The following is a 57,671-nucleotide window of genomic DNA, read 5'->3' on the forward strand; positions in this document are numbered from 1 at the left end:
GCAGGCTGCTCACCGGCACGCGCCCCAGAAGGGCCGGCGTCGTCACGATCGCGGCAGCTTCCGCGTCCTCCAGCCGGTCTCGGACCGCCTGCTCCATGAACGCTTCGAACAAAGGTCCGGCGATCGCACCGATCTTGATCGTGCCGAGCAGGGCGAAATACAGTTCCGGCGAGCGCGGCATAAAGATAAAGACGCGGTCCCCTTTGCCGACGCCGAGCTTCCGCAGCACGTTGCCGAATTTGTTCGAATTCGCTTTCATCTGCCCGTAAGTAACCGCTTCATCGCGGGTGGCATCGCTGTAATATAGCGCTACCTTGTCCTGCAGTCCGGCTTCGACATGACGGTCGATCGCCTCGTAGGCCATATTGACTTTGCCGGTCGTATACCAGGAGAACTGCTTTTCTACGTCGGCCCAATCGAACGACACACGGGCTTCCTCGTAGCTTTTCAGGTTTCCGTCGGTCGATACTGCCTTGATGATGTCCGCTTGCTTGTCCATAAATACGTTCCTCCTGAATGGATGAATTCGATGAAACGTTTTCATTTCGTAGTGGCTTGCTTGCCCGACTGCCAAAAAACACAAAGAGTATTATATCACATCATTTTCGGACTTAACATGCTCATTTTCGAAAAATAGACACAGGCGGCGGTACATTAAAATGTCCAAAAGTCTAACAAGTCTAAAAGTATGTGATTGAAACGATCATAATACTGATTGAATCGATCAAAATTGTTGTTTATACTGAATATAGAACTACGGGTGTTTCTTCCGGGCCGGAGGAAGCCGATTTCCATGGGGGATCTTCGTTCATTTCGCCCGGTAAGAAGGAATGGAAGGCTGACGCGACGAAATTGAATCAGGATGAAATGATGGAACAACGGGGAACCACATTCTTACTTAAAAGTGCGAGTTCAAAAAGTCGGGTTTTCAGCACCAAGAAGATGGGATGGAGCTAGGAGTGAGGAGTGGAGCGTAGTGGGAGCTTTTGTGAGCACCGGGAAGTTCCGGCTGAATTCCATATTCGATGTCGCGCAGGCTTCCTGATCTGCTTCGTGATCAAAAGTGGGCTTTTTTGAACAGCCTCTAAAACAACCAATGGAGTGAGCGCGGTATGCAGGAACAGCTTCTAACCAAAGGCGAGCAGCGCCGTCAAGCGATTCTCGGCATGCTGAAGCAGAAGGGACGGGTGTCCGTGCAGGACATCGTCGATACGCTGCACTGCTCGGAAGCGACCGCGCGGCGGGATCTGGACGTTCTGGAGCAGACGGATTCCGTCATCCGCACGATCGGCGGCGCGATTTACGATGCGTTCCACACGTCCAAGGAAGCGTCGTTCGAGGAGAAGACGTCGCTGTCCTGGGTGGAGAAAGAACGGATCGCCGCGAAGGCGGCTTCGCTTGTCGAAGAGGGCGACATTATCGGCTTGTCCGGCGGGACGACCACTTATTTGATCGCGCGGGAGCTGAAGTCGCGCAGCGGCATCACGGTCGTGACGAACGCGCTTAATATCGCGATGGAATTGGCCGACAGTGACGGCATTCAGGTCGTAGTGGCCGGGGGGATTCTGAGGCACAAAAGCTACGAGATGTGCGGTCCGTTGACCGAGAAGGTCGTGGAAAGTCTCAACATCGGCAAAATGTTTCTCGGCATCGACGGGTTTGCGCTGGGGCAGGGCTTAACGACGCATTCGGAGTCGGAAGCGCAGATCGCCAAAATTTTGATCAAGCGCTCCGAGCGGACCTTCGTCGTCTTCGACCAGTCCAAGGTGGGCCGCGTATCGTTGTTCTCGATTGCGCCTGTGGCGGCGGTTCACGCCTGTATCACCGATGCGCCGCTGGAAGGCGCGCTGTTGGAAGAACTGCGCAAACGCAACATTCGCGTCTTCGTAGCCGGTACTGCGGCGGGAGAGTAGCAATCATTCTTAATCTTTGGAGGAGTCCATATGAGCCATTATATCGGAGTCGACATCGGCGGGACGAACATCGTATGCGGACTGCTGGACGATCAACTGAATTTGCTCCGTAAAATCAAGAAGCCTACGGGCGCGGCGAATGGAGCCGACTATGTCTTGAATCTGATCGCCTCGATGATCGACGAGCTGCTTGGCCAGGAAGGGCTAAGCCGTTCCGATCTGGGAGCGGTAGGCATGGGAAATCCCGGCTTCGTCGATCCGATCCGCGGCATCTCGCTGTCTTCGGCCAACCTGAAGTGGGAGAACGTGCCGGTCAGCGACAAGCTCGGAGCGATCCTCGGCGGCATCCCCGTATTCATCGATAACGATGTGCGGATGTATACGTATGGGGAAGCGGCCAGAGGGGCGGGCCGAGGGTTCGACCATGTGATGGGTATCACGCTCGGGACCGGAATCGCCGCAGCTATGGTGAACAAGGGCGAGCTGTATTACGGCAGCGGATTTTTGGCCGGAGAGCTCGGCCATGTGCCGTTCGAAGGCGAGAGCGCCTTGTGCGGCTGCGGCATGCGGGGCTGCCTGGAGACGATCGCATCGGCGACCGGAATCGCCCGAATCGCCAGAGAGCGGCTGGACCAAGGCGAACCGAGCCTGTTAAACGACTGGTTCCCGGGCGAACGCCGCAGCGAGATTACGGCGGCGGACATCTCGCGCGCCTACGACGAGGGCGACGCGCTCGCTCAGGATGTGCTCAGGTTCGTCGGACAAAGCTTGGCCAAAGGCCTCGCCTGGGCGATAACGCTGTGGAGTCCCGACGTGATCGTCATCGGCGGAGGCGCGGCCAATGCCGGCGAGCGACTGCTTGCCCCGATGCGGGAAGCTCTGATGCCGCTTATTCTGCCGATGTACCGGAACCGCTTCGTCATCCGTCTGGCGGAGATGAACGACGACGCAGGTGTCGTCGGCAGCGGAGCCTTCGCGAAGGCGCGCGCGAGCGCCTAACGGCAAGCGGCCGCGGTCTAGGGCCGGGAACACATCCGAATCCGATTACGGCAGGGCCAGGCCCATCTCCGATCCGGATTTTAACGTAAAGACGCTTTCAGCTCCACTTCATTAAGTGGTGTTGGAGGCGTCTTTGCTTGTTATAAGGAGAGGGGCGTTTTTGCGCTTGGACTCGATTGAAACGGATTTCAAGAACTATTAAACCGATATACTACTACCTGCAGCGTCCGTTTCTTTGCTATACTAGTCAAAAAACTAGATAGAAAAGAACGGTGATCCGAACAATGGACATGAACACGGAACAAATACGACTTCTCCGTCCCGGCGAATTTGAAGCGGCGGCCGAGCTAGCCGATCGGGTATTCCGCGATGCCGAGCACAAATCAATGGGAGACGCGTTTCCGAATGCGTTTTCGCCCGCCTTGCAGCAATCCTACGGAGCGTTCGCAGACGGCAAGCTCGTCTCGTTCGTCGGCTTCGTGCCTTCGGTCATCCGCATCGGGGAAGCCGAGCTTAACGTCTATTCGATCGGAGCCGTATGTACCGATCCGGAATACCGCGGCAGAGGTTACGTGGGGACGATTTTGGATATGATACGGGAGCACAGCCGCCGCGCACGAGCCCCGCTCATTCTCGTATCCGGAAACCGGGGCATCTACGAGCGGTTCGGCTGCCGGAAGTTCGGGGCGCTCACTTCTTTTAACGCGGATCAGCAATCGTTGGACAAATTGTCTGCAGCAACGGACGGGGAGGAGACGTACCGCCCGTTCGATCGCGCGGACTGGTTCGCGCTCCGCAAGCTTTCCCGCTCGCGAAACGTAGGGTACGAGCAGAGCATCTGGGATTTGGCGGCGGCGATCTACGCCGAGCCGACGGCCAGCAATGCGAAGCTGAAGCATCGCGTATGGGTGGCTGAGCGGGACGGTGCGCCGGTTGCCTTCGCCGTTCTGGCCGTCGCCGGGGACATCGCTCCGCTGGGCAAGCCTCGCGTCATCGAGTGGGCCGGCGACGCCGCTGCGGCGGTGAGACTGGCCGTGTACGGCGCGCGGGCCGAGGGCGCCGAGTCGCTGCAATTCGCCGTCCCGTGGCAGGATGCCGGGATGGAGGCGGTGCTCGCCGAAGCGGGATGCCCGGCGGTACCCGGCAAATTGACGGGCACCGTTGCCATCGTCGATGCGGGAGAACTGCTTAGGCAGTTGACGCCTTATCTGAAGCGCAAGGACGAAGCGGCGCTGTCCCGGCTCCAGCTTTCTACGAACGAGGATGGCCGTCATTTTGCCGAGTGGGACGGAGTCTCCATGGAGCTGCAGCCTGAAGAGCTGATCTCGCTGCTGTTCGATCCGGTCCGGATCGAAAGCGCGGTTCCCGTTCCGGCGGCCGAAGCCGCCAGCCGATTGTTTCCGGTTCCGCTCCCGCTTCCCTCGGGACTGAACTTCGTTTAGCGCGATAATTTACAAACCATGTAACGTCATGTAAAATAGATCTAATGAACATGTATTGGAGCGGAACCTATTGCTGCGAAGAAGAAACCTCTTTCAAGAGCGTTACAATCATTTTTTGACCGAGTTGAAAAATGAAATATTGAGCGGCAGCCTGAAGCCGGGCGAATTTATTCTGCCCGAGAATACGCTTAGCGAGAAGTATAAGATAAGTCGGGTCTCGGTGCGTAAGGTGCTGGCTCAGCTGGTGGACGAAGGGCTGATCGAGAAAATAGCGGGTAAAGGCAACCGGGTCAAACCTCCGGTCGAGGAGATCGTCCGTCAGACGATCACGTTGACCTGGTTCTCGCAGTCGTACGAGCAGGATGTGCTGCATACGATTATTGAGCGGTACGAGAAGAGCCACCCGTACGTCAAGGTCGACCTGGTCATCCTGCCTGCCGAGGATTATCCGACCCGGCTTGCCGACCGGATCGAGAGAGGGACAGGTCCGGATCTGTTCTTTATTTCCGACCACCACTTCCGCCACTTGATGGAACAGGACAAGCTGAACGTGATGGAGCCGTACCAGCCGCCGAAGCTGCTGCCGGACGAGGACAGTTATTCGAAGCTGTTCGAGCTGTTTACGGTCGACGATACGCTGATGGCGGTGCCGATCCATTTCTCTCCGATCGTTATTTGTTATAACAAAGACCGGTTTAAGGAATCCGGGATTACGGGAGAAGATCCGGTAAGCACCTGGGACGACCTGCTGGAGGTAGCGAAGAAATGCACCGCCGAGCCTAATGAAGACGGGATGGTCGACGAGTACGGATTCTGTTTCTCTTCGTCGATGAACCGCTGGCCTGCCTTCATTTTGCAAAACGGAGGCGCGTTCGTATCGCCGGATGGACGTTCCGCCTTTGCGACCGAAACGAATATCGAAGCGCTGCAATTTTGCAACGATTTGATCTACAAGCATCAAGTGTCGCCGATCTACTCGACGTCCCGCTCCTACCTCGCCGAGCATCTGTTCAAGCGGGAGAAGTGCGCGATGATGCTGTCCACTTATTATTTCATGAACGAGTTCCGCGGGATGGATCTGAATTGGGACGTGCTGCCCGTACCGAAAAATAAAGAGAAAGCAACGCTTCTGCTCGCCGGATCGCTCGGCATTAACAAATATTCCGAGAAGGTCAAAGTGGCGCAAAGCTTTGTCGACTTTTTCGTCGGCGAAGAAGCGCAGACGCTGCTGAAGCAGACCGGCTGCACGATTCCGGTGCTCCGTTCGGTGGCGGAAGACGACACGCTGCTCGACCCGGCCATTCATCCGGAGCATTACAATGTGTTCATCGACTCGCTGAAATACAGCTATTCCCACTACGAGGTGGGGCTGTCGAACGAGTCGAACGTGATCTTCCATGAAGAGCTGCATATGTTGTGGGCGAATATGGAGACAGCGGAGAACGTAGCCCGCCGTATCGATGAACGGATCAATCAGCGGATTGACGAGAAGTCCTAGATGGCGGAAGACGGCCGGCTGTATAGATATTACGAAGGGGCATTCTCCCTAGGTCTTGAGAGACCGGGGGAGAATGCCTCTTTTTTAACAGATCAGAGTGTATAGGTTCTACACCGTGTTAAAGCGAAGATGAATCCGGAATCTACGCTAAACCTTGCTCGAATTAACGGAACATGGCGGGTGTTATTTTGCTAAAAAACAGTTTTTTTAAATTGTAACGGTCACCACAGCGCTTATTTGCTTCGAACCACCTCCAAAAGTGACACTTCTCATCAAATCGTTGCATCCATGTCCGTTAGAAATCAAATGGATCGAAATTCACCACAAAAACGTCCGCTGTGTTCGTTGAGCGGCCTAGCCAAGCTAGGCATAGCTAGCTGATGAACCATCCGTGAGGACCGCGCGCGGCTACCGCCAAGGCGCGTTTCGAAGACAAGCTGGCCGTACATGCCGAAGCGGAGCCGTCGCTGCACCTCGACGCCGAGCCTATTGGAGTGGTGGGCAAAGCAGGTCTTCTCCCCGGGCGGCAATTTTTACCCCAATTCTAAAGCGTTTACAAACGAGGGGAACCGGAGTAAAATGTACGGAATAAGGCAAGGAGGTGGACGATGAGCTCCGCAGAAACGCTAATGGATTATTTCGTATATCAACGCTGCAATTACAGGCGCAAGCCATATTTGCACAGTCATACCGAATATGAAATTTTTTATTTTCATGGCGGGAGCTGCGAGTATTACGTCGAGGGCGAATCGATGGAACTGTCTCCGGGCGATCTGATTATTGTGAACGGGCTTAGCCGCCACGGCTCGCTGATGAAGGAGGCGTGCTCCAGAACGATGGTCCGGTTCGACGGCGCGTATGTGCGCCCCCTGCTCCAGCAGGAGGATGCGATCGATTGGCTGAAGCCGTTTCGCGACTCGAATTATTGCCGCTGGAGCTTGTCCGAAAGCCAGAGAGCGGATGCGGAGGATATCCTGCTGCGCATGAGCCGGTTCCACGGAAAGCCGGGGCTTGTGCCCTTTCATCGGCTGCGGACGGCGTTTCAGGATTTGCTGCTGTTCATCTACGACTGCTGGGCGGAAGGGCCCGGAAGACTGGTGGATGCGACTGACTTGAAAGCGCAGCGGGTTCATCAGCTCATCCAGTATATCGAGACGAACTATATGAATGAGCTTACGCTTGACCGGATAGCGGATCATCTGTACATCAACAAATTTTATTTGGTCAAATTGTTTAAGGAAGCGACAGGCTTGACCATATTTGAATATGTCAATAAATGCCGGATCAATAAAGCAAAGCTGCTGTTTTTGATGGACGGAAACCGCTCCGTAACCGATGTATGCTATGAGGTCGGATTTCATCAGCCCGCGCATTTTTCCCGCAATTTCAAACAAATGGTGGGCGTCACGCCGGAGCATTTCCGAAGATTGTTTCAATGAAAAGACTCTTTATCGAAAAGAACCTTCTTCTACCGCTTAGGAGCTTCAACGAAACGGCACGTCCGTTATTTCGTTGCTGTTTCTTGTTTGGTGGTTTTGAAGGTTCTTTTGTATTTGAAGTCGATTATGCACAAGAAACCAATTGCAGATAAATCGGAGCACCAGCAAACCAAGCACGCAGGGGAGGCGCTTTTCGATTCGTGATAAGTTGTTGTAGAAGGCTATTATCGACAGGAGGGGTACGCAGTGCAACGTGTGCGCGGAGAGATGAAGAAGCGTGCTTTATTGGGGGCGGCGCTGATTTTGGCGTTGACCGGGTGTGCGGGAGGCCCGGGGGGAAGGGACGCGGGCAGCGAATCCGAAGCCGGGGTCAAGCCACAGGAGCAGGCGAAGGATCCGGTTGAGCTTTACTTTTACAACACAAGCGCAGATTGGGACAAGGACGATTATTTTATGAAGGAATACGGGCTGCACATTCAGAAGAAGTTTCCGCATGTTACGCCCGTATTTGTACCAACCTCCGCCGGATCGCTGGAGAAGCTGGCGTCGGCGAATCAAAGAATCGATGTGATTGTCAGCTCTGTCGGCCGGACATTTACGATTCTGAACAGTGCTTATCAGACGGATTTGACTCCCTTGATCGACAAAAACAAGTTCGATTTGGGCCGCTTCGAGGGTTCGAGCATCGACATGATCAAGCAGATGGGCAATGGCGCCATCTACGGTCTTCCGATGTACACGCTTCCGGCCCCGCTTTATTACAACGCCGATTTGTTCGACAAGTTCGGCGTAGCTTATCCGACCGACAAGATGACATGGGACGAACTATACGAGACGGCAAAAAAACTGACCCGGCGAGACGGCGACCGCCAGTATTACGGCCTGATGATGTCGCCCAACCACTATATGCTGCGCAATCAGCTGTCGCTTAATCTGGTCGATCCGTCGACGAAGAAAGCAACGATCAATACGAGCCAGGTCAAAACGATGATGGATAATATGATCCGGTTTTATCAGCTTCCCGGATACGATCTCGATACGAAGCAATTATCTGTCGGCGGGCAGCGGGACCTGTTCATCAAGGAACGGTCGGCGGCGATGTGGCTGCCGGTCAGCACGATGCACACCGAAACGGAGCTTGCAGGAATGAACTGGAATATCGCCAAATTCCCGTCGTTGTCACAGTTGCCGGGCGTAGAGCCGCAAGTGTATCCGGTTTACCTGTTTATTTCCGTCAACAGCAAGGTGAAGGATCAGGCGTTCGAGGTTCTCTCCTTCCTGTCGTCGGAACCGTTTCATATGCAGAAATCTCGAGAAGGAAGCTTCGTATCTCTCTTGCAAAGCGATGCGGTGCGCAAGGCGTTCGGTCAGGATGCACCGATGTATACGGGGAAAAACGTCGCTGCGATGATTCCCGTCAGGACTGCGGCACCTTCCCCGCAGAGCAAATATTACGCAGACGCCTCCTCCATCCTGAACACCGGCGTATTCGCCCAGGTGGCGACAGGCAAAAAGGATGTCAATACGGCGCTGCGGGAAGCGGAAGAAAGCCTGATCAAAAAAATCGAGGCGGATGCCAAATAAAGTCCGACGAGGAGTGAAGGATGCGGATGAAAAAATGGATTGCGGCGTTGTCGCTGCCTGTGCTGTGTTTGTTCGTTTTTGCGCTCAGGACTGAAGCGGCCATCGACTATTCCGGCATTATCGAAACGGAAGCGAGCTGGATTGCCGACCAACAGATCCAAAACGAAGGCAAACCGTCCGACGGCGCCATCGTGATGAACAAAAACCAGCTCACCACGAATCCCGATACCGGCCAAAAAGGCCATAAGATCGATCCGTATTTCTCCAATCTATCCGTGATCGGCATGCTGGAGCACCCGTCCGCGGACCATATGGCGGCGGCGAAGAAATGGTTCGACTGGTACTTCCGCCACTTGAACCGGACGCCCGACACGCACGGCGTCACGGGCACGGTTTACGTCTATTATGTCAACAGTGCGAATCTGGATGAGCAATGGACGTTCAACGACTATTCCGCCTCGGATTCCCGCGGGTCCTCCTTCGTGCTGGCGCTCAAGAAATATGTCGAGGTCAGCCAGGACACGGCCTATTTGCAGCAGCACAAGGCAGATATCGAGCTGGCTTTGGAGTCGGCGCTGTTTACATTGCAGCCGGACGGCCTGAGCTTTGCCAAAAACCAGGAAGGTCATTTTACGAAATATTTGCAGGACAACGCGCTTGTCTACCAAAGCCTGGAGACGATGGTGTGGCTGGAGGAGCAAGTGTTCCAGGACGAAGAGGCGGCAGCGCGCTACCGATATTTGATGAACTTGTCGTTCGCCGGCGTTGAGAGCATGTACAGGCAGGCCGAGAGAGAGTACTACTTTTATTTTACGCCAAACCGTATACGAGCGACGGACTGGTCTGTTTTTTACGGCGATGCAGTGAGCGAGCTGTTCCCGACGCGTTACGGGGTCATCTCCCCTCAAGCCGAGCGGTCGCGTGAGCTGTATGCGCACTTCAATGCAGCTCAGCCCGCCTGGATGTACCGGCATGAGCGGAACGAGTTTCCCTGGACGCAAGTCGCGAGCGTGGCTGCCATGATGGGGGATAAATTCAGAGTCGACGAGGCGCTGACGAACGCCCAGACCAACTATATCGACAACGGGCACCAATGGACATGGTACATCTATGAGGCGAGCAATATGGTCACCGCAGCCAAAACGATCCGGGACCAAACTAACCTGGCGTTGCGCAGACCGATCAGCGCCTCGACGGATGTTTCGCATGCAGGCCTCGCTGTCGATGGGGATATGAACGGGGGCTGGCAAGGAGCATCTTCGGCGGAGGATTGGCTGGAGATCGACCTCGGCGCGAACAAGACGTTCAATCGTCTCGTACTGAAGTGGGGCAGCACATATGCCGCCAGCTATAAGGTTCGGATATCGGACGACGGTTCGCAGTTTGCGGATATTTACACTCAGACGGCAGGAGACAGAGGGACGGACGATATCGCGCTCAACTCGGCTGTGACCGGCAGATATGTGCGTCTGCTGATTTACCATGATTTGCCCGAACCGACGGCGATAGTAAAGGAAATCGAGCTGTACCATGAAGCGGTGAACGCGGCTGGCGGCCAAACGGTATCGGCATCTTCGCAGGAAAGCGGCGCTTCTCTGCTGACGGACGGAAATCCTTCCACCGCCTGGACGAGCGATTCCGGAGCCTCCCATTGGCTGAAGCTTGATCTCGGCAATATCCAAGCTTTCCATAAGGTCAAGCTGGATTGGGTGTACGGCCAGGAAGCCGAGCAAGTCCGCGTGCTCGTATCGGACGACGACATCAGCTACACCGAAGCGGCGCCTCTGTCCGAAGTCGAGGGCTGGACGCAGGAGATTACGCTTGGCGCGGCTGGCGGCCGGTATGTTTTGCTTGAGCTGACGAAGTCCGCCAACCCCGGCGCCGTTGCCTTGTTCGAAATCCGCGTTCTCGACGGTGAGAATCCGGTGGAGCGCGCGCCGCAAGCCTATACGGTCTTGATCAGCGGTTCGGTGATCGACGGCGCGATCCTGAGGCCGGGAGAGGACGATTTCATCGGAAGCGCGGACCTGTACGTGCCTGTCGAGAAGGTTGCAAGGGCCACGGGGTGGACGTTTGCCCAGGATAACGGAGGACAGACGGTCACACTAACCCGGGGCGACCGGACGATCGGGCTTGCTGTCGGGAGCTCAAGTCTCATTGCGGACGGGAACCCCATTGCGCTCGCAGCTCCGACCGCCGTGCGGAACGGACGCGTGGAAGTGCCGCTCCAAGGCTATGCGGCTGCTGCGCGACTGCTGGTGGAATGGAGCAACGACAGTCTGAGTGTACTTGTGAAGACGCAGCGAGACCCGTCGAAGATCAATCTGGCGCTGGGCAAGCCGGCAACGGTCAGCAATCCGCCGTCAACCAATACGGCGGTGCTTACCGACGGCGTCAAAACCGTAAGCAAAATTGCCGAAACATGGAATGTCAGGGCGGGCTATTCCCTCGTGCTCGACTTGGGCCAAGCGGTCGATTTCAATACGTTCAAGGCCTACGAGTACAGCTTCCAGAGGGCACGAGGAGCGATCCTGGAATACTCGTTGGACGGAGCAAGCTGGACGCTACTGAAGAACGCTTCCGCGAGTGAACTGCTCAGTCCCGATATGGAGTCGAAAAACCATTACTCCGGCACGATCCGCTTCCAAACGGTGAATGCCCGTTACATTCGGCTGACGGTGCAAAGTATCGTAGACCCAGACCCCTCCAAGATTGTGGGTTATATCGAGGAAGTCGAGGTGTACAACCGACCGGCCGGGGACGGGGAGGACGAGTCGCATGGGAATGTGGCTTATCGCAGGCCGGCTTCCACCAGTTTTGCATTCTCCGCTGGAGATATGGGCGTAACCAAAGTGACGGACGGCGATCTCACCACAAAGTTGGCAAATCCTGCGTCCGAAAACGAGACCGAGGGTTGCGTGCAGATCGATTTGCAGGCTGCTGCCACCTTTAACAAAGTGGTGGTATTCCAAGAATTGCAGCGCATCAAGAAGTACCGCGTCCTCGTTTCGCCGGACTCGATCAACTGGATGGCGGTAGCAGCTGGAGAAGGAATCGGGAATCAAAAAGAACTGCTGTTCGCTCCGGTGACGGCCCGCTACATCCGGCTGGAGCTGGCGGAAGCGGAGCCGGGCATCCGGATCAGGGAAATTCAGGCGTTCAACGAGAGTGATCTGGTCACTTATCCCGACGGGCCGCCGCCCCCGCTGCCGGCGATTCCGGTTCTGCCGGCGCCGCAAACGGTAGCATCCGTTACGTATTCAAAAGAAGATTTCCATATTTACTTGTTCATCGGCCAATCGAATATGAACGGCAGAGACTTGATTCCGTTCGCAGACCAGGTCGTTGTCGATTACGCTTACCTGCTGAATGCCGCCGACCAGTGGGAGTATGCCCAGCCGTACGCGCTGCCGGGACCGAAGGCCGACGTGCAGGGCTTCAACCGATATTCCTCCGTGGATACCGGAACGTATAATGGCATGAATCCGTCCCTGTCCTTCGCCAGGGCGGTGACGGAAAGCGTCTACCCACAAGCGGCACAAGCATCGGGATTGTCTCGAACGCCCGGGGCGGCACCAGCGTCCGGCAGTGGCAAAAGGCATCCGGGGAGCAACTGTACGAAGAAGCTGTAAGAAGAACACAGGAAGCGATGCAGCAAGGGACGCTGAAGGCAATCTTTTGGCTGCAAGGCGAAGGCGATGCCGGTACGAGCAATTATCTGGAGCTGCTGGAGCGCGTCGCCACCGGCATCCGCAGCGAGCTTGGCGTCTATGCGCCCGACGTGCCGTTCATCGCCAGCCAAAATCCGCCAGGCTATGATGTGAACAATGAGAGAATCCAGCGGATCAGGGAGTACGTCCCGAATTCGGACTGGATCAGCAGCGCAGGCACCTCGACGATCGACGGCACGCACTTCAACGCCGAATCCGAGCGACTGCTCGGCATCCGGTATGCCGTCAAAGTGCTGCAAGCCGTCTATGGCATGAGCCTGAACGAAACTCAATTGATGCAGGCGATTTATGGAAGCGAAGAGGGCGCCACGCAGCCCTGACCCCATCACATTTATGCGTCGGAAGGAGCTTGACCCATGAGCATCATCAAGGCAGGAATTATCGGACAAGGCCGCAGCGGCCGGAACATTCACGGAAATGCGCTTAGCAAACTGACAGATACGTATCGGATCGCCGCCGTATGCGACGGACTGGAAGAGCGCCGCCAGCGCGCAGAGCAGGAATATGGGTGCAAGGCCTACGCGACATACCAAGAAATGACGGCAAACGAAAAGCTCGATCTGGTCGTCAACGCTTCGCCAAGCGAGCTGCACTTTCCGATTACGCTGGAGCTGCTCCGGCAGGGGATTAACGTGCTGTGCGAGAAACCGCTGGCCAAGACGCCGGCCGAGGTCGATCAGCTGATCGGAGCCGCCAAGGAGAGCGGAGCGGTGCTTGCGGTATTCCAGCAATCCCGCTATATGCCGGCTTTTGTGAAATTGCGCGAGGTGATTGATTCCGGCGTGCTTGGCCGGGTCGTCCAGGTCGATTTTACGAGCAGCAACTTTTCCCGAAGATGGGACTGGCAGACGATGCAAGCGAATCATGGAGGCAATCTGCTGAACACCGGCCCCCATCCGGTCGACCAGGCGCTTCAACTGTATGGCGCAGACGAGATGCCGGATATTACCTGCATTATGGATCGGGCCAATACGTTCGGAGACGCGGAGGATTATGTGAAAATTGTCATGAGGGGTCCCGGACGTCCGACGATTGATCTGGAAATCTCCTCCTGCACGGTGTATCCGCGCCCGGTCTTCACCGTCCACGCTACGAACGGCGGTCTGACAGGCGATCTGCGCAAGCTGCAATGGAAATATTTCAAGCCGGAGGAAGCGCCCCAGCAGCAACTGATCCGCACGCCGCTGATCAAGCCGAACGGAGAGCCTGCCTATTGCAACGAAAAGCTGATCTGGCATGAGAATTCCTGGCAGTATGAGTCTGTAGAGGGCATGGCGATGACCGACCAGAATACAGCGTCGCTTTATGCGATGCTGTACGCCTCGATGACTGAGGGGATACCGCTGGCGATCACGCCGCAGCAGGTGCGGCTGCAAATGGCGGTTATGGAAGAATGCCGCCGCCAAAACCCGCACATTTATCCCAGCAATGTGTACCAACAAGCTTAAGTGTCGCAGCCTGGCGTCTGTCTACCGACAGGCGTCTTTTTTTGCCCGCAAAACTTAAGGTTTCGATTTTCTGGGACATCAACTAACCCGAAGATCATAGGATGGAGGAACTACTATGCCAAGGCAGACCATGATGAGCGAATAGATTCCTGTCCAAGATCGATTGGTACATCCGGAAAAGACGGATGATCTTCTGCAGAAAGAAGTTTATACACTGGCGTCTCAAGCAGTCTAAATTTTACGAGGTCCTAAAGAGAGTGAGACTTAGATCACCCCAATCTACAAATAAAACGCTTTGCGGTACTCTCTCGGGGTTATCCGGTTCGTCGCCTTGAACGCCTCGGTAAACCGGCTGGCGCACTTGTAGCCGCACGCTTTGGCGATATCCTTGATCGCCAGCTCGTCGCGGGCGAGCATCTGCATCGCTTTTTTCATTTTCTCCGTCTGAATGTAATGGGCGACCGTCATGCCGTACAGATTCAGGAAACAGCGGCTGAACTTGCTCACGCTCATCGTCGCGGCGGCAGCCAGCTCGCTTAGGGAGGGGGCGTTTAAAATATCGTAGTCGAGCTGCTTTTTGACGTCGCGGACCAACTGCTGGTTTTCCCAGGTGACATGATACGCCCGTTTCCGGTTCACGATCCATTGAAAGTTGATGTTGCGGTAGATCATCATTAGAAGCTCCCCGGCTTTGCATTCGTAATAAAACATAGGCAGCACCGCCTTGCGGACGGCCCACTTGATCTCGTCCATAACGAGCGCGAGATCCGGCGTGTTATAGTCCTGCTCCGCCCATGTAGCGACATGGCTCAACCGGAGCGCCCCCCCCTCCAGCTTTCCTCCCAGCAGCTGTTGAATGTAATCCTCGAACATCCATACGCACGTGTAGCAAATCAGCTCATTGGCGGGAAACGTTACCGTCAGCGGTTTTTGCGGATTCACGACAATCTGGTTCATCGGTTTCAGCGGGGCCGCCGTCCCTTTGCGCGAAAAGACGATATCGCCGGCGCTCACATTGAACATCCACATGCAGGGCTTGTCGACCCGAAACGTATAAGTCAGCGGCCGCTTCGAGGTGAACCAGACGCTCGTGCAGGACAGTCCTCCGGCCGCCGGCATTTGGACGATCCAGCCTTCTCCCGCTTCGTCGGGGAGCCGGTACTGAAAGCCCGTTCCGTACCGCCTTTTGTGCATGCCAAAATGAAGCGCCATTTCCTCGAAGCCGTGTTCGTACTCGTTTGCCGGGCGGGCGGTCATGGGAATCACCTCTTGTAGGTAGTGCCGTGCAGGCTGGGTTCGTATCGTTATCGTTATCCTATATCAGACCCGTCCGGCTCACAAGTTAAAAATATGCGAAAGCGGGATAATACTATGCGAAAATTTCATTTTCAGACGATGCGGAAAATGACGGGAAGAGCTGCTGGTATCGGAGGGGAGCCGTACGCCTCTTACGGATTCAGGTTCCCGGTAAACGGTATAGGCATAATTGACAGCTATGAGTGAGAATGATAATCTTTTTCATGAATGAAGAATGCGAAGTTTACCGTCGATGCCGGACTTCATCCAACTATAAGTGCTAAGTGCAGGCTCCCTGATCTGCTTCGTGGTCAAAGCGGGCTTTTGGAACAACCTCTATAAGAGCGAAATCGGGTATGGGGAGCGTCGGAGGAAGATGTTTAACAAGAAGCTGTTATATCAGTTTTATTCGTATTACCGTCCCTATAAGGGGCTGTTTGTGCTCGATTTTACATGCGCGGTGTTAGCCGCTTTGCTAGAGCTGGTGTTCCCGCTGGCGCTGAATGTGGTTATCGACGACATGCTGCCGGGCGGGGACTGGATGCAGATTGTATACGGCTGTCTGATATTGCTGGGAATCTTCGTCATCAGCTCGGTCATGCACTATGTGGTCACTTATTACGGTCATAAGCTGGGTATCAACATCGAGACTGATATGCGCAAAAAACTGTTCGATCGGATTCAGCGCCTGTCGTTCCGGTTTTTCGACAATAACAAGACGGGGCATCTGGTCTCGCGCATGACGAACGACCTGATGGATATCGGGGAGATCGCGCATCATGCTCCGGAGGATCTGTTCATTGCCGTGATGACGCTGGCCGGCGCGTTCGGCATTATGGTTGCGATCAACTGGAAGCTGGCGGTGCTTACGTTCATTATCGTACCGCTGATGATTTGGGTTTCTTTGTACTTCTCGCGGAAAATGAACGCCGCCTTCAGCAAAATGTTCAGCGACGTGGCCGATTACAACGCCCGGGTTGAAAACAATGTCAGCGGAATGCGCGTCGTTCAGGCGTTCGCCAACGAGCAATACGAAATTGAGCGTTTCGCCCGCAATAACGAGCAGTTCCGCCAGACGAAGCTGTCGACGTACCGGATCATGGCCTGGCATTCGTCCATCAGTTTTATTATGATGAAATTCGTTTCGCTGTTCGTTATCGTATGCGGCACCTGGTTTGTCATCCAGAAGCAGATGACCTTCGGGGAGTTTATCGCTTTTGTGATGCTGTCGAACGTATTCCTGGGGCCGATCCGTACGATTAACTCGATGATTGAGACCGTTCCGAAAGGACTGGCAGGGTTTCAGCGATACCTGGATCTGCTGGAAACGGAGCCGGACGTACAGGACAAAGGGAGTAAAGAAGCCAAGCTTAACGGAGATATTACGTACGTGAACGTCCGGTTCGGCTACGATTCGGATAAACGGATTTTCGACAACCTGAACCTGAGCATCCGCGCCGGGGAAACGGTCGCGCTGGTCGGTCCTTCGGGCGGAGGCAAAACGACGCTGTGCGGCTTGCTTCCGAGATTTTACGAAGCGGAGGCGGGGGAGATCCGGATTGACGGCATCGACGTCAGGGAGATGACTTTGCGCAGCTTGCGCGAGCAGATCGGCATCGTGCAGCAGGACGTCTTCCTGTTCGATGGTACGATCCGGGAAAATATCGCCTACGGCAAGCTGGATGCCGGCGAGCGGGAGATTCTGGAGGCGGCGGAACGCGCGCAATTAACCGAGCTGATCCGTTCGCTGCCCGAAGGGCTGGATACGATGATCGGGGAGCGCGGCGTGAAGCTGTCCGGCGGGCAAAAGCAGCGTCTGTCGATCGCCCGGATATTCCTGAAAAATCCGCCGATTCTGATCCTGGATGAAGCGACCTCCGCGCTGGATACCGAGACGGAAGCGGCGATTCAGCTGGCGCTGTCCGATCTGTCGCAAGGACGTACGACGCTGGTCATCGCGCATCGGCTCGGAACGATCCGGCATGCCGACCGCATCCTGGTCGTAACGAGGGAAGGAATAGCCGAGGAAGGCACGCACGATGCCCTGCTTGCCAAGGGAGGCGTCTACAGCAGGCTGTATCTCGGGGATGTGTCGGTGGCTCTGTAGCTTGATCGCAAAAAAGGAGGGCTTGCGCCCTCCGACTCCGATGATAGACTCCATCCGGCACTATTGGCCGGAGGGGCATTCCAATACGTTTCAAATTCCGCAAACGCTCGGATTCCCCGGGCGTTTTTGGTTTTCCTACCGCCTTCCCGTATGGAGAAGGCAGCCTTGTCCGGGCGTCTGTTCAGCCAACTACTTGGCCGCCTTGCGCCGGTATTCCGTATAGATAATTTCACCCGTATCGAGCTTGTTCAGCTCGTCCTGCGTCCAGCCGCTCAGCTTGTTGTTGCCTTGCACGCCGGTAACCTTGATCTTGTACTTCGACTCCAAGTATTGATGCAAAGCGGGCATATCGGCTTCCTTCAGCTCCTTGAGCTTTTTCTTGCCGTGGATTTGACCGAGAATGACCCCGATCGACTCGGCGGCAAGGCCCGTATTTGGCTGAATCCGCGCGCTGCCGAACGCGATTGCGGACGCTCCGACGTTTTTGCCCGCCATAATGACGTTGTCGTATTTCTTGAGCAAAAAGCTTCGGAGCGGCATGCCGTACTTGTCCGGACGACCCATCTCGTTGCCCCATTTGTTGACGCTCGTTCCTTGCAGATCGAGCGGATAACCGGCGATACTGACGTTGTCCCAGAACATTTTGGCCCCGAGCATGTCCGACGGCTTCAGCACGTAATCCGTCTCGTAGTGGTTATATTCGCGTATGTACAAATAATCCGGGAATCCGTTCAGCTCCGCCTTCTCCCAACCGACTATCGATTTGCGGAAATGGTTCAGGATGAGCGGGATTTCTTTGCGGCCGAGCTCGAGTCCTTCTTCGACCGATTTCGGGTCCGACGGATCGATCGTGTAGATCAGAAACGCATTGATCAGCACTTCGCCGTCGCGCTGATTAACCGCGTTCAGCCCTCGGAGGAACACTCTGTCGTTCGTCGCTTTGTAAGCGTCGGTCATCCCTTGAAGCCCGATGGCAAAGCTTTCGTTTACGTAACCGGTGCCGTATTTGCTTTTGCGTTCGGCGGCGGATAAGCCGTTAAAGTGAGTATTAAACGTTTTCCAGTCGACGTTTTTGAACTTCATCATCATGCCGGCGCTCATGTACTCGACCTTCTCGGGGTGTCCGTAAAACACTTCAAGACCCGGCATCCGGGTAGCGTCGAGCTTCGAGACGAGGGCGGCGAAGTCGGTGTTCTCCACCCAATAGGCGGCCTCGACCCGTTTGGTCTCGCCATCCTTCGTTTTGTAATCGACCGAGGTGACGGAGCCGTCGGCCGTGCCGACCCCCGGCGCGGATTTGACGCTGGCGATCGTAATGCCCGACTCGATCGGAAGGCCCGCCATCAGTTCTTCAAAGTAACGGACGTATTCATCCTTTTTGCGTATTTTCGCGCTTTTGAAGCCGTCGAACAGCTTCTTGATTCTTCCTTGCACAAGGCTGCGGCCCTGATCGTCCTTCGTTTCGTCGAGAAACAGCATTTCCGCCTCCAGCACTTGCCCCCCGACTTTCTCCTGGGGATCGAGCACTTTGACGTTTAATCCTTCGTCCGCCGCGGCGCGGGCCAAATATAATCCTTCCAGCTCGGAGCCGAATACGACGATGTCGACTTTCTCGACCGGTACGACCGGTTCGGGAGGCGGAGCCGGTTTTTGTCCGGTTACCGGGGTGCCCGTATTGTCACCGGGAGAAGCGGGCTGTTCGATCAGGGAGGTATCGCCTCCCGCAAGGTCGGTGGCGCCTTTTTTCCCGTATGCGGCCCATAAAGCGACAGCCAGCACAAGCAGGATCAGAACGGATACGACTGTAATTGTGGTGCGGTTCAAACGCATGATGAACTCCTTTCTCTACTTGCGATTTCTGTTACAAGTCTATCATTTTTTAACTCACCCCCACAAACCATTTTGGCCCGCCGAATGGATTTATCAGTACCGGGAACCCTTCGCGAAGGTTCGGGACCCAGGAGCAGGCTGCACCGGATAAGATGTTCTCGCTGCCATCACAGGAGATCTTATTGGCTGCGGCTTGCGCCTTGGGTTACGTGACAGCAAGAAACCGCTTGACCAACTTAACGACTCTGGGGAGGAAAAAAATTATGAAGCGAGTTTTTAAAAAAGCTGTTATTACAACGATGACTTTTGCGATGGTTGTTGGCGGGGCATCTTCGGCTTTTGCGGACAAAGGAAAAGATAAAGACAAAGACGACGATCGCCGCAGCAGCTGGACTACACCTGGTAATAAAGGCTGGAACGCTGGTAACGGAAATAACGGCTGGAACGATAAAAATAAAAGCAACTCCATTCATATCGGCGGCGACGTCAACATCTTCGTTAACTTTAACGATATGGAAGGCGTGGAATGGGCGGTTCAGCATATAGCGAGCCTGGCGTCGAAGCGGGTATTCGAGGGGTATGAGGACGGAACGTTTAAGCCGAACAACCACATCACCCGCATCGAAGCGATCACGGCGGCTGTCCGTCTGATGGGGCTTCGCGATCAGGCCGAATCGGCTGCCGAGAAGAGCACCAGCCTGAACTTTAAAGATGCGGACAAATTGGCGAAGCAATATCCGTGGGCGATCGGATACGTGTCGCTTGCGGTCAAGAACGACCTGTTCACCGAGCTGGAGACGTCTGTACAGCCGGAGAAAACGGCAGACCGCCTGTGGGCGACGACGCTGCTCGTCAAAGCGCTGAAGCTGGACGGGGAAGCCAAGGCCAAAATGAATACAAAGCTTACCTTCAAGGACGCCGACAAAATTCCGGCCGGTTCCGTAGGTTACGTAGCGGTTGCCGTCGAAAAAGGATTGGTCAACGGGTTCGAGAACAATACGTTCCGTCCGAACGATCCGGTAACACGCGCCCAGCTGGCCGCATTGCTTGACCGGACAGGCGAGCAGATGCCGGGACAGGAGAAGGACGTCGTGTCGGGTCAAGTAACGGCGATTAACGGCAACGTCCTGACCGTGCTGAAGGGCGGCGTTTCGACCGCTGTGGGCCTCGATCCTAACGCTTTCGTCTTCCGCGACGGCGTACGCGCTCCGATCGCTGCAATTCAAGTAGGCGATGAAGTCCGTGCGAAAGTGATCAACGGCATCGGGATTTATTTGGAAGTGACCAAATCGACGACGACGAATCCGGTTGTAGATTTCACCGTCAGCGGCCGCTTGTACTCGCTCGAGTGGAACAGCGGCAAGATTAGCAGAATCGTCATAAATACGGCGGCATCCGGTTCGGATACACCGACTCTGAGCTACTACAATGTAGATCCGAACTACTCGGTGATCGGCAATGCGGCACTGCTTACCTATGATCGCAACATCGTGGTCAAAGGCCGCAATCAAGTTGTAGCTTCGATTGAAATTAAATAATAGAGTGCTTCCTTTGCTTCCTGATTCTGAATAAATATAGCGAAAAGGGCCGTCAGGCCGGGCGTTCATCGTCCGGTTGGCGGCCTTTCATCGTAAGAGCTATACACATCGGTATTCAGCCCGGAGTGGCCATCTACTTTCTAAGCCGATACACGGCTTCCAATCCTGCGAGCGTCGTGGCCAAATAACGTTTTGTTTGGACCTATCCGTTTTCAATAGTTCTTCTTGTTAATATGAGAAATTGGAGTATCCTCTTCTGTGTTTGGGACGGGGAGCACTCCTTTTTTGTATGCCAAAATATCAAGTAACCACAATGTTTTTAACTATGAAATGGAGTTTTCATATAAGCATGAATGCGGGGAAACGTGCTACGTGCCTATCCGAATCAACCTAGACAAATCATAAGGCTAACTAGACAAATTGTTCTTTTTATAACAAAACTATGTCAAAAATTGATCTTGGTTTGATGGTACGATGACAAATCAGATTTATTCTAGAGACAAGCACTTAAGCGGGTTCGACGGTTTAATGACCCGAGCTCAAAGTGGAAAGGAGGCTTTAACCCTTAACTGAATGAATAACAAGTTTCTGGAGATAAGCGAAAGCATGTCTAGACTCATCGGGGAGGACGGGTACGCCGACGGCAAGAAACTGCCCAGCGAGAAGGAATTGGCCGAAACGTACGGAGTGAGCCGTGAAACCATCCGCAAAGCGCTCAAGCATTTGACCCAGTTGGGAAGGGTGTATAGTATACGAGGTTCCGGTCATTACGTTAGACATTGGGTCCCGCAAATGGAGAGCACTCTGAACCGGCTTACCAGCATTACCGAGTTGATTAAGCAATCTCAGTTGGTTGAAGGAGAGATGGAGGTTCATTTCTTCAAGCGCGTACCTACTAAGGATGAGGCGGAACTGCTGCAGATTCATCCGCTTGATCCGGTGTTTGTTGTGGACCGGATTCGGACGGCCGGGGGCGAGCCGCTCATATTCAATCAAAATGTGCTTCCGCAAAGTGTCGTCGGGGAAGATTTTCCGCTCCGTTATGAAAAAGGCTCTCTGCTCAACTGTCTTCGCACCAGATATCGCATCGACATTGCGGAAGCGATGACCGAAGTATTGGCGGTCAGAGCGGAGGATCTTCTTCCGTACCGGCTGAAAGAAACCGGCGCCCCATTGCTGAAATTCAAGCAGGTGCATTATGACGCCAAAGCGTTACCTATTTTTCTGTCTTATGATATTATGCGCAACGATGTTATTCGTTTTTTTATACGCCGAGTTATGTAAGAAAGTCATTTATAAAATAATCAATTCCCAGAGGTGGATACAGGAATGAAGAAGCGAACTTCTATTTGGGCTGCCGTATGTATTTTGATGCTGTTGGTGGCTGCTTGTTCCAAAGCGGAGCCGTCCGGTACAGCAGCGGAGAAGGGGGAGGGAGGAGTCGAGATCGTTACCATAGAGGTGATGACACGCGACGCTTCCGCTCCAACCCGGGTAACCAACTTTGTCGAAGCCGCAGAAAGCTTGAACAAGAAGCTGGAGGAAGAAGGATCGAAGCAGCGCGTTAAAGTCGAACAAATTGTGAAATCGATGGGAGAAGAGGAGTTCGACCAACATTTCATCTTTGCTTCCAAATCGGGAAACACAGCTGATATTTATGCGACCGGATATTCAAAAGTCGGCTGGATGGCCGATGGAGACTATTTGTTGCCGCTCGAGGGGATCGATCAGCAAAAAGTATTTGAAAACTTGATGCCCGGTTATTGGGATGCAGTGAAATGGGACAACCGGATTTGGGGTGTTATTCAAGATACGGAAGCACGGCCTATCTTTTTCAATAAGAATGTATTGAAGAAACTCGGCTGGACGGATGATCAGATCAAATCGCTTCCGCAAAAAGCGGAAAATGGCGAGTTTACGCTGGCCGAAATGGCTGAATTGGCCCAAAAAGCTGTCGATCAGAAAGCGACAGGCGGCGGTCTGCTGCTGACGGCGGGGGGCAAGGATCTGCCGATCATTTTCCTCAATCATGGTACCGAAGTGTATGATGCGCAGGCGGGAAAATACGTGCTCGACAAAGCCGGATTGACGGATACCTTTACGTTTTTGTCCAAGGCGGTAAACAACGGTACCATGGAACGGTCGTTCCTGTCCACCGGGAAGGACGACATGCTCAAGGCTATGATCAACGATGATGTATTGTTTTTGCAGGCAGGCATCTGGGACGAGGCAAAGTGGCGGACGCGCGGTATGCATAACAAGCTGGGTAATGTCACCTCCGAATATGTCATGGACAATATCGGCGTCATGGTGATGCCGACGGCGAAAAAGGGGATGAAGCCGGTCACCGTGTCCAATCCGTGGGTTTACGTAGTTCCGAAAAAAACGAAACATCCCGAATTGGTCACCCGGCTGCTGGTGGAAGTCAGTTCGCCGAAGCTTCAAGCTGAGCATGGCGTGCAAACGTCGCATATCCCGTTTACGAAGGAAGGTCAGGAGTACGATACGGTGAAGCAAAATGCATGGCTCAATTATGTCGGATATTTGACCAGCTATTCCCGGTTCATGCCGAATCATCCGGATCAGCCGAAGTTCGAAAAAATATTGAAGGATGCGACGCAAAACATCGTAAACGGAGACATGTCACCGGAGCAGGCTGTTTCCTGGATGGAAAAGCAGATGAAGCTGAACCTTGGCGATGCGTTCAAGTAAGGAATCGGGGTTCGCTCCAACAAAAGGCAAGCGAGGTGCTTTGGAATTGGAAGACTCAGCAAAGATGAGCCAAATCCCCGGAAAGAAAGAAACACGCTGGCGTAAATTCAGGGAAAATACCGTATTCGGTATGATGCTTTCGCCCTTCATGTTTAATCAATACGTACTGTTTACTATAACCGCCATGATGGTTGTGCTCATTTCCTTTACTTCGATGGACTCGGCGCTTCGCTGGGAGTTTAACGGTCTGATCAATTTCCAGAAAGCGCTGCTTGATCCTGCAATCGGGCTGATTGTCCTCAATACCGTGTTATTTGTTGCTGTAACGCTGTTCATTAAGGTGGTGTGGGGGCTGATTATCGCTCTCACCACCACTTATTACATCCGTTCGGAACGTTTAGGCACCTTTTTTCGGATGATTTGGCTGCTGCCCCGGGTATCACCGGGAGTTGTTGAGGCGCTGTTGTGGACGTGGATTTTCAGTTCCAGCTCCTACGGAATTCTGAACACGCTCATGTTTCATCTTTACGGTTGGGAAGCGGTGGATTGGCTGGACCGTTATCCGCTGCTGATTAATATCGCCCTGTCCGGCGTTATGGGTTCGTCATTGTCGATGGTTGTATTCTCATCGGCCATTCAGTCCATTGACAAATCGTATTTTTATGTGGCCAAGGTAGACGGGGCGAATGAAATGACCATTCTGAGAAAATTAATCATTCCTTTTCTCAAATGGCCGCTCACCTTCATCCTAATTTGGCAGGGGCTCTCTCTGTTTACCAGCTATGAATCGATTCTTCTGCTCACTGACGGCGGACCGATGCATCGGTCGGAAACCTGGGCTCTGTATGCTTTTCACACCGCGTTTTTTACGCTTGATTTCGGCTACGGCTCGGCGATCTCGCTGTTCATTTTGCCGATTGTCATTTTGGTGATGGTCATTTCATATCGGCTGTTCGGGTTCAGCAAGCTTATGAAATCAGTTTGACAGCCTTTTTTCATAAGCCTATTGCGAAAGGAAGAGGTTTCGTGGAAATGAAAATGATGCAGGCGGAAATGGGACAACGGGACGAAAACCGCCGCAAAGCCGATCACGGGAGTTGGATCAACCGCAGACGAAAATGGCTGCAGTCCATGCCGAACGTGTTCTCGATTGCACTCATGGCGGCCGGTTCGCTGCCTCTGATGGCTATTTATGTCTGGATGGTGCTGGTCTCTTTCAGCGACTCTGGTCTGATACCTAAAAATCTGACGCTTGAGAACTGGAGTTTTTTATGGTCTGAACTGAACATTGACGGCTATATCTATCCAAGCGTTTGGACGATCTTTCTGAATACGCTCTTTATTGCGACAGGTACATCCATTTTTGAGGTTTTGTTTGCTTTGCTTGCGGGTTATGTCATTTCGCAGACCCGCTTCCCGGGCAGGACGATTTTACTCCAATCCACCCTGCTGACGCATGCCTTCCCCGCTATTACAGGACTGATCGCGGCATTTTATATTTTAAATACAGTCGGACTGCTCAATACGCTTACAGGCATTATGATCTTGAAGGTTCTGGGCGGTATTCCGATGTCGACTTGGATTATTAAAGGCTTCTTCGATGAAGTGCCCAGAGAATTGACATGGGCCTCGCAAGCGGACGGATGCGGACGTCTGAAAACATTTATGACCGTCTTCCTCCCTCATATCTGGCCGGGCGTTGCGGCGATCTCGTTATTCGCCTTTTTGAGCGGATGGGGCGAGTATGTCATGATATCGGTGTTTCTGTTCGATGACAGCATCAGTACGTTGTCGGTTGTCATCAAGTCGCTGTACAACGAGACATCTTCCGCAAGCTACGGTCAGGTTATGGCATTGGCCACATTTTATATGCTGCCGTGTGTGGTGCTCTATTTCTTCTCGCAGAAGGCGTTAATGAGAATGAAGCTGTAAATCGGGCGACAGAGGTTGCCCAAATCGGGAACGGAGGTGTTTGTCGTGCGTGTCCAAATCGAGCATTTGTATAAATCATTTGAAGAGAGTAAGGCGGCCGTGCACGATTTCAATTTGCGGGCCGAGGATGGGGAGTTCGTGACAATGCTTGGCCCAAGCGGCTGCGGAAAAAGTACGACGATGTTGATGATCGCGGGCATTCATGAAGTGTCCAAGGGCAGCATTTATTTTGACGATGATCTGATGAATTATGTGCACCCGAAAGACCGGAATATCGGAATGGTGTTTCAAAATCCGGCCTTGTACCCGAATATGAATGTGCTTCAAAATATATCGTTTCCGCTTCGCAACCTTAAAGTTCCGAAAAAAGAGGCGGAACAACGGGCCAAAGATGCCGCTGAAATCGTTCAGATGTCCGATTTTCTGAAGCGAAAGCCGCGACAATTGTCTGGCGGACAGCAGCAGCGTGTGGCGCTCGCGCGAGCGCTGGTGAAGCGGCCGAGGCTGCTTCTGCTCGACGAACCGCTGTCCAGCCTGGACGCACGTCTGCGGATGAGCTTGCGGGAAGAAATTCGCCGCATTCAAAAGAGTCTGGGGATTACAACCATAATGGTGACACACGACCAGGAGGAAGCAATGTCCATGTCCGACCGGATTGCTGTGATGAATAACGGCGTGCTGCAGCAGTTTGGAACACCGGACGAGTTATATAATAACCCGGTCAACTGGTTCGTCGCACAGTTTCTGGGCATGCCGGCGATGAACAGGCTGGAGTGTCACTGGGAACGTCCCGGCTGCAGCATTCGTGTTGCGGGAACGCCGGATGTGCTTACCCTCCCTGCGGAGCTGGCGGTGAGCGGGAACATCGTCGCTAACCAGCGGTTGCTGCTTGGATTTCGTCCTCATCAGGCAAAACTTGGAAGCGATGGAAAGGGAGGGGCCAAGCCATCCCTAGGCGCAAAAATAAGCATGATTGAATTTACGGGCCGGGAAAAGCTGCTTCATCTTGTCGCGGGAGAGCAGGAGATCAAGATGTATGCCGATCTGTCCGATGCGGTCAGCGAAGGGGACGAAGTCCGGCTGGAAGTAGCTCATTTCCGTTATTTATTCGATGCCGAATCCGAGCAAAATCTGATGGTAAAGGAAGATACTCATGAAGCCCTCGCCATTCAGGAGGAAGGACGGATGGCGGTTGCGCGGTAAATGGATCATCGCGGATTTAGACGGAACACTGCTCAATTCAAGACAGCGGATTGGCGATAGTACGGTGCGGCGCATCGAGCTCTTTCGTCAGAACGGCGGAGATATTACGATTGCGACAGGGCGCACGCTGATTAGCGCGAAGCCGTATATTGAGCAATTAAAAATTACGATGCCGGTCATTTTGTTTAACGGAGCCAAGATATACGATCCCTTGCAAAAAGTATATTGGGAGGAGCACTTTCTGCCGCTGCCGTATACGGAAATGATTATGAATCTGTACAGTATGACGAGCGTACGTTTTGGCCTGGATCTTCTGGTTTTTGTGAATGAACGCATTTTTACGCCGGAGATGACAGATCGAATCAGTCAAATCAGCTTAAAAGACGGCGTACATGTAGAGCAACTGCCGTATACGAGCATATGCGGCGATTGGAAGCGGATCAACAAAATGATGTTTCTGGGCGGACATCAACAAATTGAGCAATTTAGAAATTACTGCAAGCGGGTGTTTCTCGATCTAGAGCCTGGTGAGCTGAATTCAGTTATATCGGAGCCTGGTATGCTTGAAGTGCTGCCGCCGGGCATCAACAAGGGAACGGCATGCCGCCGGCTGCTTGAAATGACTGAAGGGACGGAAGAGCGGCTTGTTACGGTCGGCGACGGCTTGAACGATATGGAGATGGTTTCAGCATTTCACGGCATTGCAATGAATAATGCTCATCCGGATTTGAAAAAATCGGCAAGCTGGGTCACATTGCGAAACAATGACGAAGATGCGCTGCTTGAAGTGATCGATGCAATTGAACAAACCAAACGGGTTGAACCGTGATCTGAGGAGGAATAAATATGTCCACAACGATTCAAGCTATGATGCCGCATGCTTCGCAGTTTCCAAGCACCTGCCCGCGTTATCCGAATGTCTGGTTTTATGTCAACACCACGCTCTGTCCTTCCTACGGAGCCGCAAGAGATCTTGTCATGCGGGAGCTGGAGACATGCATCGATATGGCCAATGACTTTGGTTATAGCCACAATGCCGAAGGCTGCGACGCATTCGCAAGGAGAAGAGGGCTGCAGCCAATCCATCTGGGAGAAGACGGAGCTCGCAGCCATGATCATTGTGTCCATTTGCGGTTTTATTATGAAGCGTTGAAGTCCTGCCAGCTCGTTGAATTAGACGGGATCCAATATTATCAGTATGCCGCGAGCGTTCACTATGAGGTCGATCGTCCGCGCCCGCTTCATCCCTATGTGGACGAGTGCCCGCATTGCGGCTGTACGGGAGAGTACGCTTCCTACCAGGGAGCTGTAACTTCCGTCAAGAATGAGCGCGTTCATGACCCGCTTGGAGCTGAAATTGTCGTAAATGGCACGATTCGGGGGGAGAAAATTGTCGCCTTCAACGGCGTCAGTTCCCTGCAGGAACGGTATAAGATGCGCATCGAACAGTTTCGGCCCGAACGCGAAGATATGAATACGGCCGTTGTTGCCGCGGTCTTTCTGGAAGACAGGCGGTGAGTGTAATGGAGCATGAGAAGAAGCTGCGTTTTCGCGAGGACGGCACGTTTAAAATTGTACAGTTTACTGATTTGCATTGGCATAACGGTGACGAGAAGGACCAGAGCACCTTGCAGTTAACAGAAAAGATCATTGCGAAGGAGCAGCCTGATCTGGTCGTTTATACCGGCGATGTCATTGGAAGCATGCAGAGCGTTCATCCGCCGGTCTCTTTTCTGCAGGCTACGGAAGCGCCTGAACGGCTCGGGGTCCCGTGGACTGTCGTATTCGGCAACCACGACGCCGATAAGAAGGATTTTGATAAGGAAGAGCTGATGGAGGCCGTTCTGACGCGCCAACATTGTTTTGCCAAAGCAGGGCCGTCGGAACTTCACGGTTTGGGCAATCATGCCCTTACTGTGACAGCTAGGGACGGCAGTGCGGGAGGGGCGCTGTTCATGCTCGATTCCGGGCAGTATGACGGCGACGATTATGAGTGGATCCATACCGATCAAATTCAGTGGTATGTGAAGACATCCGAGGCGATGCGGCATCGTTGGGGCCGGACGATTCCTGCGCTTGCTTTCTTCCATATCCCGCTTCCCGAGTACGATACCGTATGGGAGACGGGGAACTGTGTTGGCCGGAAGGGGGAGAAGGTTTGCTCTCCCAAGCTTAATTCGGGTTTTTTCACAGCGATGGTGGAGCAAGGGGACGTAATGGCTACGTTTGTCGGACACGATCATGTCAACGATTACTGCGGCGAATATCGCAGGATTCGGCTTTGCTACGGCTTAAAAACCGGCTATAACGGTTATCCCCACAACGATCCCGCTTTCAAACGCGGAGGACGGGTCATCGTCCTGCATGAAAATGAACGTCGCTTCGATACTTGGCTTCATCATGAAGACCATAACATCTCGCAGGTTCTTATGACGGGCTCGAACCTTTAGGATAAAAAAAGCAGGCGTTCCTTTGTATGCGGGGCGTCTGTTTTTTATTCGTAAGCACAATCTATCCTTCCTCGGATCGTGGAGATATTTTCATTACACAGCGCCTTCACAATCAGCAATCTGTATGAGACAACGAGCTGTTTGACATTGAACATTTCGCTGTTTCATGCTATTCTCTAACTGGTTTTCTTTTAAATCCTGTCAGGATCGGGGAGTAGTGGATATGAGCGGAGGGATACCGTCTCCATTTTACATTCAAAATACAAGCGATAATACGCTGCTCGGCGACATCTTGTTCCCATTCGCCTATGACGAGCTGCTCTGTCAAAAAATCGGCGAAGGCGCGCCTGCATTCGTGCACATCTGGAGGCACGAGAAGGCGGTTGTGCTGGGTTTGCGCGACCGCAGATTGCCGCATGTGGAACAAGCGATGGAATGGCTCAGGCTGCATGGCTACCAGGTAGGTGTGCGAAATTCGGGTGGAGCGGCCGTATCGCTCGATCCGGGTATCGTCAATCTGTCCATCGTCATGCCGAATCCGGGCGGCAAGCTGGAGTTCAAGGAAGACTTCGAGCTGATGTACTCGCTCATCCGTGAAAGCTTCCGCAAGCTCGGTCTGGATGCCGATAAGGGCGAAGTGCGTGGCTCCTATTGTCCGGGCGAGTACGACGTCAGCGTCAACGGACGCAAGCTGTGCGGCATCTCGCAGCGGCGCCAGACGAAGGCGTTTATCGTGAATGCGTTCGTAGCCGCCGAAGGGCATGCCGTGCGGCGCGGCGAATTGATCCGCTCCTTCTATGAGCTTGCGACCGGAGGCAACCTAGAGAAGGACGTGCCGGTCGTAGAACCGGAAACGATGGCCACCCTGGCCGAACTGGGCGGTTACGGCGTCACCGGGAAAACGTTCGTCCAAGCGCTCGTGCAGACGCTGCAGGAATGGGGCGGGACGATCGGCCGTCATCCGGACAAGCCTTCGATGCAGGAGCTGGAACGGATGGCCGGACTGCTGCGCAGCCGTTACGACAGCCGGGAGCCTGCGGAATAAGGGACGGATGAGCCAGGTGCCGAGTGTGCCGGGTGCCGGGTATGGCGTCTGAGCGGCTGAAGGACGGGGCGCCGCCCCTATTCGCGCGATGCGATACTGCGAAATCGCCTTAAGCAGCGTCTCCCGATGGCGGAAGTTTCGGCTGATGCGGCTGGGTGCCCCAGTATACCCCCATCGTCGTGAAGTGCATTCGCCAGACACAAGGTGTATGTCAAAGAAGGACTGTCCCAAACCATGTCGCATCACATGAGGGAACGTGCTGACCCGCAAACGAAAAGGACCTCAAATTCCGCCATAAAGTGGAAGCTGAGGTCCTTTTTCTCAAGAAAAATCAGTAACCAGGAGCTTGCAAAATCGCATAAAAAACTTTGGAGACAGTCATCCGATTTGCCTTACCCAGCCAATTTACTTGGCAGCCTGCACGGCATTTGCGCTTTGCATATACTCCTCGAGGGTGATTCCTTTATCGGCAATATCCTTGGCGATCTTCGTGCCCACGTAACGGAGATGCCACGGTTCGTACTGATAGCCGGTGATGCTCTCCTTGCCTTTCGGATAACGGATGATAAAACCGTGTTCGGCCGCGTTTTTGGCCAGCCACTTCGCTTCCTTCGTATCGGCGAAACAGTCGGAGGCGGCGCATTTGCCGTCGCTGCCGGATATGTCCATCGCAAGACCGGTCTGGTGCTCGCTGTGTCCGGGGACGGCGCTGTATTTGCGAGCGGCTTCCTCGCCGTCCTTTTTCACGTAGTTGTCGAACAGCGTCTTCTGCGTCGCCTGGGTCCGGAAGCCGGATACGCCGGCCAGGGAGATCGAGTCCTTCTTCGCGGCGGCGACGAGCTTCTCCAGCGCTCCTGCCGCTTCCTTGCGCATCAATCGCTTATCGCTTTTCTCCTTGAAGATAAACGGGATGTCCGGTTCGACCAGATCGGTCGGTTTGTAATTGTCCGGCAACCGGTACGTCTTGTTGACGAGCACCGCGACATCCGCCGGCTTCGCGACGACCTGAACTGCTTTGGGATCGCCGTTGCCGGCGGAGCTTTTGTCTCCTGCGGCGTTATTCCCGCCAGGTTTATCTGTACCAGTACCTGTGCCCGTTCCGGTCCCGTTGCCGGTTGACGGCGCAGGGTCCGTAGTTTTGGGCGGATTCGGGGAGCCGGTTAATTCGGGCACCTTTGGACTCTGGGTCGGATTCGGGTCCGTGCCCGCGCCGCCCGGCGCCGCAACGGCAGGTTTATCCGATCCGGCGGTGCCCTCCGGAGGAGCGGCCTGTTTGTCGCCGCAAGCCGCGACAATGAATACTAGGCCGGTCAGCAGCAGAGCGGCCGTGGTTTTGGAACGTTTTCGCTTCATGATCGGTTGCTTTCCTCCAATGCGTATAATCGGTGTCGGTGTTGCACATAAAAATAGACGTTGCTATACCGCAGGATGTTTCATGTTTGCAGTGCCGCAGAAATGACAAGTTTTGAGCAGGAAGGAAATTATCCGAAGAAACGGGTTAGTGCTCCGGGCAGCTCTTTTTGCCAAAAGCCCCAAATATGCTTGCCGTCCTTCTCTTCGTAGACCAGCTTGGTCCCCTTCGCTTCCAGTATCGTCCGGGTTAACCGGTTTTCGTTCAGGAAGTCGAACGTGCCCGAAGACGTTTCGACGGCGGTCTCCTGCAGGCCGATTAGCATGTACAACTCCAGCCATGACAAGTCGCTTTCGGCGGCGAGACGGCTGCGGGTGCTTTCCAGGAAAGCGCCGGACAGCGACAGCACCCGGTTGAACAGCTCCGGATAATCCAGGGCGAGATGGAGCGATACCGTGCCGCCCAGCGAATCACCTGCGATGACGCGGTCCGCCCGCTCCCGTCTTGCAGGATAACGCTCTTCGATATAAGGAACGAGCTCCTCCGCGAAAAAGCGGCAGTACGCCTCGAACCGGGAGCCGTTCGGGGAATATTCATCGGTACGAACCCGTTTGTCCACATCGACGCCAACGACGAGCGCGGGCTCCAGCCCTTCGTCCAGGATGAGCCGAGTGATGGTCGTCGCGGTCCGGCCGAAGTTGAAGAAGTCCTCGCCGTCCTGGCAATACAGCACCGGGTAAGACATCAGTTCATTGTAGCCCGGGGGCATGTATATTTTGACGCTTCTGGCTTCCGGCAAAAAAGCGGAGCGTACTTCTTCCTTTACGATCGTGCGTTTGGTGTAACGGTCATCGTTCATTGCGGCATGTTCCTTTCCGATTGAAAATGGTTCGTTAAGTGTAAACTAATTGGAGATACGGCTGCCGCCGAAAACGACTGGCCGCAATCCAATCATTATAACAGCGAGGGGCGGAATAGAAAAAGTTTTGATCGAATGCTATAGATTTTTGTCGAACTGTACTATATAATGGTGGTACTCTGTTACATACGAGTTTCCGCTAAAATCAAGTGGTTTCAGGCTTGAAAAGCTGACATTGTTATGAAACAGGGTGCTCAATATACTATAACAGTTTGCTGTTCTGTATAACCCAATACTTAAAACCATTTCAGAGGTGAAAGCGATGAGCAAGCCATTGTCCGAAGTTCGGATCGACGAGATCCAGCCGCTCTCGATCCTGTCTCCGAACGGCGAGATCGTGAACCCGGAAGCCGCTCCGAATTTGTCCGACGATCAATTGAAAGAACTGATGCGCCGCATGGTATTTACCCGCACGTGGGACCAGCGCGCCGTATCGCTCAGCCGTCAAGGCAGGCTCGGATTTTTCGCGCCGGTATCCGGTCAGGAAGCGTCCATGATCGGGAGCGAATTTGCGCTCGACAAAGAAGATTGGGTATGCCCGGGCTACCGCGATATGCCGCAGCTCGTCTGGCACGGTCTTCCGCTCTACCAGGCATTCCTTTATTCCCGCGGACATCAGCATGGCGGACAAATTCCGGAAGGCGTCAATGTGCTGCTCCCGCAAATCATTATCGGGGCTCAGATCGTACAAGCTCCCGGCATTGCGATGGGTCTTAAGCGCCGCGGCAAGCAAAACGTAGCGATCGCTTATACGGGCGATGGCGGCAGCTCCCAGGGCGACTTCTACGAAGGAATGAACTTCGCGGGAGCGTTTAAGCTTCCTTGTATTTTCTTCGTCCAAAACAACGGTTATGCGATCTCGACCCCGCGCGCGAAACAAACGATGGCTGCTACGATCGCCCAAAAATCGGTCGCTGCCGGGATTCGCGGCGTACAAATCGACGGTATGGACGTGCTTGCCGTATACAAAGCCGTATCCGAAGCTCGCCAGCATGCGCTCGAAGGTGTACCGACTCTGATAGAAGCGATTACGTACCGGTTCGGCCCGCACTCGATGTCCGGCGACGATCCGTCCAAATATAGAACGAAAGAAGAATCCGGCGACTGGGAAACACGCGATCCGCTCGTCCGTTTCCGCACGTACTTGACAGCGAAAGGGCTGTGGAGCGAAGAGGAAGAGAACAAAGTGATCGAAGAAGCGAAGGAGCACGTCAACGCGCAAATCAAAAAGGCGGAAGAGACGGAGAAAATGACGATTCCGGGCCTGATTGATTCGATGTTCGAAACGACGCCGGCGCATCTGGAAGAGCAAAAAGCTTGGTTTGCGGGCAAGGGGGGCAAGTAAGCGATGGCACAGTTAACGATGGTTCAAGCGATTAATGAAGCAATGAAGCTGGAGCTTCAGCGTGATCCGAACGTTATGATATTCGGCGAAGACGTCGGTCATGTCGGCGGCGTGTTCCGAGCTACAGAAGGACTTCAGAAAGAATTCGGCGAAGAACGCGTATTCGATACGCCGCTGGCCGAGTCCGGTATCGGCGGTTTGGCGGTTGGTCTTTGCGTGCAAGGGTTCCGCCCGATTATGGAAGTACAGTTTATCGGCTTCGTCTTTGAAGTGATGGACTCGATCGTAGCGCAAGCGGCTCGTCTGCGCTGGCGGTCCGGGGGAAGCTACACGGCTCCGATGGTTATCCGGACTCCGTTCGGCGGCGGCGTAAAAGCGGCTGAGCTGCACACGGACAGCCTCGAAGGTATGCTCGTGCAAACTCCGGGGATCAAGGTGGTTATCCCTTCGAACCCGTACGATGCCAAAGGACTGCTGATCTCCGCAATCCGTGACAACGACCCGGTCTTCTTCATGGAACATCTGAAGCTGTACCGTGCGTTCCGCGCGGAAGTACCGGAAGGCGAGTATACCGTGCCGATCGGCAAAGCGAATATCGTCCGCGAAGGAAAAGACGTGACGATCCTCACTTACGGCGCGATGGTTCACACTTCGATGAAAGCCGCCGAAGAGATCGAGAAGTCGCAAGGCGTGTCCGTCGAAGTCATCGACCTGCGTACGCTTATGCCGCTTGATATCGAAACGATCGTGGAATCGGTCAAGAAGACGAACCGTGCGATCGTCGTACAAGAAGCCCAGAAGACAGCCGGAATCGCTGCCGAAGTGATCGCTCAAGTGAACGAAAAAGCGATCCTGCATCTGGAAGCTCCAGTCCTCCGCGTAGCGGCTCCGGATACGGTATACGCGTTCGGACAAGTCGAAGACGAATGGCTGCCTACGCCAGCTCGGATTATCGAAGGAATTAATCAAGTATTGAACTTCTAAATAAATGAGTTCACTGGCTGCCCATCCGGCACCGGCTTTCAAGTGAAGCTGCAGGACGTTTCTTCAAAAATGGCACAAACGCAGCTTGACCGGACGGAGCGATACGGAACCGAACCGAATGGCGGGGGCCGGCAGGCAGTATGGCAGTGATGCGGAAATAAGAGCTTGTGGAAGCTCTTATTTCTGTAAAAACAGCGTTGGATGAAATAAAGGCTGTTCAAGGCTCTTATTTCGCTGGAATCGTCCGCAAAGGAACGAACTTGTTGAAATAACGGCCTTAAACATCTCTTATTTCGGTAATGAAGCAGGTTTGACCGTGAATAGAAGCTGCAAAAGACCGTTATTTTCGAAGGAACCCGGTTGCCGTCCTGCTGCATGAACTAAACAACCAGGCTCAGGCGGCACTTTGGGATAAGGATAGATAAGGGTAACGAAATAACGCTTCAGACATCCCAGCATACGTAGCATACCAGCAACCAACAACCAGCTACCCAAGCAACGCCTGCACGATATGCTCCGCTTGGTCGGACCCGGCAACCGAGAGTTGCGGGACGACGAAAGCAGGTGAGCACGAGGTTTGACGAGTCGTATCCACTTTATCTTGCATAAGCAAAACGCCCAGGAGGTAATACTATGGCGATCTGGCAATTCCGGCTCCCCGAGCTCGGCGAAGGTCTTCATGAAGGCGAGATCGTCAAATGGCACGTAAAGCCAGGCGACGAGATTAAAGAAGATCAAATCATTATGGACGTTCAAAACGACAAGGCTGTCGTTGAAGTACCTTCTCCGGTTACCGGCAAAATTGTCGAGCTGAAGGTAAAAGAAGGAACGGTATCGCACGTAGGCGATCCGCTCGCCGTTATCGACGTCGTCGGCGAAATTCCGCCGGAGTCGATTCATCACGGCGGAGGCGAGGCTGCGGCATCCGAGACTGGCGGTGGCCAGGCGGCTCCTGCTGCGGCACCGGCACCGGCGGCGCAACCTGCTGCTGCGGCACCTGCAGCAGCGCCTGCTCCTGCAGAGCAAGCGAAGCCGGCGGAAGCGGCTGAGCAGGCCGCAGCATCCGGCCAAGTGCTGGCAACGCCGAGCGTGCGCAAGTTTGCCCGCGAGAAAGGCGTCAACCTGGCGTCCATTAAAGGAACGGGCCGCAACGGCCAAGTGACCAAGGACGACGTGCTCGCTTTCGAGGCGAACGGCGGACAAGCGGCATCAGCTCCTGCAGAATCGGCTCAAGGCGAAGGCGCTCCGGCAGCGCAAGCAGGCGGCTCCGCAGCTGTCGCACCGACAGGAGATCGCGTCGAAGAGCGCGTACCGCTGAAAGGCATCCGCAAGGCGATCGCGAGTGCGATGGTTAAATCGGTATACACCGCTCCGCACGTTACGATTATGGACGAAGTGGATGTAACGGCATTGGTCGAGCTGCGTCAGAAGGCAAAACCGCTGGCCGAGAAAAAAGGCGTCAAGCTGACCTATCTGCCGTTCATCGTCAAGGCGCTCGTAGCCGCTGTGAAGCAGTATCCGGCGCTTAACGCTTCGATCGACGACGAGAAGAGCGAAATTGTCTATAAAAAGTACTACAACATCGGGATCGCTACCGATACCGACAACGGCTTGATCGTACCGGTCGTGGCGGACGCCGACCGCAAAAACGTATGGCAGGTAGCCAACGAGATTCGCGATCTCGCATCCCGCGGCCGCGAAGGCAAGCTGCAGTCGCACGAGATGAGAGGCAGCACGATCTCGATCACGAATATCGGATCGGCAGGCGGCATGTTCTTTACTCCGGTTATCAATTATCCGGAAGTGGCGATTCTCGGCACCGGCCGGATCTCCGAGAAGCCGGTCGTCCGCGACGGGCAGATCGTCATCGGCAACCTTATGGCGCTGTCCCTGAGCTTCGACCACCGTCTGATCGACGGCGCGACCGCTCAGAATGCAATGAACTACATCAAGTCCCTGCTCGAAGATCCGCAATTAATGGTTATGGAGGTGTAAGCGCATGGTAGTCGGAACGCTTACTGTAGATGTTGACGTGCTGGTTATCGGTTCCGGCCCGGGCGGTTACGTAGCAGCCATCCGAGCGGCACAATTGGGCAAATCGGTCATATGCGTGGACAAAGCCGAAATCGGCGGCGTCTGCCTCAACCGCGGCTGTATCCCTTCGAAAGCGTTGATTTCCGCGGCTCACCGCTACGAGTCGGCGCTGCAAGGGTCCGAATACGGCATTAACGTCGGCGACGTAAAAGTCGATTGGGCGAAGGTGCAGGAATGGAAAAACGGCATCGTCAAAAAGCAAAGCGGCGGAGTCGGTTCCTTGCTGAAAGGCAACAAAGTGCAATTTGTAACCGGCGAAGCGTTTTTCGTCAGCGATTCGGTTGTCAGTGTCGCTACCGAAAGCGACTCGACGCAATATAAGTTCAACAACTGCATTATCGCGACAGGTTCCCGTCCGGTCGAGCTGAAAGCTTTCCCGTTCGGCAAACGGATTATGTCCTCGACGGAAGCTCTGAACCTCAGCGAAATTCCGAACAGCCTGATCGTTATCGGCGGCGGCTATATCGGGATCGAGCTCGGTCAGACGTTCGCCAAGCTCGGCACGAAAGTCACCGTACTGGAAGGCTCGGATACGATCCTGCCGGGCTTCGAGAAGGAGCTGTCCCGTTATGTGGGACGCAGCCTGAAGAAGTCGAACGTGGATGTCGTGAACGAGGCGCTCGCCAAAGAAGCGAAGCAGACGGACTCGGACGTAACGGTTACGTATACGGTTGGCGGCGAAGAGAAGCAGGTTACGGCAGATTACGTTCTCGTAACGGTGGGCCGAACGCCGAATACCGACGAGCTCGGCTTGCAGGCGATCGGCGTGAAGATGAGCGACCGCGGCATTATCGAGGTGGACAGCCAGGGCCGTACGAGCGTTCCTTCGATCTTCGCGATCGGCGACGTCGTGCCGGGTCCGGCGCTGGCTCACAAAGCGAGCTACGAAGCGAAAGTGGCAGCGGAAGCGATCGCCGGACAGGCGAGCGCAGTCGACTACAAAGCGATTCCTGCAGTCGTCTTCTCCGAGCCGGAGATCGCCAGCGTAGGCCTCAGCGAAACCGAAGCGAAAGAGAAAGGCGTCAACGTCTTCTCCGGACGCTTCAGCTACGGCGCGAACGGACGCGCGCAATCGATCGGCGCTAACGAAGGCTTCGTCAAGCTGGTCGGCGACAAAGATACGGGGCTCTTGATCGGCGCTCAAATCGTGGGCGCGGAAGCGTCGAACCTGATTGCCGAGCTGGCGCTCGCCATCGAGATGGGCGCCACGATCGAAGACATCTCGCTGACGATTCACGCTCACCCGACGCTGGGCGAGATCGTGATGGATGCTTCGGAGGGCGCGCTTGGCCATCCGATCCATATGATCGTGAAGTAAAGCCATACAGCAGCACATGTTGCAAGGCGCTCTGTCCTTATGGGGATGGGGCGTCTTTTTGTTTTTCTCGTAAAACCCGGAAAACAAGCCTGTGCGTTGAAGGAAAAAAGACATGCGTTCGCGAATGTAGTAGTCCATAAGAACTATACATAGGAGAGGGAGAACACGATGAGACTCATAACCAGGTCGGATTTTGACGGACTCGTATGCGCCATGCTGTTCCGGAAGCTCGGAATGATCGACGGGATGAAGTTCGTCCATCCGAAAGATATGCAGGACGGCTTGATCGAGGTCAACGAGAACGATATTTTGGCAAATGTGCCTTATGTGCCAGGTTGCGGGTTGTGGTTCGACCACCATTCCAGCGAGCTGAAGCGCAACGGACAGGACATCGTATATCAGGGGGAAACCCGTATCGCTCCGAGCGCGGCCCGCGTCGTTTACGATTATTACGGAGGCCGCGAGAAGTTCGGGCCGGAGCTTGACGATATTATGGAGGGCGTGGACAAGGCCGACTCCGCCCAATTCAGCAAGGAGGACATCTTGAACCCGTGCGGCTGGGATTTGCTCTCCTTCCTTATGGACGCCCGTACCGGCCTCGGCCGTTACCGCGATTACCGGATCAGCAACTACCAGCTGATGGAGGATCTGGTCGAGCATTGCATGACGAAGACGGTCGACGAAGTGATGCAGCTCCCCGACGTTCAGGAGCGCGTGAAGCGGTATTTCGAGCTGGACGCCCCGTATCGGGCGATGCTCGCCGCTCATACGCGCACGGAAGGGAATGTGATCATCACCGATCTGCGCGGTGTAGAGACCATATATCCGGGCAACCGTTTCATGATTTATGCGCTTTATCCGGAGCAGAACATCTCGATCTGGATCGTCGACGGCAAAAATAAGCAAAACTGCGTCTTTGCCTGCGGCCACAGCATCGTAAACCGCGGGGCGAAGACCGACGTCGGATCGCTGATGCTGACCTATGGCGGCGGAGGGCATGCGGCTGCGGGGACTTGTCAAGTCGAGTACGCTAAGGCGGATGCGGTGCTCGAACAGCTCGTTGCGGCGATGAACCGGGACGGGTAGGAGCAGTAAAAAGACGGGTAGGGTAACGGGAGAGTAAAGAGTCGGAGCTCACCAAACCACGGTTGTGGGGCGGCGGGCTCTTTTGTTTCTTTGATGAGCGGCTTCCGGCTGACGAAGAGGGCTGGGGAACGGATACTTGTGGAAGCTGCCGGCACGGCCAACCGCCTGTTTGGACGAGGACTTGTAACCGGAGCCGCAACCGCACATAATGGAAGGAAACCTATTGGACCTGGGTTACCCAACATCAACGAAAAGAGGCGTTTACCTGGATATGATAGAGCGGAGATCTATAACAACCGTAACGGCCGAGTCGGTTCTGCAGAGCGATGTCGAACGGCTGACCGGAATCGAGTTCGCCTGTACCTGCGGCCGGACGCACCGCGTCGAGATCGAACGGCTTATTCTCGAGCAAGGGGCGCTGCGCAAAGTCCCGGATACGATCCGTCAAATGGGGCTCGGCACGAAGGCGCTTCTGATTGCCGATCCGGCTTCCTTCGCCGCAGCGGGCGAAAAGCTGGCCGGACAATTGGGCGGAAGCGGATTTGACGTTACGCTTTGCGTATTTCCGGAGGACCAGCTGTATGCCGATGAGACCGCACTGGTACGGGCGTTGATCGAGCTTGAGAAGGACACGGAATTTATGATCGCCGTCGGGTCGGGCACGATTAACGACATTGCCAGATTCGTCAGCTGCAAAGCCGGAATTCCGTATCTGGTCGTCGCCACGGCGCCTTCAATGGACGGATACGCCTCGACCGGGTCGCCGATTCTGGTGAACGGATACAAGAAAACGTATAGCTTGCAATCTCCGCTGGCGATCATCGGCGATTTGGACGTGATCCGGTGCGCGCCCCCGGCGATGATCGCGGCCGGAGTCGGGGACATGGCGGCGAAAATAACCGCTCTGTGCGACTGGCTGCTGGCCGCGGTCGTCGAGGAAGAGCATTACTGCGAAGTGACGGCGGAATTAATGACTCGCGCCTTGACCAACGTGGCGACCGAGGTGACCGCGATTCGCACCAGCGGGGTGCCGGGGATCAAGAAACTGATGGAAGGGCTTGTCCTGTCGGGCATCGCCATGCAGATGATCGGCAATTCCCGCCCGGCCTCGGGTGCGGAGCATCATATCTCCCACTACTGGGAGATGCTTCACTTTGCCGCCGGTCACCGCCCGGAGCTGCACGGGATCAAGGTAGGCGCCGCCACGCCGCTGATCGCCCGGCTGTACGCCGAGCTTCTGGAAGCGGATATGGGCGAGTGGAACATGACTGAAAAGGCCGCGGCCCAAATCGCCGAGTGGGAAACGAACCTGCGGCGCTGTTACGGTCCTCTGGCCGAGGATATGATCGCTGAGAACCGCAGCCTGCTTCTGAGCCAGCCGGAGTTGGACGTCCGCATGAACAGGCTTGTCCGGGGCTGGCCGGAGCTGAAGCCGAAGCTTCGGGCGATGCTCGGACTCGTGCCCGATCTCAAAGCGCTGCTTCGCGATGCCGGCGCCCCTGCGGAGCCCCGCGAGATAGGAGTTACCCGGCAGGAGTTGTCCGACGCGCTGCGGGTTGCCAAGGAAGTGCGCAGCCGGTATACGGTGCTCCAGCTGGCAGACCAGTTGGGCTTGCTGGAGAGGTTCGCGGAAGAACGGACGCGGGATTCGTTTGCTCCATAGATGCAGCACGAACGTATGTAGTATCGCCGCACCGCTGCCCGGAATCCACAAAAAAGCGGCTCCTTGTCAACAAGGGGACCGCTTTTTTGGACATCAGCCGATTCGATGGGAGGTTATCCGTTCGGTTCAGCCGGCGGATCGCACGGAATCCGGTACACCTGAATCGGATTCGGGATATACGGATAACCGGCATACGGATAACCGTTGTACGGATAGGGCGAATACGGGGTAGGCGGGTACGGATAAGGCTGATAAGGATACGGGTACGGAACGGGCAGGACGACCGGTGTCAAGTTCCAAGGGTAATATCCTCCATGGTAACCGCCAGGATACCCGCCGTGGTATCCCCCGTGATATCCGCCGTGATGCCCCATACCGGGATGTCCGCCGTGAGGGTTCACGGCAGGCGGTCTGGAATCCGGCGTTCCGCTGCCGCTCCCATTAACCGCCGCATTTGTGGTTTGTTGCTCTTGCTGACTCATGCCTCTCTTCCCTTCTTGTAGAGGTTGTTCAAAAAGCCGATTTTGATCACGAAGCGGATCAGGAAGCCTGCCTGACATCGAATATGGAATTCAGCCGGAACTTCCGGTGCTCATAAAAGCTCCCGCTCCGCTCCTCATTTAGCTTCATCCCATCTTCTCGGTGCTGTAAACCGGACTTTTTGAACTCGCACTTATAGCGATATGATCCATCATATGCAACAAGCAGGGAAGAGGGCACTCGCCCGGTACGCTTCCGGCAGCTAGCGCCTTGGCGGTAGTGGACCCAAATATTGCAGCAGCTGACACTCGATCCGGCCGTTAAACAGCTTCCGTTTCTTATCGGAGGCTCGTCCGAAGTAATGCTCGAACTGCTTGCTCGGACTAAGGGCGAATAACGACCAGGTCGGCAGCTTTTCGAAAACGGTGCCGAGCTGACGAATCGCCTTCTCCACCTCGTCGCTCGTGCCGATCCGCTCCCCATACGGCGGATTCGTAATGATACAGCCGTAGTCGCTCTGCGGCCACAGCTTGGCGACCGGCTCTTCGAGGAATTTCAGTTCCCCGGACAGCCCGGCTTTTTTGGCGTTGGCTTTCGCGACCTCGATGGCGGCCGGATCGATGTCGGAGCCGATAATATCGAGCGGCTCGTCGTCACGCACCAGATCGTACGCTTCTTCGCGCGCCTGCTCCCAGATAGCAGAGTCCAGCGACGGCCACGCTTCGGCCGGGAACTCGCGCCTCAGTCCCGGGGCGATATTCCAGGCGATCATGGCGGCTTCGATCGGGATCGTCCCCGAGCCGCAGAACGGATCGATCAGCGGCCGCTCGGCCCGCCAGCGGCTAAGCAGCACCATTGCAGCGGCCATCGTTTCCTTCAGAGGCGCTTCGGTGATGAGCTTGCGGTATCCCCGTTTATGCAGCCCCGGTCCGGTCGTATCGATCGTGATGGTCGCCATATCGTTAAGCAGCGCTACCTCGATCACATAACGCGGACCTTCTTCCCGGAACCATTCGGTCGCATAGCGCTGTTTCATTTTTTCTACGACCGCTTTTTTGACAATACCTTGGCAGGCGGGAACGCTCGACAATTGCGATTTGTGGGAGCGGCCTTCGACGGGGAACTCCGCATCCTCCGGGATCCAGTCCGGCCATGGCAGCGCCTTGACGCCTTCGAACAGCTCGTCGAACGTGGTGGCCGGGAATTCTCCCATCTTCACCAGCACCCGGTCGGCTGTGCGCAGCCACAGATTCGCCCTCGCGATCGCGGACTTGTCGGCTAGAAAGACCACCTTCCCGTTCTCCACCTTGACTTCGTTGTACCCCAGCTCCCGGACTTCGCGGGCGACGACCGCTTCCAGCCCCATCGGAGAGGTTGCAATCAGTTCAATTTTCGTATCCACTTATAGGTTCACTCCATTTTCCCGGTAGTTCCGCATTTCGATTGCAGCGATTCCCGTAAAATCTTACAATAATCATGAAACCGTAAAAAAAGAACACGGATTCAGTATACGAGCCCGGACCATGTAACGGATTCAGAATTAAGTATAGGCGAAACGCCGGAAGTACACAAACGCGCTTTCGAGCGGGAACGGGAGGAACGGTCATGGAGGATCGATATTTTCAGACGGCGGATTTGTACGTCGAATCTTTGTATGAGAAGGATGCCGATCTCGAGCGAGTGAGGCAGTCGATAGCGGATAACGGCATGCCCGAAATATCGGTTGCGCCCGGATACGGAAGGCTGCTGACGCTGCTGGTCGGAATGTCCGGGGCCAAACGGCTGCTGGAGATCGGCGCGCTCGGGGGATACAGCGGAATTTGTCTGGCGCGCGGTCTGAACGGGGAAGGCAAGCTGTTCTCACTTGAGCTGAAGGAGGAGTTCGCGGCTGTCGCCCGGGCTAACGTAGAGGCGGCGGGTCTCGGAGCCATCGTCGAATACCGGATCGGAGAGGCTCTGCCCGCTCTGGAGAAGCTCGACGAGGAAGGCGAGAGGTTCGATTTCTTCTTCATCGACGCCGATAAAGGCAACTATGTCAACTATTTGGACTGGGCGATCCGGCTGGCGAATCCCGGTGCTCTGATCGTCGGCGACAACGCCCTGCTGCACGGCAAGACGATGGACCCGGCCGCCAAAGGCAACTCGGTCCAGATCGTGCGCGAGTTCAATAAACGAATGGCGACCGATCCGCGTCTGGAAGGGACGATTCTCCCTGCGTATGACGGGTTGTGTATAGCGAGAGTGAAGGGTTGACCTCGCCCGAGGATTGCAGTAAGGTTTCGTTATATGAATTGAACCCATTTACTCCTAAGAATAAGCGAACCGAATAGAAGGCCTGTACAGAAATTCATCCGATACGGATGGATGGGCCTCCAAATCATCGTTCAATTTCATAGAGGTTAGTTAGAATTCATAGATTGTTCGCTGAATAGGGGAGAAGTGGGATGCGTATCCGGTATGACCGTTTTCCGGGCGGCAAAATCAAAGCGGTAACGTTGAGCTACGATGATGGCGTCGTCCATGACCGCCGGCTGGTAGCGAGTATGAACAAGTATGGGCTCCGCGGCACGTTTCATATCAATTCCGGATTTCTGGACAACAAGGGCAAGCTGGACAGCGCGGAGATCGCGTCCTTGTATGCGGGGCATGAAATATCCGTTCATACGGTGAGCCATCCGTTCCTGGAACAGGCGCCGCCCGAGCAGATCGTCCGTGAGATTACGAAGGACCGCGAGGCTTTGGAAGCTCTTGCGGGTTACCCGGTCCGAGGAATGAGCTATCCGTTCGGCACGTGGAACGGGAAGGTCACGGCGATGCTGCCGTCGCTCGGGATCGAATATGCGCGTACGACCCGCAGCCACGGCACCTATGAGACGCCGGCCAATTTCCTGGAGTGGCACCCGACCTGCCACCATAAGCAGATGGTGGAGCATGCCGAGAAGTTCGTCGCATTGGAGCCGAGGCATTCGAGAATGCTGCTGCTGTATGTATGGGGCCACAGCTACGAATTCGATAACGACAACAACTGGGAGCTGGTCGACCGGTTTGGCGAAATCGTCGGCGGACGGGAAGACATCTGGTACGCGACGAACGCGGAGATCGTCGAATATATGACGGCTCTCGGCCGGCTGCGCTGGTCCGCTTCCTGCGAGTGGGTTCACAATCCGTCGGCGATTTCGGTATGGGTTAGCGCAGAGAATCATGCAGTAGAAATTCCCGGCGGCCAGACGGTTCAGCTGTCCGCACGTTAGTCGCCGTATTCTCCGTATCCGGGTACATAAGGAAAGACGCCTCCACCCTCTTGGAAGAGAGAACGAGGCGTCTTTTTTAATTTAGCAGAAGTATATCGTGGGAGTGGCTCTAATTTCGGGTAAACGCCAGCGTCAAAAGACGCCTGTAGGCGTTTGTCCTTGAGAGATCAGAATGTTTATGTTCTTCACCGTATTAAGGCATAGATTAGCCCGGAATTTAAGCTAAACCATACTCTAACGGACATGGTGGAGGCTATTTCGCTAAATAACAGTTTTTTAAAATGTAACGGTCACCACAGCGCTTATTTACTCCGAACTACCTCTAAAAGTAACATTTCTAACCAAATAGTTGCATCCATGTCCCTTAGAAATCAAATGAATCGAAATTCATCACAATAACGGCCGCTGTGTCCGTTAGAGTTTTTGTTCGTCGGACCGGGGAGCATGATCCTGTTCATGACTGCACCTCCCGGTTTTTCCGGGAGATCAGCGTCCGGTTGACCCAGGCTGCGTTGGCGAACAGCATCACCGTGGCGATCAGGAAAATGCCGCGAATCGTGATCAAGCCGGACAAGGCGCCGCCTACCGTCGGGCCGACCATATTGCCTAGGGACAGGAAGCTGCTGTTGAAGCTGTAAGAGCGGCTCTCCATCCCGTCAGGCGTATATTTGCGGATCAAGGCGTTGACGGACGGGAGCAAGCCGCCCATAAACATGCCGAGCATAAACCGGGCCGCGAACAGCTGCCAGACGTTCTGGACGAGCGCCTGCGGGATAAACATAATCGCCGAACCGATCAAGGATACGGCGAGCACCCGCTCCTGTCCGATCTTGTCCCCGAGCTTGCCGAGCAGCGGCGAAGCGATCATGTTCGAAAAGCCGGTAATCGAGCCGACCAGCCCGGAGAAAAAGGCGAGGTTTTCTCCGCTTGGATGAAGATGCTGCACGAATAGCGGAATGAGCGGCATCGAGCTGAGCATGGCGAACTGAATCAGAAACGTAACGGTAAACAGCGACGACAGCTGAGGAATTTTGCCCAGCTCCTTCAGTCCGGCGACGACCGATACGTTGGGCTGGACTGCCGCTTTGCCGGCGTCGAACTTTTCCTTGACGACGAACATGGCGAGCATCGAGGCGGCGAACAGCAAACCGCCGGTTATGTAGAAGATCGGCCGGAAGCCGATCCAATCGGCGAGCAAACCTCCGATGAAAGGGCCGAGTATGCTGCCGGCCGTTCCTCCCGATTGGAGCGTCCCCATGGAGAAGCCCATCTTCTCGCGGGGCGTGCTGGCGGACATCAGAGCAACCGCCGCCGGGACGAACCCGGAGATCGTTCCGTTTAATACGCGCAGCAGAAGCAGATGCCACACGTCTCCGGCAAATCCCATCAGGATCATCACGGCAGCCATGCCGAACCCTGACCGCAGCAGCATCATTTTCCGCCCGTACCGGTCCGCAAGTTTGCCCCACAGCGGCTGAAACAGAAAGGCGGTGACGAAGTTGCCTGCAAAGATGATGCCGGACCAAAAGGCGACCCGGTTCGGGTCGGTAATGCCGAGCTCTTGGATGTACAACGGCAAAAACGGAATGATCATCGTCATTCCGGCCATCACCAGGAAGTTACCGAACCAGAGCACACCCAGGTTAAGCTTCCAGTTGCTCACAATCGTTTCACTCCTCTGTCTTCCCACGAATGCAAAAACGTACCATTCACATAACCTTCATTATAGCATGTCTCCGGAAGGGGACAACCATAGCGGTGCCCGATAAAATTTTAAAACGGCTTGACGCAGCGGCCGGGCGGTTTGCGGAAGACGAAAGAACCCCGGGCAAAAGCCTCAGCAGACTTTTTCCCGGGGATTTATCGATTTATTTCCGAACGTGGCTGCCCGGTTTATTTCGTCTTGATCTGGACGGTCCGGAAATCGCCTTCCCAGGTTACGGTGCCTCCGAACGTCTCGCCGACGAAGCGGGCAGGAGCCATCGTATACCCGTTCACCAGCTGGGCGGGCACCTCCAGCTTGACGGCTTTGCCGTTCACATAGGCGGTATCGTCGCCAATCTTCAGCGAGACGGTCGTCCCGTTCCTGCTGCCGGTAGCGACGCTTGTGGCGGCATCCCACTTGACTTCCGCGCCCAGCCGCTCGAAGATGGCGCGAAGCGGAGCGAGCGTGGAGCCGTCCTGGATAATTGGCGGCTGTTCGAACTGCTGCTGCTCGCCGTCGATCCGGACCGCAACCTGCGATGACACGGGAATTGATTTGGAGGCGACCTTGTCGCCCGCGCGGTTGAATACTTGCAGCTCCAGCACCGAGCCCTCGGGAACTTCGCCGGCGTTCAGCCGGATGCCGTAGGGCGGCTTCGTCTGCTTCGCGATCGTCCGTCCGTTCAGCACATAATCGAGCCTGCCGATCCAGATGTCCGGGATGCGGACGAACGGCACGATTTCCGTTTCCCGCATGAACGGGGTCGAGGCGTCCACATACCCGATCGAGTCCGCAGGCTTAGCGCCCGTCTCCACCTTCGACAGCATATACGGATCGGTGATCACCGTCTTGTACAACTCCAGCATATCCGGATTGTCGCGCAGCAGGTAGTCGTTGCGGGATTCTTTATGCAACAGGTCCACGTTGAAATAAGTAATGGCTTTCAGACGCGGATATTTTTTGGGCATCACGCGGTACAGCCGGTCCAGGTTCATGAGAGCGAATTCCGTATGCGATTTGCCGTCGCTGTTCGTGTAGTGGGCGACCGCCGATTCGCTTAGCATGACCGGCTTGCGGTCGGCGTACAGCCTGTACAGCTCGTCGAGCCGTTCGATCGGCGTAGTCGCTTCCATGCTGACTTCCGGATTTCCGTGCGAATACGGCTCGGTATACAAGCTGACGCCGACCCAATCGACATATTCGTCGCCGGGGTAATAACGGTCCATGTTATATCTCGGCACGTCGCCCGGACTCCACACCATCGCCACGTTGGGCGCTTCGCTGTGCATCACGCTCGCTACGGTGCGGAATTTCTCGATATACGTTGCCGGATCGACCGCCCACGGGGTCCAGTCGCCGTTCATCTCGCCGGCGAAGCGCAGGAAGATCGGAATGCCGGCCGTTTTGGCATCCCGCGCCCATTTGCGCAAATAGCTGTCATCCAGCACGGGGTCGAGTCCGTTCAGCGGCTGCCAGGCGATCTGCAGGGCGCCGCCCGCTTCCTTCGCATTGGAGACATACCGCGACGGAAACGATTCTCCATAGGTAGCATAAGCGAGGTACATTGCGTGATTTTTGCCATAGATCGAAGCGGATCGGTCGAAATGGTTGCCCATCTGCTCATCCTGCTCCGAGTAGATGCCCACGTACATGCCGTATTCCGGCTCGAACTTGGCGAGCTTCCCGGACTTCGGCTTGTACGACTCCAGCTGTGCGGAATCCGGACGTGCGGAGGCGTACAGTTCGATCGTGGTGCGAAGCTGATAAGCGCGCTCCCAGTCGTTCGAGCCCCAGTCCTTGCCGTCGTTCAGCCAGAACAGGTTCTCCAGCTCGTAATATTCGATTGCCTTGTCGTAATTGCGCACCGAATCGTAATACTCGTTGAGGCTCCCGGCGTATAACGCCGCGGTGTTCCAGTCGGCTTCCGCTTCGGCCCTGCGCATTAGCGAATCCCAGATGGGCACGGCCAGCTCGGATTGTCCGGCGTCCCGGTAAGCTTCGGCCTTCAGATGCAAATTCCAGGGGTGTTCCTCCGCAGCGTGCAACGGAGACACTGAGCCGGCCAAAAGGCCGAAAGAGAGAAGGGCGGCAAGCGCTGTTTTACGCGTGATCGGATATTGGGCCAAGATCATGATGACACATCCTTAAGCCTTGCGGCAGTCTTGCTTATATCGTACCAAGGAAAAGCCCGGCTTGTCATTAGCGAGATGGGATACCAAGAAGGCGCTGACAGGATGCGCCAGGCAAACCGGTCATTACTTTTTGGAGGCGCCGGCCTCGGCGATTTTGGCGTTAATTTGTTCGTCCGTATTGCGCAGCATCGTGTTCAGATCGATATCGCCGATGATATACTTTTTGAGCTCGGCGAGAAACAGGGAATTGGCGGTCGCGTTGAATTCGGTCAGCTTGCTCGGCTTGGCGGGCTTGGCCGGCGTAAACGCTTTGGCATTTTTCCCTTGCAGGTAGGGGATATCCTGACCGACGGCGCTGCGTACGGCCTGGCTTTTGACAATCGGCGTGAATCCTTGCTTCGACCGCTCCAGCTGCCATTCCTCGCTCGTGAGATAAGCCAGCACCTGAAACGCCGCTTCCTTCTTTTTGCTCGTATTGATGATGCTGAAGTAGGTCGGGTACAGCTGGGAGCCGATTCCGGGGAGCTCCTTGTATTCGGGCATCGGGACGGCATCCATGTTGATCCCGTACGTCTGCGGATTCAGAAAAGTCGCGTCGAGCGAATTGACATACATCGCAGCCGTTTTCTCGACCGTAAACTGGGCGTGAGCTAAACCGACCGTAGAGGCGTTGACCTCGTTGCCGGGAATTTGATGGAACCGCTTCAGATTTTGCGAATGTTTGGCCCAGTTTGGATCGGCATTCATCAGTGCTTTTTTCGTGACGGGGTCTACGTAACTGGCGGAGAACTGGTTTACGAGCGCAACATGGGAATGGGAGGCGACGAATCCCCGGTATTGGATCTCGCCGTCTTTGCGGGTCAGCTTGACGGCAAGATCGTACACTTCGTCCCAGGTCATGCCGTCCTTCGGGTAGCTGACGCCGAATTTATCGAACAGATCCTTGTTATAGACGAGCGCGTTGGCCGTCGTGCCGACAGGCAGCCCGAGCAGACCGCCGCCGGATAGCTCCTGCAGCAGCTGGATGGGCGTCGGATCAAGCAGCGACAGGTCGTATTTGTTCGTTTTGATCAGCTCGCTGTGGTCGAAGGCGAGGCCGTTATCGATAATTGCAGGAATAAACGAGCCTACGGACGTTACGATGACGTCGATGTCGTTAGAGCCGCTTGCGATCATTTCCTGCAGGCCGACATTTTTGTCGTTGATTTTTTGCGTAAATTTGAATTCAACTTTGACATGCGGAAATTTTTTCTGGATCGCATTCCCGTACAGATCCATGAACCATTCCACAGAGCGGCCGCTCGACGGCTCGAAAAATGTGAGTGTCACCGGTTCCGCCTGCTTGGAAGCCGTCCTCGGAATCGGCGCCGCGTTCTGGCTCGTGTCCGTGTCTTTGCCGCTCGGGCCGCTGCTGCAGGCTGTTAAAGATACGGCCAGCAGGGGGAGCCCAATCAAATTCCATGCCTTTTTGGTTTTCATAGGATGATGACCTCCTCAAGAAATATAAGCCGAGAGCGAATTTTTCTGTATCCGCTTACAACGATGCGGGGCAACAATTTGCTTGGGGACTTGCTGGAGCGGCGGCGTCTCGAATATGATTATAATCATACAGAACCAGGCGAAAACGTTAGGACGGATCGTATCCAAAACAAGCTATTTTTTAACATGCGGGGAGGACTTTCGGTGAGTAAAATCGTGTATCCGGAGTATCAGCTGCACATCGGAGGACTTGGGGAAACTACAGGCAAGCACCGGTTCTTTATGGCCAGGACGGTCGTCAAGGATGTCCGGCTCCATCATCACGACTACGTGGAGCTGAACTATGTGCTGGAGGGAAACGGGATTCAGATGATTAACGGAATCGCCGGACAGCTTAGGCCCGGCACTTTATCGTTCGTGCTGCCCCACCATATGCACGAGATGCGCCGCGTATCGGATGAGCCCAGCGCCCGGATCTGCTGTATGTTCGATCTGCAGCTTCTTCTGGGCGGCCGTGACGATTCCGAGCTGTCGAGGCTTTTGTACGGAGTGGGTACAAGCAGCTCCTCTTTCGTTCATGTGGAAGGAGAGCGCAACGAGCGGATCAGGCGGCTGTTCCAGGAGCTGCAAGACGAATACAGCCTTCCCGGTCAAGCGGGTTACCGGGATATGATCCGGTCGATTTTGACCGAAATTTTGCTGTTGTTCGTCCGCTCCGGCAACGGTTCCGCTACTTCCGGGCCCGTTTATGAACAGAAGGACAACTGGTTTTGGCAAGTTTTACTATACATCCACGTCCATTACGCCGAATGTGTCACGCTCGAATCAATTTCCCGGCAATTTAATATCAGCGTCACTCACATTAGCCGAACGTTCAAAAAACAGACGGGTCTCAGCTTTCTGGAATATTTGCAGAAAATCCGAATTGACAGCGCTTGCAGTCTGCTTGCCCATACGAATATGCCGATTACCGACATTACGTTCGAAACCGGCTTCGAATCGTTCCGCAGCTTCAGCCGGGTGTTCCGGGATACGAAGGGTTTGACCGCGAGCGAATACCGCAAGCAGGCGGCGGAACGGATGAACCAGGTCAAGTATGGAATCCCTTGAAATTGCAAAATGTAGTTCTAGAGTAGCCTCCAGATAAAGGGGGCGGGCGAAAGGATGGAACTGCTGATGAACGAGCGGCAATTGGACGGCTACCTGTACGCGCTTGACCTGTGCGCGAGCCGGGTCGCGCCGGAGCCCACGCCGGAGCTGGGCGACAGGATCGAGGAGGTCAAGTGGATTTTGCAGCGCATCTACAAACAGCCGGTGACGGAGGAGGAGGCCGGGGGATAGCCGATCGGATGAGGGATACCGTGGGTATATCCGTTTTTTCCCTTGTCGGAGCGGTCCGGAACCTTTATAATGGGCACGATATCCGACTGATAGGAGAACTTGAGAGAGATGGGTGTATACAAACGTTTTTTTTCGTACTACAAGCCTCATAAGCGGCTGTTTATGCTCGATTTCGGCAGCGCGTGCGTCGTTGCCGTCCTGGAGCTCGGCTTTCCGCTTGCCGTGCAATGGTTCGTCGACTCGCTGCTGCCGCAGGGCGAATGGAGAACGATCGTGCTGGCCGGAACCGGGCTTTTTGCGCTTTACGTCGTCAGTACGGGGCTGCAATTTATCGTTAACTATTGGGGACATAAGCTCGGAATCAATATCGAAACCGATATGAGGCAGCAGCTGTTCCAGCATGTGCAGAAGCTTTCGTTTCGTTTTTTCGATAATACGAAAACCGGCTATCTGATGTCGAGGATGACCAACGACCTGTTCGATATAGGGGAGATGGCGCACCACGGGCCGGAGGATCTGTTTATCGCCTGCATGACCTTCGTCGCCGCCTTCGTTATTATGCTGTCGATTAATCCGGAGCTGGCGCTGATTACGTTCGTCGCGGTACCGCTGCTTGTCTGGCTGATCGGTGTCTGCAACAAAAAGCTGCACACAGCGGCGAATCGGATGTATGCGGAGATTGCGGAAGTGAACGCCCGCGTCGAAGACAGCATGTCCGGCATCCGCGTCGTCAAATCGTTTACGAACGAAGCGTTCGAGACATCGAAATTCAAGCGGGACAACGCCAATTTCCGCAAGGCGAAGCTGCGGTCGTATTGGATCATTTCATTCAGTTCGTCCGGCATTTATTTTATGACGCGACTTTTCTCGCTTCTCGTACTTATGTTCGGTGCGTGGTTCAGCTTCCAGGGTGAGCTGACATATGGGGAGCTGATCGGTTTTCTGCTGTATGTCAACCTGTTTTTCAAGCCGATCGAGAAAATCAACGCCCTGCTGGAGATGTATCCGAAAGGAATGGCCGGCTTCAAAAGGCTGACCGAGCTGCTCGATACGGCTCCCGATGTGGCCGATTCGCCGCATGCGGTCGACGCCGGCAAGCTGCACGGGAATATCGAGTTCCGCGACGTGACGTTCGGCTACGAGGGACACGCCAAGGTGCTGCAGCATATCGATTTGCGGATTCGCGCCGGAGAAACGGTCGCCTTCGTCGGTCCGTCCGGGGCGGGCAAAACGACGCTGTGCAGCCTGATCCCGCGGTTTTATGAGGTGGACGGGGGAGCGATCGAGATCGACGGAACCGATATCCGCTCGATGACGCAGCGCTCGCTCCGTCAAAATATCGGGATTGTGCAGCAGGACGTTTTTCTGTTCACCGGCACGATCCGCGAAAACATCGCTTACGGCAAGCTGGATGCGACGGAGGCGGAGATCCGGGATGCCGCGAGACGGGCGCATCTGGAGTCGTTCATTAGCGCACTGCCGGCCGGCTATGACACACAGATCGGCGAGCGCGGCATTAAGCTGTCGGGCGGGCAGAAGCAGCGTCTGGCGATCGCGCGGATGTTCCTGAAAAATCCGCCGATTTTAATTTTGGATGAGGCGACTTCGGCACTGGATACGGAGACGGAAGCCGTCATCCAGCAAGCGCTTGAGGAGCTGGCTGTCAACCGGACGACGCTCGTCATCGCCCATCGTCTGGCGACGATCCGTCATGCTGACCGCATCGTGGTCGTCACCGAAGACGGAATCGCCGAGCAGGGGCGGTACGAGGAGCTGGTTCAAGGCGGCGGCGTCTTCGCGGGGCTGCACCGGGCCCAGTTTCAGCCGGTGCCATGACGGCTTGTAGACCCGTGCAGACTAGGAGCGGAACCGGGATCGGGAGCGGGAAGGGACAGGCGGTCTGAAGAAGCCGTGTACATGAAAGCCATGCTTCTTCACATAATTTCCTTGGAAGCGGGAACAGTAACGGAGGTGGAAGCTGCTGCTCTACCGGCTTACCGAACCGAATTCTAAGGAGATGAACGAACCGATGCCTTTCGGCGCGCACGAAACGATGGAAGTCCATGAGATCCTTGACGGAACGATGAACATGATCAATCATTTTTCGTATTACGCCCTGCAAGTGCAGAACCCGGAGCTGCGTACGATGCTGGAGCGGCATCTGCAGTCGGCTGCTCAAGCTTACGACCAGTTGGTTGCGTATACGCACGATTACAGCACTGCCTCCGGCCGGATGCAGCCGTACGGAATGCCGCAGGTTCAGCCTCAGCAAGTGATGTACGGGCTTCGTCAACCGGCCCCTCACACGCCAATGCAAGGGCAGTTCGACGACCGCCAGATCGCTGCGGCGATGCTGAGCTGTCACAAAAACTCAGCCAAAAACCATATAGCCGGCTCGCTTGAATGCGCCGACCCGAACGTTAGGCAGATGCTCGTGAACGGTGCGGTCGCCTGCGCGAACCAAGCGTATGAAGTGTTCCTCTTCATGAACCGGCAAGGCGAGTATCAAGTGCCGACGATGCAGGACCACACGGCCAAAACGTTCCTGCACACGTACCAGCCGATGCAAGGCGGCTATATGCCGAACGGGAACTAGAAGCTTTTTTACAGGGTGCCGGTAAGCCGGCGCCTTTTTTCTATATGGAGCAAGTGCAGCTGGGAGGGCGAGTCTGCTTGCGGCGGGGTGCAGGAGGCAAGCGTTGTGAAAGATGGAGGAGGGAGGGGGGAGAAGGGAAATTGCAGGTAGAAGCCGTAGGAAGCAAGGCCCGAGTCGAACCCCGGCCCTAGTCTCTGCCCCAGCTAAACGCCCCCGCCGCAAACTTGGCCTCACGGCGAATTCCTCCCGGTCTTGCCTCCAGTGTTTGACGATCCGGCATCCAACTTTGCCTCACGCAGAGTCCCGCCCCGGCCCTTGATCCAGGTTTTGGGGGCGGGGCCGCGGTCTAATTCGAAGCTGATCTATTGATAGGCCATCGAAGGCGTTACCTGCATCATTTTCCGGTATTGGTCGGGCGTCATCCCGACCTGTTTTTTGAAGACGCGGCTAAAGTGGGAAAGGTGTTTGAAGCCGACTTTGTAGCACACGTCGGTGACGGTATGGCCGTCGCTGTGGAAAAATAAAATTTTAGCCTGATTGACCCGGCGCGTGTAAATATAATCGAACACCGTCATGCCCGTCACCTCGCGGAACAGCTTCATCAAATGAAAGCGGTTTAGGTGGAGATCTGCGGCCATCTTGTCGAGCTCGATATCTTCCGCATAACCTTCCTCGATATAAGCGATCATCCGCTGCACATGCCGCTCCCGGTCCGTGACGTTGGCGCGGGCAACTTCCATATCGACCTGACATTTCTCATAGATCAACATCAGCAGATCGAAAAAAGCGCTAAGCAGTCTGTTCCGGTTGATGACGTCGTTTTTGTAATACACGTTGTTGATACGCTCCAAAATGCTTTCGAATTCCGTTTTGGATTCCGCATCGAGCCGGATATGATGGTTGCCGAGCAGCTCGAACGGCCGGAGCGGTCCGCACGCAAGCAGACTGGGGCCGAACAGTTGAACCAGATGCGGATTAAACGAAAACATCGTGCGCACATATTCCGAAGAAGGATGTACTTTCGGGCAATGGCGGGTCATGCCGTTCATAATAATCAGATCGCCGGACTCCAAAGGAATGATCCGGTCGCCGATCAAATAATCGCACCGACCGCTATGGAAATAGTAGATTTCGTATTGGGAATGAGAGTGAAAAGAAGTAGTGACGGGGAAATAATTCCATTTGTAATAATATTCGGTGAACATCCGGATAGGATTAGACTTTGGTTTCATTCCGATGACATCCTCCTTTATCCCGCGCACAGCTATCATGTATCTGTATTATACCACAGCCGTCTTAGGCGAGAAGCAGGAGGATTAAGCCCGGACCCCCCGTCCGCTTATTGCTTGATTACCGCCTGCCGCCTACCGTCCGTCCGCCTGCCATTGCCTTCCCCCGCCTGCCGCCCAGCCGCTGATAAACTCCATCGCCCGATATCGCCCCGCCCCCGTCTGACCGCTCTGAACCGACTCCAGTCCATATCAAGCCGATGACGGGGTTTCCCCAAAAAACCACTGACAGTTAAATGAACCGCCAGCCTTCCCATTCGTGTCTAAAGCCATTAGCCGGAGTGCTGTGCTATATTTCTAATATGAAATCGCTTGCAGATCAAATTTTAAGCAGATAACGATAAGGGGTGTTCACTATGAGTAAAAAAATAGTAAACAGTGTACTAGCAGCAGCGCTTGTATCCACAATGCTGGCCGCATGCGGAGGGAAAGGCCAAGCCGGTGTGCAGGGCGGGGACGTCCAGCAGCCGCCGAAGAAGGAAGAGCCGATCGAGCTTGTGTTCTATGACGGAGGCGGCGACTGGCCGGAGGAGCGGTTCGAGAGAGAGATCGGAGGTCCGATCAAACAAAAGTTTCCGCATATTACGCCGAAATTCGTACCGATGACGAACGGGAAAAAAGTGCAGGAGATGATTACAGCCGGCGAGCAGTTGGACCTCATTTTCTCGTCGACGGGACTCGTATACAACAATTTGCTTCAGCATGAGCTTCAAACCGATATTACACCGCTCATCGAGAAATACAAGTTCGACTTGAACAAGCTCGAACCGGCGGTCGTCGACCAGATGAAACTGCTGGGCGGTGGAGGCATGTACGGGCTGCCGGTATTCATGTCGCCTGCGACGGTGTATTACAATAAGGACATCTTCGACAAGTTCGGCGTTCCGTATCCGAAGGACGGGAATACGTGGGACGATCTGTACGATCTGGCCAAACGGCTGACGCGGGAAGATGGTGGCGTCACCTATCGCGGGCTGTTCGTATCCGCCCAGCATTTCATGAGGCTGAATCCGTATTCGCTCAAAACGTTCGACCCGGCCACTCAGAAGGCGTCCTATTCCGAGGAAAAGTGGAAAAAGCTGTTCGACAATCTGACCCGTTTCTATACGCTTCCGGGATATAACATGAACGGCAACCTGACGTATGTAACGAATCAGCGCAATACGTTCGTCAAAGACCGGACGGTCGCGATGTGGATTCCGGTCAGCACGCTGCACACGGCCCAAGAGCTGGAAGGCATGAATTGGGATCTGGCGACATTCCCGGCGATGGCCGATCAGCCCGGCGTAGGACCGCAGCCGTACCCGAACGCGTTCTGGCTGACGAATACGAGCAAGCATAAGGATCAGGCGTTCCAGGTGATGGCTTATCTGGCTTCGGAGGAGTTTCAATTGCCCGGCGTGAAGCGGGGAGAGTTCATATCCGCGCTGAAGAGCGAGGAGCTGAGAAAAGCGTTCGGCCAAGACGCGGCGATGTATAAAGGGAAAAACAGCAAAGCGATCGTACCGGCCAAGTTCGCTCCGGCGGCGCCGATCGGGAAATTCAACAGCGTCGCGGAAGGCAACCTGCTTACAGGCTACAACAACGTGATCCTCGGCAAAAAGGACGTCAATACCGCGCTGCGGGAAGCGGAGGAAGCGACGAACAAAAAGATTCAGGAAGAGCTGAAAAAATAGAGCTATCCTGCATTGCCAGCACGGATGAACTTTGATATGATGAGGGCAACTGAACAGTCCGCACGCGACTGGCGAATCAAGTGGGGCACCACTGGGGAGCGTGCGGAAGGGACAACTGCCGCTCGCCTGGGTAAAGTGTCCGGAGTACCGCATATAGCGGCTGCTTCGGATGCTTTTTTTTGTTGTACGCCATTGCAGATATCGGGGATCTGTTAGGGTTCCGCGATAACCGGGAGGGATACGTATGGGAGTATGGTTAAGGGCGAAGGAAACCGCCGAGCAAGTCCGTGCGGAAGTAGCGGCAGAAGCAGAGCGGCAGCGTGCGAACGGAACGATACCGAAAATAGCGGCGCTTGTAGTTGGAAACGATCCGGCTTCCGTCTATTACGCGGAGACGAAACGCAAAGTCGCGGCGAAGCTCGGAATCGAGTTCGAACTGATGATGCAGCCGGGTGACGTTACGCAGGAGCAGCTGATCCGTATCGTATCGAAATGGAGCAGGGATGCAGCCGTACACGGAATTATGCTGGAGCTGCCGCTGCCTGCTCACATCTCGACTTCTGCGGTAGCGGAGGCGATCGATCCGCTCAAAGACGTTGACGGGGTCACACCGGCCAACAGGCTTGCCGTCATGACCGGCGAGCCTGGATTAGTTCCGGCTACCCCGCAGTCGTGCATCCGCTTGCTGAAAGCATACGGCTATACGCTGGAAGGGAAAAATGTGACGCTGGTCGGACGCGGTCAAACGGTCGGTTTGCCGCTGTTCCATATGCTGCAGCGGGAGCAGGCGACCGT

The 57,671-nt window shown here is 54.9% G+C and carries 45 protein-coding genes and 1 riboswitch (1 of these 46 running past the window's edge); of the genes, 34 read left to right on the plus strand and 11 right to left on the minus strand.

Going from position 1 to position 57,671, the window contains the following annotated elements; all coding sequences use genetic code 11:
• The coding region (locus tag PV433_RS13600; protein WP_332072637.1) for an AMP-binding protein at positions 1-499 on the minus strand (499 nt) is incomplete at its 3' end.
• 613 nt (positions 500-1,112) lie between these two features.
• Between PV433_RS13600 and PV433_RS13605 the strand changes: the two genes are divergently transcribed.
• The 9 genes from PV433_RS13605 to PV433_RS13645 all read left to right on the plus strand — a co-directional run bounded on the left by PV433_RS13605 (position 1,113) and on the right by PV433_RS13645 (position 14,054).
• Positions 1,113-1,913 (plus strand): DeoR/GlpR family DNA-binding transcription regulator, encoded by an 801-nt coding sequence (locus PV433_RS13605; RefSeq protein ID WP_332072638.1) that lies wholly within the window; start codon positions 1,113-1,115, stop codon positions 1,911-1,913.
• A 30-nt stretch (positions 1,914-1,943) separates the two neighbouring features.
• Positions 1,944-2,912, plus strand: a complete 969-nt coding sequence (locus PV433_RS13610; protein WP_332072639.1) for an ROK family protein — start codon at positions 1,944-1,946, stop codon at positions 2,910-2,912.
• A gap of 284 nt (positions 2,913-3,196) precedes the next feature.
• The gene (locus PV433_RS13615; protein ID WP_332072640.1) at positions 3,197-4,354 is read left to right on the plus strand and encodes a GNAT family N-acetyltransferase; all 1,158 of its coding nucleotides are present in this window, start codon (positions 3,197-3,199) and stop codon (positions 4,352-4,354) included.
• Positions 4,355-4,424: 70 nt separating this feature from the next.
• On the plus strand, positions 4,425-5,852 hold the full coding sequence (locus tag PV433_RS13620; protein ID WP_332072641.1) for an extracellular solute-binding protein: 1,428 nt from the start codon (positions 4,425-4,427) through the stop codon (positions 5,850-5,852).
• Between the two features lie 608 nt (positions 5,853-6,460).
• The gene (locus PV433_RS13625) at positions 6,461-7,291 is read left to right on the plus strand and encodes an AraC family transcriptional regulator (RefSeq protein WP_190932009.1); all 831 of its coding nucleotides are present in this window, start codon (positions 6,461-6,463) and stop codon (positions 7,289-7,291) included.
• Between the two features lie 246 nt (positions 7,292-7,537).
• Positions 7,538-8,875 carry an extracellular solute-binding protein gene (locus PV433_RS13630; protein ID WP_332072642.1) on the plus strand — a complete coding sequence of 446 codons (1,338 nt, stop codon included), beginning with the start codon at positions 7,538-7,540 and terminating at the stop codon, positions 8,873-8,875.
• 26 nt (positions 8,876-8,901) lie between these two features.
• Positions 8,902-12,507: a discoidin domain-containing protein gene (locus PV433_RS13635; RefSeq protein ID WP_332072643.1), complete on the plus strand. Its 3,606-nt coding sequence runs from the start codon at positions 8,902-8,904 to the stop codon at positions 12,505-12,507.
• Positions 12,426-12,926: a sialate O-acetylesterase gene (locus tag PV433_RS13640; protein ID WP_332072720.1), complete on the plus strand. Its 501-nt coding sequence runs from the start codon at positions 12,426-12,428 to the stop codon at positions 12,924-12,926. Before PV433_RS13635 ends, PV433_RS13640 begins: the two co-directional genes overlap by 82 nt.
• A gap of 36 nt (positions 12,927-12,962) precedes the next feature.
• Entirely contained in the window at positions 12,963-14,054 is a 1,092-nt protein-coding gene (locus PV433_RS13645) for a Gfo/Idh/MocA family protein (protein WP_332072644.1), read from the plus strand.
• Between the two features lie 279 nt (positions 14,055-14,333).
• Here the strand turns inward: PV433_RS13645 and PV433_RS13650 are convergent, their stop codons facing one another.
• Positions 14,334-15,311, minus strand: a complete 978-nt coding sequence (locus tag PV433_RS13650) for a helix-turn-helix transcriptional regulator (protein WP_332072645.1) — start codon at positions 15,309-15,311, stop codon at positions 14,334-14,336.
• Positions 15,312-15,741: 430 nt separating this feature from the next.
• On the opposite strand from PV433_RS13650, the gene PV433_RS13655 reads away from it, so the two are divergent.
• Positions 15,742-17,457, plus strand: a complete 1,716-nt coding sequence (locus PV433_RS13655) for an ABC transporter ATP-binding protein (protein ID WP_332072721.1) — start codon at positions 15,742-15,744, stop codon at positions 17,455-17,457.
• Positions 17,458-17,646: 189 nt separating this feature from the next.
• On the opposite strand, the gene PV433_RS13660 is transcribed toward PV433_RS13655, so the two are convergent.
• Positions 17,647-19,287 carry an FAD-dependent oxidoreductase gene (locus tag PV433_RS13660; protein ID WP_332072646.1) on the minus strand — a complete coding sequence of 547 codons (1,641 nt, stop codon included), beginning with the start codon at positions 19,285-19,287 and terminating at the stop codon, positions 17,647-17,649.
• A 263-nt stretch (positions 19,288-19,550) separates the two neighbouring features.
• On the opposite strand from PV433_RS13660, the gene PV433_RS13665 reads away from it, so the two are divergent.
• The 10 genes from PV433_RS13665 to PV433_RS13710 all read left to right on the plus strand — a co-directional run bounded on the left by PV433_RS13665 (position 19,551) and on the right by PV433_RS13710 (position 30,167).
• Positions 19,551-20,825, plus strand: coding sequence for an S-layer homology domain-containing protein (locus tag PV433_RS13665; protein ID WP_332072647.1), 1,275 nt, complete (start codon positions 19,551-19,553; stop codon positions 20,823-20,825).
• A 606-nt stretch (positions 20,826-21,431) separates the two neighbouring features.
• A complete protein-coding gene (locus tag PV433_RS13670) occupies positions 21,432-22,109 on the plus strand; it encodes a GntR family transcriptional regulator (RefSeq protein WP_190932002.1) in 678 nt (225 codons plus the stop codon).
• 45 nt (positions 22,110-22,154) lie between these two features.
• Positions 22,155-23,537, plus strand: a complete 1,383-nt coding sequence (locus tag PV433_RS13675; protein ID WP_332072648.1) for an ABC transporter substrate-binding protein — start codon at positions 22,155-22,157, stop codon at positions 23,535-23,537.
• Complete coding sequence (locus PV433_RS13680; protein WP_223837171.1) at positions 23,524-24,522, plus strand: carbohydrate ABC transporter permease; 999 nt, start codon at positions 23,524-23,526, stop codon at positions 24,520-24,522. The genes PV433_RS13675 and PV433_RS13680 overlap by 14 nt, the downstream gene beginning before the upstream one ends.
• A gap of 47 nt (positions 24,523-24,569) precedes the next feature.
• Positions 24,570-25,469: a carbohydrate ABC transporter permease gene (locus PV433_RS13685; protein ID WP_223837170.1), complete on the plus strand. Its 900-nt coding sequence runs from the start codon at positions 24,570-24,572 to the stop codon at positions 25,467-25,469.
• A 45-nt stretch (positions 25,470-25,514) separates the two neighbouring features.
• Positions 25,515-26,672: an ABC transporter ATP-binding protein gene (locus tag PV433_RS13690; protein ID WP_332072649.1), complete on the plus strand. Its 1,158-nt coding sequence runs from the start codon at positions 25,515-25,517 to the stop codon at positions 26,670-26,672.
• Positions 26,662-27,501, plus strand: coding sequence for an HAD family hydrolase (locus PV433_RS13695; RefSeq protein ID WP_332072650.1), 840 nt, complete (start codon positions 26,662-26,664; stop codon positions 27,499-27,501). The genes PV433_RS13690 and PV433_RS13695 overlap by 11 nt, the downstream gene beginning before the upstream one ends.
• Before the next feature lie 17 nt (positions 27,502-27,518).
• The gene (locus tag PV433_RS13700) at positions 27,519-28,190 is read left to right on the plus strand and encodes a hypothetical protein (protein ID WP_190931997.1); all 672 of its coding nucleotides are present in this window, start codon (positions 27,519-27,521) and stop codon (positions 28,188-28,190) included.
• A gap of 5 nt (positions 28,191-28,195) precedes the next feature.
• Positions 28,196-29,122, plus strand: coding sequence for a metallophosphoesterase family protein (locus tag PV433_RS13705; RefSeq protein ID WP_190931996.1), 927 nt, complete (start codon positions 28,196-28,198; stop codon positions 29,120-29,122).
• A gap of 223 nt (positions 29,123-29,345) precedes the next feature.
• On the plus strand, positions 29,346-30,167 hold the full coding sequence (locus PV433_RS13710) for a lipoate--protein ligase family protein (RefSeq protein ID WP_332072651.1): 822 nt from the start codon (positions 29,346-29,348) through the stop codon (positions 30,165-30,167).
• 405 nt (positions 30,168-30,572) lie between these two features.
• Here the strand turns inward: PV433_RS13710 and PV433_RS13715 are convergent, their stop codons facing one another.
• Entirely contained in the window at positions 30,573-31,520 is a 948-nt protein-coding gene (locus tag PV433_RS13715; RefSeq protein ID WP_332072652.1) for a M15 family metallopeptidase, read from the minus strand.
• Positions 31,521-31,648: 128 nt separating this feature from the next.
• Complete coding sequence (locus tag PV433_RS13720) at positions 31,649-32,377, minus strand: alpha/beta hydrolase (RefSeq protein ID WP_332072653.1); 729 nt, start codon at positions 32,375-32,377, stop codon at positions 31,649-31,651.
• A 322-nt stretch (positions 32,378-32,699) separates the two neighbouring features.
• On the opposite strand from PV433_RS13720, the gene pdhA reads away from it, so the two are divergent.
• The 6 genes from pdhA to PV433_RS13750 all read left to right on the plus strand — a co-directional run bounded on the left by pdhA (position 32,700) and on the right by PV433_RS13750 (position 40,927).
• On the plus strand, positions 32,700-33,782 hold the full coding sequence (pdhA, locus tag PV433_RS13725) for a pyruvate dehydrogenase (acetyl-transferring) E1 component subunit alpha (RefSeq protein WP_190931991.1): 1,083 nt from the start codon (positions 32,700-32,702) through the stop codon (positions 33,780-33,782).
• A 3-nt stretch (positions 33,783-33,785) separates the two neighbouring features.
• On the plus strand, positions 33,786-34,766 hold the full coding sequence (locus PV433_RS13730; protein ID WP_190931990.1) for an alpha-ketoacid dehydrogenase subunit beta: 981 nt from the start codon (positions 33,786-33,788) through the stop codon (positions 34,764-34,766).
• A gap of 633 nt (positions 34,767-35,399) precedes the next feature.
• Positions 35,400-36,761 carry a dihydrolipoamide acetyltransferase family protein gene (locus PV433_RS13735; protein WP_332072654.1) on the plus strand — a complete coding sequence of 454 codons (1,362 nt, stop codon included), beginning with the start codon at positions 35,400-35,402 and terminating at the stop codon, positions 36,759-36,761.
• A 4-nt stretch (positions 36,762-36,765) separates the two neighbouring features.
• Entirely contained in the window at positions 36,766-38,178 is a 1,413-nt protein-coding gene (gene lpdA / locus PV433_RS13740; RefSeq protein WP_332072655.1) for a dihydrolipoyl dehydrogenase, read from the plus strand.
• A gap of 168 nt (positions 38,179-38,346) precedes the next feature.
• Complete coding sequence (locus tag PV433_RS13745; RefSeq protein ID WP_332072656.1) at positions 38,347-39,264, plus strand: exopolyphosphatase; 918 nt, start codon at positions 38,347-38,349, stop codon at positions 39,262-39,264.
• A gap of 271 nt (positions 39,265-39,535) precedes the next feature.
• Positions 39,536-40,927 (plus strand): sn-glycerol-1-phosphate dehydrogenase, encoded by a 1,392-nt coding sequence (locus tag PV433_RS13750; protein ID WP_332072657.1) that lies wholly within the window; start codon positions 39,536-39,538, stop codon positions 40,925-40,927.
• A 113-nt stretch (positions 40,928-41,040) separates the two neighbouring features.
• On the opposite strand, the gene PV433_RS13755 is transcribed toward PV433_RS13750, so the two are convergent.
• Both PV433_RS13755 and PV433_RS13760 read right to left on the minus strand, forming a co-directional pair.
• Positions 41,041-41,409, minus strand: a complete 369-nt coding sequence (locus tag PV433_RS13755) for a hypothetical protein (RefSeq protein ID WP_332072658.1) — start codon at positions 41,407-41,409, stop codon at positions 41,041-41,043.
• Positions 41,410-41,669: 260 nt separating this feature from the next.
• Positions 41,670-42,809 (minus strand): THUMP domain-containing class I SAM-dependent RNA methyltransferase, encoded by a 1,140-nt coding sequence (locus tag PV433_RS13760; protein WP_442951522.1) that lies wholly within the window; start codon positions 42,807-42,809, stop codon positions 41,670-41,672.
• A 203-nt stretch (positions 42,810-43,012) separates the two neighbouring features.
• Here PV433_RS13760 and PV433_RS13765 point away from each other — a divergent pair, with 203 nt between their 5' ends.
• On the plus strand, positions 43,013-43,660 hold the full coding sequence (locus PV433_RS13765; protein ID WP_332072659.1) for an O-methyltransferase: 648 nt from the start codon (positions 43,013-43,015) through the stop codon (positions 43,658-43,660).
• 191 nt (positions 43,661-43,851) lie between these two features.
• A complete protein-coding gene (locus PV433_RS13770) occupies positions 43,852-44,658 on the plus strand; it encodes a polysaccharide deacetylase family protein (RefSeq protein WP_332072660.1) in 807 nt (268 codons plus the stop codon).
• A 454-nt stretch (positions 44,659-45,112) separates the two neighbouring features.
• Here PV433_RS13770 and PV433_RS13775 read toward each other — a convergent pair whose 3' ends face one another.
• The 3 genes from PV433_RS13775 to PV433_RS13785 all read right to left on the minus strand — a co-directional run bounded on the left by PV433_RS13775 (position 45,113) and on the right by PV433_RS13785 (position 49,974).
• Positions 45,113-46,321 carry an MFS transporter gene (locus tag PV433_RS13775; protein ID WP_332072661.1) on the minus strand — a complete coding sequence of 403 codons (1,209 nt, stop codon included), beginning with the start codon at positions 46,319-46,321 and terminating at the stop codon, positions 45,113-45,115.
• 230 nt (positions 46,322-46,551) lie between these two features.
• A complete protein-coding gene (locus PV433_RS13780; RefSeq protein WP_332072662.1) occupies positions 46,552-48,495 on the minus strand; it encodes a stalk domain-containing protein in 1,944 nt (647 codons plus the stop codon).
• Between the two features lie 123 nt (positions 48,496-48,618).
• Positions 48,619-49,974 carry an ABC transporter substrate-binding protein gene (locus tag PV433_RS13785; RefSeq protein WP_332072663.1) on the minus strand — a complete coding sequence of 452 codons (1,356 nt, stop codon included), beginning with the start codon at positions 49,972-49,974 and terminating at the stop codon, positions 48,619-48,621.
• 204 nt (positions 49,975-50,178) lie between these two features.
• Between PV433_RS13785 and PV433_RS13790 the strand changes: the two genes are divergently transcribed.
• From PV433_RS13790 to PV433_RS13805, 4 genes are all read left to right on the plus strand, one after another.
• Complete coding sequence (locus PV433_RS13790; protein WP_332072664.1) at positions 50,179-51,084, plus strand: AraC family transcriptional regulator; 906 nt, start codon at positions 50,179-50,181, stop codon at positions 51,082-51,084.
• Between the two features lie 54 nt (positions 51,085-51,138).
• Positions 51,139-51,315 (plus strand): hypothetical protein, encoded by a 177-nt coding sequence (locus PV433_RS13795; protein WP_332072665.1) that lies wholly within the window; start codon positions 51,139-51,141, stop codon positions 51,313-51,315.
• A 108-nt stretch (positions 51,316-51,423) separates the two neighbouring features.
• Positions 51,424-53,151, plus strand: coding sequence for an ABC transporter ATP-binding protein (locus PV433_RS13800; protein ID WP_332072666.1), 1,728 nt, complete (start codon positions 51,424-51,426; stop codon positions 53,149-53,151).
• A gap of 193 nt (positions 53,152-53,344) precedes the next feature.
• The gene (locus tag PV433_RS13805) at positions 53,345-53,911 is read left to right on the plus strand and encodes a spore coat protein (protein ID WP_332072667.1); all 567 of its coding nucleotides are present in this window, start codon (positions 53,345-53,347) and stop codon (positions 53,909-53,911) included.
• Positions 53,912-54,273: 362 nt separating this feature from the next.
• Here PV433_RS13805 and PV433_RS13810 read toward each other — a convergent pair whose 3' ends face one another.
• Complete coding sequence (locus tag PV433_RS13810) at positions 54,274-55,143, minus strand: helix-turn-helix transcriptional regulator (protein ID WP_332072668.1); 870 nt, start codon at positions 55,141-55,143, stop codon at positions 54,274-54,276.
• A gap of 413 nt (positions 55,144-55,556) precedes the next feature.
• Between PV433_RS13810 and PV433_RS13815 the strand changes: the two genes are divergently transcribed.
• Entirely contained in the window at positions 55,557-56,876 is a 1,320-nt protein-coding gene (locus PV433_RS13815; RefSeq protein WP_332072669.1) for an ABC transporter substrate-binding protein, read from the plus strand.
• Between the two features lie 54 nt (positions 56,877-56,930).
• Positions 56,931-57,015: riboswitch (ZMP/ZTP riboswitch) on the plus strand.
• A gap of 105 nt (positions 57,016-57,120) precedes the next feature.
• A protein-coding gene (locus PV433_RS13820) for a bifunctional 5,10-methylenetetrahydrofolate dehydrogenase/5,10-methenyltetrahydrofolate cyclohydrolase (protein ID WP_332072670.1) crosses the window boundary here: on the plus strand, positions 57,121-57,671 show its 5' portion. It continues 316 nt past the right edge of the window; the window shows 551 of its 867 coding nt (coding positions 1-551); it begins with the start codon at positions 57,121-57,123; its stop codon lies off the right edge, out of view.

The organism is Paenibacillus sp. GYB004 (genome assembly GCF_036577605.1).
Classification (GTDB): Bacteria; Bacillota; Bacilli; order Paenibacillales; family NBRC-103111; genus Paenibacillus_AB; species Paenibacillus_AB oceani.

What these genes read in the sequence shown, in the direction of transcription:
- PV433_RS13605 (WP_332072638.1), top strand. Translation starts at nt 1,113, where the DNA reads ATGCAGGAACAGCTTCTAACCAAAGGCGAGCAGCGCCGTCAAGCGATT.
- PV433_RS13610 (WP_332072639.1), top strand. Translation starts at nt 1,944, where the DNA reads ATGAGCCATTATATCGGAGTCGACATCGGCGGGACGAACATCGTATGC.
- PV433_RS13615 (WP_332072640.1), top strand. Translation starts at nt 3,197, where the DNA reads ATGGACATGAACACGGAACAAATACGACTTCTCCGTCCCGGCGAATTT.
- PV433_RS13625 (WP_190932009.1), top strand. Translation starts at nt 6,461, where the DNA reads ATGAGCTCCGCAGAAACGCTAATGGATTATTTCGTATATCAACGCTGC.
- PV433_RS13635 (WP_332072643.1), top strand. Translation starts at nt 8,902, where the DNA reads ATGAAAAAATGGATTGCGGCGTTGTCGCTGCCTGTGCTGTGTTTGTTC.
- PV433_RS13645 (WP_332072644.1), top strand. Translation starts at nt 12,963, where the DNA reads ATGAGCATCATCAAGGCAGGAATTATCGGACAAGGCCGCAGCGGCCGG.
- PV433_RS13650 (WP_332072645.1), bottom strand. Translation starts at nt 15,311, where the DNA reads ATGACCGCCCGCCCGGCAAACGAGTACGAACACGGCTTCGAGGAAATG.
- PV433_RS13660 (WP_332072646.1), bottom strand. Translation starts at nt 19,287, where the DNA reads ATGCGTTTGAACCGCACCACAATTACAGTCGTATCCGTTCTGATCCTG.
- PV433_RS13665 (WP_332072647.1), top strand. Translation starts at nt 19,551, where the DNA reads ATGAAGCGAGTTTTTAAAAAAGCTGTTATTACAACGATGACTTTTGCG.
- PV433_RS13670 (WP_190932002.1), top strand. Translation starts at nt 21,432, where the DNA reads ATGTCTAGACTCATCGGGGAGGACGGGTACGCCGACGGCAAGAAACTG.
- PV433_RS13675 (WP_332072648.1), top strand. Translation starts at nt 22,155, where the DNA reads ATGAAGAAGCGAACTTCTATTTGGGCTGCCGTATGTATTTTGATGCTG.
- PV433_RS13680 (WP_223837171.1), top strand. Translation starts at nt 23,524, where the DNA reads ATGCGTTCAAGTAAGGAATCGGGGTTCGCTCCAACAAAAGGCAAGCGA.
- PV433_RS13685 (WP_223837170.1), top strand. Translation starts at nt 24,570, where the DNA reads ATGAAAATGATGCAGGCGGAAATGGGACAACGGGACGAAAACCGCCGC.
- PV433_RS13700 (WP_190931997.1), top strand. Translation starts at nt 27,519, where the DNA reads ATGTCCACAACGATTCAAGCTATGATGCCGCATGCTTCGCAGTTTCCA.
- PV433_RS13705 (WP_190931996.1), top strand. Translation starts at nt 28,196, where the DNA reads ATGGAGCATGAGAAGAAGCTGCGTTTTCGCGAGGACGGCACGTTTAAA.
- PV433_RS13710 (WP_332072651.1), top strand. Translation starts at nt 29,346, where the DNA reads ATGAGCGGAGGGATACCGTCTCCATTTTACATTCAAAATACAAGCGAT.
- PV433_RS13715 (WP_332072652.1), bottom strand. Translation starts at nt 31,520, where the DNA reads ATGAAGCGAAAACGTTCCAAAACCACGGCCGCTCTGCTGCTGACCGGC.
- PV433_RS13720 (WP_332072653.1), bottom strand. Translation starts at nt 32,377, where the DNA reads ATGAACGATGACCGTTACACCAAACGCACGATCGTAAAGGAAGAAGTA.
- pdhA (WP_190931991.1), top strand. Translation starts at nt 32,700, where the DNA reads ATGAGCAAGCCATTGTCCGAAGTTCGGATCGACGAGATCCAGCCGCTC.
- PV433_RS13730 (WP_190931990.1), top strand. Translation starts at nt 33,786, where the DNA reads ATGGCACAGTTAACGATGGTTCAAGCGATTAATGAAGCAATGAAGCTG.
- PV433_RS13735 (WP_332072654.1), top strand. Translation starts at nt 35,400, where the DNA reads ATGGCGATCTGGCAATTCCGGCTCCCCGAGCTCGGCGAAGGTCTTCAT.
- lpdA (WP_332072655.1), top strand. Translation starts at nt 36,766, where the DNA reads ATGGTAGTCGGAACGCTTACTGTAGATGTTGACGTGCTGGTTATCGGT.
- PV433_RS13745 (WP_332072656.1), top strand. Translation starts at nt 38,347, where the DNA reads ATGAGACTCATAACCAGGTCGGATTTTGACGGACTCGTATGCGCCATG.
- PV433_RS13750 (WP_332072657.1), top strand. Translation starts at nt 39,536, where the DNA reads ATGATAGAGCGGAGATCTATAACAACCGTAACGGCCGAGTCGGTTCTG.
- PV433_RS13755 (WP_332072658.1), bottom strand. Translation starts at nt 41,409, where the DNA reads ATGAGTCAGCAAGAGCAACAAACCACAAATGCGGCGGTTAATGGGAGC.
- PV433_RS13765 (WP_332072659.1), top strand. Translation starts at nt 43,013, where the DNA reads ATGGAGGATCGATATTTTCAGACGGCGGATTTGTACGTCGAATCTTTG.
- PV433_RS13770 (WP_332072660.1), top strand. Translation starts at nt 43,852, where the DNA reads ATGCGTATCCGGTATGACCGTTTTCCGGGCGGCAAAATCAAAGCGGTA.
- PV433_RS13780 (WP_332072662.1), bottom strand. Translation starts at nt 48,495, where the DNA reads ATGATCTTGGCCCAATATCCGATCACGCGTAAAACAGCGCTTGCCGCC.
- PV433_RS13785 (WP_332072663.1), bottom strand. Translation starts at nt 49,974, where the DNA reads ATGAAAACCAAAAAGGCATGGAATTTGATTGGGCTCCCCCTGCTGGCC.
- PV433_RS13795 (WP_332072665.1), top strand. Translation starts at nt 51,139, where the DNA reads ATGGAACTGCTGATGAACGAGCGGCAATTGGACGGCTACCTGTACGCG.
- PV433_RS13800 (WP_332072666.1), top strand. Translation starts at nt 51,424, where the DNA reads ATGGGTGTATACAAACGTTTTTTTTCGTACTACAAGCCTCATAAGCGG.
- PV433_RS13805 (WP_332072667.1), top strand. Translation starts at nt 53,345, where the DNA reads ATGCCTTTCGGCGCGCACGAAACGATGGAAGTCCATGAGATCCTTGAC.
- PV433_RS13810 (WP_332072668.1), bottom strand. Translation starts at nt 55,143, where the DNA reads ATGAAACCAAAGTCTAATCCTATCCGGATGTTCACCGAATATTATTAC.
- PV433_RS13815 (WP_332072669.1), top strand. Translation starts at nt 55,557, where the DNA reads ATGAGTAAAAAAATAGTAAACAGTGTACTAGCAGCAGCGCTTGTATCC.